This window comes from Xanthomonas sp. F14 (assembly GCF_014199865.1).
Genome location: NZ_JACHOM010000002.1, coordinates 118,861 through 176,143 on the forward strand (window position 1 = coordinate 118,861; position 57,283 = coordinate 176,143).

General features: G+C 66.2%; 50 protein-coding genes and 2 other RNA genes (1 of these 52 cut by a window edge). 31 read left to right on the forward strand and 21 right to left on the reverse strand.

Features of this window, described 5'->3' with window-relative positions; all coding sequences use genetic code 11:
• The first annotated feature begins 232 nt into the window (after positions 1-232).
• On the forward strand, positions 233-3,412 hold the full coding sequence (locus GGR73_RS09040; RefSeq protein WP_184456613.1) for a TonB-dependent receptor: 3,180 nt from the start codon (positions 233-235) through the stop codon (positions 3,410-3,412).
• A gap of 678 nt (positions 3,413-4,090) precedes the next feature.
• On the opposite strand, the gene thiE is transcribed toward GGR73_RS09040, so the two are convergent.
• A complete protein-coding gene (gene thiE / locus GGR73_RS09045; protein ID WP_184456615.1) occupies positions 4,091-4,714 on the reverse strand; it encodes a thiamine phosphate synthase in 624 nt (207 codons plus the stop codon).
• Between the two features lie 23 nt (positions 4,715-4,737).
• Here thiE and GGR73_RS09050 point away from each other — a divergent pair, with 23 nt between their 5' ends.
• Entirely contained in the window at positions 4,738-4,977 is a 240-nt protein-coding gene (locus GGR73_RS09050; RefSeq protein ID WP_024938106.1) for a rubredoxin, read from the forward strand.
• An 89-nt stretch (positions 4,978-5,066) separates the two neighbouring features.
• Here GGR73_RS09050 and GGR73_RS09055 read toward each other — a convergent pair whose 3' ends face one another.
• The 8 genes from GGR73_RS09055 to GGR73_RS09090 all read right to left on the reverse strand — a co-directional run bounded on the left by GGR73_RS09055 (position 5,067) and on the right by GGR73_RS09090 (position 9,464).
• Positions 5,067-5,948, reverse strand: a complete 882-nt coding sequence (locus GGR73_RS09055; RefSeq protein WP_046344164.1) for a SirB1 family protein — start codon at positions 5,946-5,948, stop codon at positions 5,067-5,069.
• Between the two features lie 40 nt (positions 5,949-5,988).
• Positions 5,989-6,438, reverse strand: a complete 450-nt coding sequence (locus GGR73_RS09060) for a DUF192 domain-containing protein (protein WP_184456616.1) — start codon at positions 6,436-6,438, stop codon at positions 5,989-5,991.
• A 163-nt stretch (positions 6,439-6,601) separates the two neighbouring features.
• The gene (gene rpiA, locus GGR73_RS09065; RefSeq protein ID WP_016903557.1) at positions 6,602-7,249 is read right to left on the reverse strand and encodes a ribose-5-phosphate isomerase RpiA; all 648 of its coding nucleotides are present in this window, start codon (positions 7,247-7,249) and stop codon (positions 6,602-6,604) included.
• 105 nt (positions 7,250-7,354) lie between these two features.
• Complete coding sequence (locus GGR73_RS09070; protein ID WP_016903558.1) at positions 7,355-7,825, reverse strand: EVE domain-containing protein; 471 nt, start codon at positions 7,823-7,825, stop codon at positions 7,355-7,357.
• Positions 7,822-8,412, reverse strand: a complete 591-nt coding sequence (locus tag GGR73_RS09075; RefSeq protein WP_167709604.1) for a 5-formyltetrahydrofolate cyclo-ligase — start codon at positions 8,410-8,412, stop codon at positions 7,822-7,824. The genes GGR73_RS09070 and GGR73_RS09075 overlap by 4 nt, the downstream gene beginning before the upstream one ends.
• A 253-nt stretch (positions 8,413-8,665) precedes the next feature.
• Positions 8,666-8,850: non-coding RNA, 6S RNA (gene ssrS / locus GGR73_RS09080), on the reverse strand.
• Between the two features lie 96 nt (positions 8,851-8,946).
• Positions 8,947-9,246 (reverse strand): cell division protein ZapA, encoded by a 300-nt coding sequence (locus GGR73_RS09085; RefSeq protein ID WP_016903560.1) that lies wholly within the window; start codon positions 9,244-9,246, stop codon positions 8,947-8,949.
• Positions 9,243-9,464, reverse strand: a complete 222-nt coding sequence (locus GGR73_RS09090) for a TIGR02449 family protein (RefSeq protein WP_024938110.1) — start codon at positions 9,462-9,464, stop codon at positions 9,243-9,245. The genes GGR73_RS09085 and GGR73_RS09090 overlap by 4 nt, the downstream gene beginning before the upstream one ends.
• 236 nt (positions 9,465-9,700) lie before the next feature.
• Between GGR73_RS09090 and GGR73_RS09095 the strand changes: the two genes are divergently transcribed.
• On the forward strand, positions 9,701-10,243 hold the full coding sequence (locus GGR73_RS09095; protein WP_024938111.1) for a YecA/YgfB family protein: 543 nt from the start codon (positions 9,701-9,703) through the stop codon (positions 10,241-10,243).
• A gap of 13 nt (positions 10,244-10,256) precedes the next feature.
• Positions 10,257-11,597, forward strand: coding sequence for an aminopeptidase P N-terminal domain-containing protein (locus tag GGR73_RS09100; protein ID WP_024938112.1), 1,341 nt, complete (start codon positions 10,257-10,259; stop codon positions 11,595-11,597).
• A gap of 177 nt (positions 11,598-11,774) precedes the next feature.
• On the opposite strand, the gene GGR73_RS09105 is transcribed toward GGR73_RS09100, so the two are convergent.
• The 8 genes from GGR73_RS09105 to rph form a co-directional block, all read right to left on the reverse strand.
• Positions 11,775-12,173 (reverse strand): XVIPCD domain-containing protein, encoded by a 399-nt coding sequence (locus GGR73_RS09105; protein ID WP_024938113.1) that lies wholly within the window; start codon positions 12,171-12,173, stop codon positions 11,775-11,777.
• 28 nt (positions 12,174-12,201) lie between these two features.
• On the reverse strand, positions 12,202-13,527 hold the full coding sequence (gene pepQ, locus GGR73_RS09110) for a Xaa-Pro dipeptidase (RefSeq protein ID WP_184456618.1): 1,326 nt from the start codon (positions 13,525-13,527) through the stop codon (positions 12,202-12,204).
• Between the two features lie 65 nt (positions 13,528-13,592).
• Positions 13,593-13,940, reverse strand: coding sequence for a PilZ domain-containing protein (locus GGR73_RS09115; protein ID WP_046344154.1), 348 nt, complete (start codon positions 13,938-13,940; stop codon positions 13,593-13,595).
• The gene (locus GGR73_RS09120; protein WP_184456620.1) at positions 13,937-16,363 is read right to left on the reverse strand and encodes a DUF1631 domain-containing protein; all 2,427 of its coding nucleotides are present in this window, start codon (positions 16,361-16,363) and stop codon (positions 13,937-13,939) included. Before GGR73_RS09120 ends, GGR73_RS09115 begins: the two co-directional genes overlap by 4 nt.
• A 222-nt stretch (positions 16,364-16,585) precedes the next feature.
• A complete protein-coding gene (gene hemW / locus GGR73_RS09125) occupies positions 16,586-17,743 on the reverse strand; it encodes a radical SAM family heme chaperone HemW (protein ID WP_039519207.1) in 1,158 nt (385 codons plus the stop codon).
• 16 nt (positions 17,744-17,759) lie between these two features.
• Positions 17,760-18,359 (reverse strand): RdgB/HAM1 family non-canonical purine NTP pyrophosphatase, encoded by a 600-nt coding sequence (gene rdgB, locus GGR73_RS09130; protein ID WP_039512392.1) that lies wholly within the window; start codon positions 18,357-18,359, stop codon positions 17,760-17,762.
• Positions 18,356-18,748, reverse strand: a complete 393-nt coding sequence (locus GGR73_RS09135; RefSeq protein WP_184456621.1) for a VOC family protein — start codon at positions 18,746-18,748, stop codon at positions 18,356-18,358. The genes rdgB and GGR73_RS09135 overlap by 4 nt, the downstream gene beginning before the upstream one ends.
• Positions 18,745-19,470 (reverse strand): ribonuclease PH, encoded by a 726-nt coding sequence (gene rph / locus GGR73_RS09140; RefSeq protein ID WP_024938119.1) that lies wholly within the window; start codon positions 19,468-19,470, stop codon positions 18,745-18,747. The genes GGR73_RS09135 and rph overlap by 4 nt, the downstream gene beginning before the upstream one ends.
• 109 nt (positions 19,471-19,579) lie before the next feature.
• Between rph and GGR73_RS09145 the strand changes: the two genes are divergently transcribed.
• From GGR73_RS09145 to GGR73_RS09160, 4 genes are all read left to right on the forward strand, one after another.
• Positions 19,580-20,440: a YicC/YloC family endoribonuclease gene (locus GGR73_RS09145; RefSeq protein WP_024938120.1), complete on the forward strand. Its 861-nt coding sequence runs from the start codon at positions 19,580-19,582 to the stop codon at positions 20,438-20,440.
• A gap of 151 nt (positions 20,441-20,591) precedes the next feature.
• On the forward strand, positions 20,592-21,203 hold the full coding sequence (gene gmk / locus GGR73_RS09150) for a guanylate kinase (RefSeq protein WP_016903572.1): 612 nt from the start codon (positions 20,592-20,594) through the stop codon (positions 21,201-21,203).
• Between the two features lie 127 nt (positions 21,204-21,330).
• On the forward strand, positions 21,331-21,630 hold the full coding sequence (gene rpoZ, locus GGR73_RS09155) for a DNA-directed RNA polymerase subunit omega (protein WP_002812428.1): 300 nt from the start codon (positions 21,331-21,333) through the stop codon (positions 21,628-21,630).
• 127 nt (positions 21,631-21,757) lie between these two features.
• Positions 21,758-23,929: a RelA/SpoT family protein gene (locus tag GGR73_RS09160; protein WP_024938122.1), complete on the forward strand. Its 2,172-nt coding sequence runs from the start codon at positions 21,758-21,760 to the stop codon at positions 23,927-23,929.
• 4 nt (positions 23,930-23,933) lie between these two features.
• Here the strand turns inward: GGR73_RS09160 and GGR73_RS09165 are convergent.
• Both GGR73_RS09165 and GGR73_RS09170 read right to left on the reverse strand, forming a co-directional pair.
• A non-coding RNA gene (locus GGR73_RS09165) (sX9 sRNA) lies at positions 23,934-24,010 on the reverse strand.
• 131 nt (positions 24,011-24,141) lie between these two features.
• Positions 24,142-25,011, reverse strand: coding sequence for a LysR family transcriptional regulator (locus GGR73_RS09170; RefSeq protein ID WP_046344132.1), 870 nt, complete (start codon positions 25,009-25,011; stop codon positions 24,142-24,144).
• A 296-nt stretch (positions 25,012-25,307) separates the two neighbouring features.
• On the opposite strand from GGR73_RS09170, the gene kdgD reads away from it, so the two are divergent.
• The 11 genes from kdgD (at position 25,308) to GGR73_RS09225 (ending at position 39,685) form a co-directional block, all read left to right on the forward strand.
• Positions 25,308-26,225 carry a 5-dehydro-4-deoxyglucarate dehydratase gene (gene kdgD / locus GGR73_RS09175; protein ID WP_184456624.1) on the forward strand — a complete coding sequence of 306 codons (918 nt, stop codon included), beginning with the start codon at positions 25,308-25,310 and terminating at the stop codon, positions 26,223-26,225.
• Positions 26,225-27,805, forward strand: a complete 1,581-nt coding sequence (locus GGR73_RS09180) for an aldehyde dehydrogenase (NADP(+)) (protein WP_184456626.1) — start codon at positions 26,225-26,227, stop codon at positions 27,803-27,805. Before kdgD ends, GGR73_RS09180 begins: the two co-directional genes overlap by 1 nt.
• Positions 27,806-27,921: 116 nt before the next feature.
• Entirely contained in the window at positions 27,922-29,301 is a 1,380-nt protein-coding gene (locus GGR73_RS09185) for an MFS transporter (protein ID WP_046344127.1), read from the forward strand.
• Positions 29,302-29,320: 19 nt separating this feature from the next.
• Positions 29,321-30,676, forward strand: a complete 1,356-nt coding sequence (gene gudD / locus GGR73_RS09190) for a glucarate dehydratase (protein ID WP_081008578.1) — start codon at positions 29,321-29,323, stop codon at positions 30,674-30,676.
• 76 nt (positions 30,677-30,752) lie between these two features.
• Positions 30,753-32,024, forward strand: coding sequence for an OprD family porin (locus GGR73_RS09195; RefSeq protein WP_184456628.1), 1,272 nt, complete (start codon positions 30,753-30,755; stop codon positions 32,022-32,024).
• Between the two features lie 35 nt (positions 32,025-32,059).
• The gene (garD, locus tag GGR73_RS09200; protein ID WP_184456630.1) at positions 32,060-33,601 is read left to right on the forward strand and encodes a galactarate dehydratase; all 1,542 of its coding nucleotides are present in this window, start codon (positions 32,060-32,062) and stop codon (positions 33,599-33,601) included.
• A 616-nt stretch (positions 33,602-34,217) separates the two neighbouring features.
• Positions 34,218-34,598, forward strand: a complete 381-nt coding sequence (locus GGR73_RS09205) for a RidA family protein (RefSeq protein ID WP_184456632.1) — start codon at positions 34,218-34,220, stop codon at positions 34,596-34,598.
• 29 nt (positions 34,599-34,627) lie between these two features.
• On the forward strand, positions 34,628-36,775 hold the full coding sequence (gene recG / locus GGR73_RS09210; protein WP_184456634.1) for an ATP-dependent DNA helicase RecG: 2,148 nt from the start codon (positions 34,628-34,630) through the stop codon (positions 36,773-36,775).
• A gap of 138 nt (positions 36,776-36,913) precedes the next feature.
• On the forward strand, positions 36,914-37,852 hold the full coding sequence (locus GGR73_RS09215; RefSeq protein WP_184456636.1) for a nucleoside hydrolase: 939 nt from the start codon (positions 36,914-36,916) through the stop codon (positions 37,850-37,852).
• 71 nt (positions 37,853-37,923) lie between these two features.
• The gene (locus GGR73_RS09220; RefSeq protein ID WP_024938126.1) at positions 37,924-38,166 is read left to right on the forward strand and encodes a type B 50S ribosomal protein L31; all 243 of its coding nucleotides are present in this window, start codon (positions 37,924-37,926) and stop codon (positions 38,164-38,166) included.
• A gap of 229 nt (positions 38,167-38,395) precedes the next feature.
• Entirely contained in the window at positions 38,396-39,685 is a 1,290-nt protein-coding gene (locus tag GGR73_RS09225; RefSeq protein ID WP_024938127.1) for a citrate synthase, read from the forward strand.
• A 102-nt stretch (positions 39,686-39,787) separates the two neighbouring features.
• Here the strand turns inward: GGR73_RS09225 and GGR73_RS09230 are convergent, their stop codons facing one another.
• Complete coding sequence (locus tag GGR73_RS09230) at positions 39,788-40,438, reverse strand: hypothetical protein (RefSeq protein ID WP_039519223.1); 651 nt, start codon at positions 40,436-40,438, stop codon at positions 39,788-39,790.
• Positions 40,439-40,651: 213 nt separating this feature from the next.
• Positions 40,652-43,078, reverse strand: coding sequence for a penicillin-binding protein 1A (locus GGR73_RS09235; RefSeq protein WP_221234051.1), 2,427 nt, complete (start codon positions 43,076-43,078; stop codon positions 40,652-40,654).
• A 214-nt stretch (positions 43,079-43,292) separates the two neighbouring features.
• Between GGR73_RS09235 and GGR73_RS09240 the strand changes: the two genes are divergently transcribed.
• The 12 genes from GGR73_RS09240 to GGR73_RS09295 all read left to right on the forward strand — a co-directional run.
• Positions 43,293-44,351 carry a pilus assembly protein PilM gene (locus GGR73_RS09240; protein WP_039423791.1) on the forward strand — a complete coding sequence of 353 codons (1,059 nt, stop codon included), beginning with the start codon at positions 43,293-43,295 and terminating at the stop codon, positions 44,349-44,351.
• Positions 44,351-45,124, forward strand: coding sequence for a PilN domain-containing protein (locus tag GGR73_RS09245; RefSeq protein WP_024938131.1), 774 nt, complete (start codon positions 44,351-44,353; stop codon positions 45,122-45,124). Before GGR73_RS09240 ends, GGR73_RS09245 begins: the two co-directional genes overlap by 1 nt.
• Positions 45,121-45,786 (forward strand): type IV pilus inner membrane component PilO, encoded by a 666-nt coding sequence (locus GGR73_RS09250; protein ID WP_024938132.1) that lies wholly within the window; start codon positions 45,121-45,123, stop codon positions 45,784-45,786. Before GGR73_RS09245 ends, GGR73_RS09250 begins: the two co-directional genes overlap by 4 nt.
• The gene (locus GGR73_RS09255; RefSeq protein WP_184456638.1) at positions 45,783-46,316 is read left to right on the forward strand and encodes a pilus assembly protein PilP; all 534 of its coding nucleotides are present in this window, start codon (positions 45,783-45,785) and stop codon (positions 46,314-46,316) included. The genes GGR73_RS09250 and GGR73_RS09255 overlap by 4 nt, the downstream gene beginning before the upstream one ends.
• 19 nt (positions 46,317-46,335) lie before the next feature.
• Entirely contained in the window at positions 46,336-48,243 is a 1,908-nt protein-coding gene (locus tag GGR73_RS09260; RefSeq protein ID WP_184456640.1) for a type IV pilus secretin PilQ family protein, read from the forward strand.
• 292 nt (positions 48,244-48,535) lie between these two features.
• Complete coding sequence (locus GGR73_RS09265) at positions 48,536-49,555, forward strand: AAA family ATPase (RefSeq protein WP_039525693.1); 1,020 nt, start codon at positions 48,536-48,538, stop codon at positions 49,553-49,555.
• 22 nt (positions 49,556-49,577) lie between these two features.
• Complete coding sequence (locus GGR73_RS09270; RefSeq protein ID WP_054592139.1) at positions 49,578-50,540, forward strand: DUF58 domain-containing protein; 963 nt, start codon at positions 49,578-49,580, stop codon at positions 50,538-50,540.
• A gap of 2 nt (positions 50,541-50,542) precedes the next feature.
• Positions 50,543-51,004 (forward strand): DUF4381 domain-containing protein, encoded by a 462-nt coding sequence (locus GGR73_RS09275; protein ID WP_184456643.1) that lies wholly within the window; start codon positions 50,543-50,545, stop codon positions 51,002-51,004.
• Positions 51,001-52,008: a vWA domain-containing protein gene (locus GGR73_RS09280; protein WP_102580694.1), complete on the forward strand. Its 1,008-nt coding sequence runs from the start codon at positions 51,001-51,003 to the stop codon at positions 52,006-52,008. The genes GGR73_RS09275 and GGR73_RS09280 overlap by 4 nt, the downstream gene beginning before the upstream one ends.
• Positions 52,005-53,858: a tetratricopeptide repeat protein gene (locus GGR73_RS09285; protein WP_184456645.1), complete on the forward strand. Its 1,854-nt coding sequence runs from the start codon at positions 52,005-52,007 to the stop codon at positions 53,856-53,858. Before GGR73_RS09280 ends, GGR73_RS09285 begins: the two co-directional genes overlap by 4 nt.
• Entirely contained in the window at positions 53,855-55,594 is a 1,740-nt protein-coding gene (locus GGR73_RS09290) for a BatD family protein (protein WP_184456647.1), read from the forward strand. The genes GGR73_RS09285 and GGR73_RS09290 overlap by 4 nt, the downstream gene beginning before the upstream one ends.
• A 747-nt stretch (positions 55,595-56,341) precedes the next feature.
• On the forward strand, positions 56,342-57,283 hold the 5' portion of the coding sequence (locus GGR73_RS09295) for a dicarboxylate/amino acid:cation symporter (RefSeq protein ID WP_102253528.1). It continues 339 nt past the right edge of the window; the window shows 942 of its 1,281 coding nt (coding positions 1-942); its start codon is at positions 56,342-56,344; its stop codon lies off the right edge, out of view.

Sequence of the window (57,283 nt, forward strand, 5' to 3'; positions counted from 1 at the left end):
TTGCGGCCCCCGTCCGCCTACCCACCAGGTGCCTGCCTACCCGTCGGAGCGGACGGGTAGGGCAGCCCGGCTGCCTATGATCGAACGGGACGGTATCGACGGTTTGGCATGAGCAGATGACCCGCGGTCATTGGCCTCCTGCGGCGGATGTTCAGAGAGTGTGATTCCGGTAGCCATTGGCGCCGTTCATTTTTGTCGCGTTGCCGACAGTTCCAGACTTGGGGGAGACAGCATGAACCGTAGTATCCAGAAGCGTGCCTTGGCGTTGGCGCTGGTCGTGGCCATGGGGAGCGTCCACGCGCAGTCCACCAGCGGCAGCATCGTCGGCAGCGTGGGGCAGAGCAGCGGCACCAGCGTGCTGGTGGAAAACAACAGCGGGTTCAGCCGCGAAGTACCGGTGGATGCGCGCGGCCGTTACACCGCCGGCAACCTGCCGCTGGGCACCTACAAGGTCACCGTCAAGCGCGACGGCGCGGTGGTGGAGACGCGCGAGAACGTCGCGATCACCGTCGGCGCCAACACCGACGTCTCGTTCGCTGCCGCGTCGGGCAGCGGCATGCAGACCCTGGACAGCGTGACCGTCACCGCCGCAGGCCTGACCACCATCGACGTCAGCAGCGTGGACACCCGCACCGTGGTCACCGCCGAGCAGCTGCAACAGCTGCCGCTGGGCCGCACCGCCGAGGCAATCGCGCTTCTCGCACCGGGCGTGGTGGTCAACAGCGGCGGTTTCGACAATGGCCCGCTCGGCGGCTCGCTGCCCAGCTTCGGCGGCTCGGCCGCCAGCGAAAACGCCTATTACCTCAACGGTTTCAACACCACCACCATCAGCAACAACCTGGGCGGCCTGACCCTGCCGTACGGCGCCATCGACCAGCAGGAAATCTTCACCGGCGGCTACGGCGCGCAGTACGGCCGCGCCAATGGCGGCGTGATCAACCAGATCGGCAAGCGCGGCACCAATGAGTGGAAGTTCGGCGCGGCGGTGATCTGGGAGCCGAACGGTCTCAAGGCCAATCAGCGCGACATCTATTGGCGCCCGGACAGCCAGGGCAGCACGATCAACAACGCCGCCTACCGCTACGCGCGCTCGGCCAATGGCCTGTATCAGCCGGCGAGCGAGGCCGAAGCCAACCAGACCACCTACAGCGCCTATGTCGGCGGGCCGATCATCCAGGACAAGCTGTTCTTCTTCCTGGCTGCCGAACAGGTGGATTCGGACGGCGTACGCGTCGGCACCAATCGCGACACCGACAACGGCCGCACCGGTGGTCTGACCGACTACGACTACAAGCAGAAGCGCTGGTACGCCAAGGTGGACTGGAACATCACCGACAACCACCTGATCGAAGTGACCGGCGCCAGCGACGAGGCAGAGACCAATGGGTCGATCTACCGCTACGACTACCTGGCGCGTGAGCGTGGCAGCTATATCACTAACGACGCGACCTGGAAGACCGGCCCGACCCTGTTCACCGGCAAGTACACCGGCTATCTCAGCGACAACCTCACCGTGACCGCGCTGTACGGCAAGATGAAAACGCCTGACGAGCTGACTCAGTACAACTACAACGCTGAGAATGGCCCCTTCATTGACAGCACCGCATTGCAAAATCCTGCCTACACGGGCGGTACTCCCATAGAAGGACGGCAGCCGGTAAATACGGCGATCACGTCGCCTGATCGTGCCTACAAGAAGGACAATCAGCGTCTGAACCTTGAGTGGCGCATCGGTCACCACACGCTCAACTTCGGTATCGACAACCAGAAGTCCGAGGGTATCGATGTTGGTTCCCAATTACGTGGCCCTGGATACTCGTGGACCTACGGCCAGACCGATGATCCTAACGGTGTAGGGACGGGCGGGCTGGTCAGCCAGTCGGCCAACGAAGCCGGCGGCATCGGCGCACCGAGCCCGGGCCTGGTCGATCCGGTCAACGGGTCCAGCGGCTATTACGTGGTCCGCAACATCAACACCAGCCTGTATTCCTACGAGGCCAAGCAACGCGCCTATTACATCGAAGACAAGTGGCAGGTCACCGACAACCTGCTGCTGAGCATCGGCCTGCGCAAGGACGAGTTCACCAACTACACCCCGTTCGGCGACCCATACATCGAAGTGGATAACGCCTGGGCGCCGCGGCTGGGCTTCAGCTGGGACGTCAACGGCGATTCCAGCCTGAAGGTGTTCGGCAACGTGGGCCGTTATTACCTCGGCCTGCCGTTGTCGGCAGTGAGCCTGTTCACCCCGGCCACCACCACCGATACCTACTTCACCTACAGCGGCATCAACGCCGATGGCACGCCGATCCTGGCGCAGCAGCTGGGGTCGGCCGTGTCGGCCAACTCGCGTTTCGGCCGCATCGCCGACGTGCGCACCGCGGTGGTCAAGGACATCGAGGGCGAGAACCAGGACGAGGTCATCCTCGGTTTCACCAAGCAGCTGGACACCGGCTGGGTGCTGGGCGTGCGCGGCACGCATCGCCGGCTCAATGCGGGGATCGACGATCAGAACTACGACGTTTCCAATACGGCGTTGATTGCCGCTGCGGCCGCCCAGGGTGTCACCATCGACTTCTCGCAGGTTGCCGGTGCATCGCTGATCAATCCGGGCCAGACCAACACCTGGGGCGTGATCGGCACCGATGGCCAGTTCCATGAGGTGTCGGTGAGCCGCGAGGCGGCCGGCTTCCCGAAGTTCAAGCGCAATTACTCGGCGGTCGAATTCAATCTGGAACGTCCGTTCGACGGCAAGTGGTACGCCAAGGTCAACTACGTCTGGTCGCATAGCTACGGCACCACCGAAGGTCAGGTGCGTTCTGACCTGTGGCGCACCGGCGGCGCTTTGGGCAGCTACCAGGGCCAGGCCTCGGTTTCCACCACGCAGAGCTGGGACCACGCGGCGCTGATGGAACACTTCAACGGCGATCAATCCAACGATCACCGTCATCAGCTCAAGCTGTTCGGTTTCTACCAGTTCACTCCGCAATGGGGTGCGTCGGCCAACTTCAGCCTGATCTCGGGCGCGCCGCACAATTGCCTGGGCAACTACTACGGCGACAACTACACCGGCACCGACCCGGCCGGCTACGGTGGCAGCGCGATCACCGGCGGTCCTTACCACTACTGCTACAACCCGGAGACCGGCACCGGCGTGGCGTCGCCTCCCGGCTCGCAGGGGCGGCTGGGCTGGATCGCGCAGCTCGACATGGGCGTGACCTACAAGCCGGCATTTGCCGCCGGCAAGCTGGCACTGCGCTTTGACGTGTTCAACATCACCAACGAGCAGACCGCAACCAACATCTACCCGTTCTCGCAGCTGCCCGACAACACCACCAACCCGCTCTGGGATCAGGTAGTGGCCTACCAGGCACCGCGCTCGGGCCGGGTGACATTGAGCTACGACTTCTAATCGCGCCAGGCGATAAGGTCGGTCCCGGCAGCGACGCGTGATGGCACGCGTCGCTGCCTTGTTGTCTGTACGTCACGTCGCCATTCGTATGCGCTGATGGAGGATTGGTCGCGCGCATAGATCAGTCGTAAAGCGGTTGATCTGCAGTTTGGCTGCGGGCCCCTTGCCCGCCCACCACCGCAGGACACGCCGCAAGTACGTCCGTGTAGGCTCTTACGCGGCATCCATGCCGCGTAAGGTCCCGCGACGGTGAGCGGGCAAGGACCAGTCGGGAGGGTTGGTGCGCCTGGTTAAGAACAGAGCATGACGCGCGTTGTTCGGATGACGTCGCGTCCGAAACCCCGTTGCAGTTCGAGCAACAGGCAGGCTTTAGGCATGCACCCTACGACTTTCTGAGTACCTCACGCAGGTCTGGCAACAAGCAGGTTTTTCACCTGGCCACCGGCAAATTTCCTAGTGCGGTGTCCTTGCCGATTGCGGGGCCCTTGGCGGCGTGGATGCCGCCAAGCAGCCTCCATGGACGGATTCACGGCGTGTCCCACGAGCGCTGAGGGCAGCGCGCGCTCGACCCACCGAGCTTTTGATTGCATCCAATAAACGACGCTTCGACTCGAGTCTCGGTCTCTTGCGTCTTCGCTTGCGCGTGTCGCGGGTAACGTCTGTCGTCTGCCAGCCACGCTAGCGTGCAAACCCGGCCCGATATGCCTGCACTGCCGCGAGTGGGTCCGGCGCGGCGTACACGCCGCTGACCACTGCAATCAACTCGGCACCTGCAGCCACCAAGCCGGGCACCTGCGCAGCCGCGATGCCACCGATCGCCACGCGCGGCACTCCCAGCGCTGCGGCTTGCTGCAGCAACGCCGGCGTGGCGCGACGTGTCGTCACCTTGGTGGTGGTCGGGAAGAACGCGCCGAAGGCCACATAGCTGGCGCCGGCCGCGACCGCTGCGCGCGCGCGCGCGATCTCGTCGTAGCACGACACCCCGATGATGGCCTGTTCGCCCAACAGTGCACGCGCCGCGGCCGCCTCGCCATCGTCTTCGCCCAGGTGCACGCCTTGCGCGCCCACCTGTCGTGCCAGCTGCGCATCGTCGTTGATGATCAACGGCACGCCGTGCGCAGCGCACGCCTCGCGCAGCGCGCTGGCCTGTTCCAGGCGCAGCGCCGCGGTGGCCTGCTTGTTGCGGTACTGCAGCCAGGTGACAGCGGGCAGCAGCGGCAAGGTGCGCGCGATCAGGCGTGCGGTGTCGGGTTCGTCGGGCGTGATGAGGTAGACGCCGCGGGCGTTGTGCAGGTCGGACATGGCAGCGCTTCCGGAAGCGGTGGGTGGGATGGGACAATGCAGCCCCACCGTTGCGTGACCGCGATTATCCGATGAGCGAGACATCCACGACCACCTACCGCACCTGGATGTGCGTCGTCTGCGGGTTTCTCTACCACGAGGCCGACGGCATCCCCGAAGAGGGCATCGCCCCGGGCACCGCCTGGCAGGACGTTCCCGACACCTGGACCTGCCCGGATTGCGGCGTGACCAAGGACGACTTCGAGATGGTCGAGATCGACTGAGGTCCTGGCTGGGTCGCTGCGTTTTTCGCGCCACAACATCGCCGGCACACGTTCGCATGGTGCTGGCGAGGGCCTTGCAGGCTGTGTTTTCAGTGCGCGCGCGCGCGCTGACTGTTCAGTTCGACCAGATGTTCGTGCAGATTGGCCGCGTCCTGCGCACTGGGATTGAGCTGCAGATAACGCGACAGATCGTGGCGTGCGCCGTTGCGGTGGCCCAGATGCAGATAGGCCATGCCGCGATCGCGTAGCGCCTCGGGCTGGTCCGGCACCAGCTTCAGGATGCGGTCGGCACTGCGCGCGGCGCGGTCCCAGTGTTCGGCATCGGCGTAGACGCCGTGCAGATTGCGCAGGATGCGGATCAGGATCGCGCGATGCGGTGCGGGGTCGAGAATCTGCGCCAGGGCGCGGTCGTCGGGGATCTCGCCACCCAGGTGCGGACGAGCGCGCTCGCGCAGCTCGTCCACGCCCAGCGGGCGGCCGCCGTTGAACGGATCCATGACCAGCACGCCGTCGTCCACCGGCAAACGCACCAGGAAATGCCCGGGAAACGACACGCCCGCCAGCGGAATGCCCAGCCGGCGCGCCACTTCGATCTGCACCATCGCCAGCGAGATCGGGTTGCCCAGCCGGCGTTCGAAGACCTGGTTGAGGTAGCTGTTGCGCGGGTCGTAGTACTCGTCGTGATTGCCCGAATAGCCCAGCTCGTCGAACAGGTAGCGATTGACTGCGGCCATCTTCAGCGGCCACAGGTCGATCGCCTCCACCTCGCGGCGCAGGTGCTCGACGTGGCTTTGCACCAGCGTGTCGTACAGCTCGGCGTCCAGCTGCGGATACTCGTCGCGCGCAATCAGCAGCGCGGTGGACATCAACGGCACTGCGTCGTCGTCCAGGCTGGCGAGCGCGGTCCAATGGGGAAGTGGGAGCATGTCGACCATGCTGCCAAGAGTGTCGGCAAGCGGCGCGTGGTTCAAGTCCGGTACTTCCTGACAGGAAGGGCCTGTCGCGTGAGATTCACTTGAGCTTTGGGATATCCGGGCTCAGGGTCAGGCTGGCGCCGTCCTGCAGGTTGAGCCTGGCGGCCTGGCCGGCATTGAGTTCCAGCACGTACCGGGCCGGGCGCTTGCTGGGGTAGGGCGGGCAGGCGTCGCCGGCCGAACACGGCGGCACGTCGCGCTGCTGCGACACCAGCCGGCGCTCATTGTCGAAATACAGGATATCCAGCGCGATCTTGGTGTTCTTCATCCAGTACGCCAGCGGTTCCTGGCGGTCGTGGACGAACAGCATGCCGTGATCGTCCGCCATGGCATCGCGAAACATCAGGCCTTTGGCGCGGTCGGCATCGTTCTGCGCCAGCTCCACCTGGTAGCGCGTGCCGGCCAGTTCCACCCAGGTGCCGCCGCTGCTGGCGCAGCCGCTGAGCAGGATCAACAACGCAAGGGTGAGGAGGCAAAGACGGCGCATGCGGCATACCAGTAGGCGGGGATGCCGCACCATCTGCCAAGCGGCTGCGTGCGTCAAGCCGCTGTAGTGCGGTGTACCGTCATCGCAGGTAACGGGAGTCCGGCCCGCTGCCGCTTCGCAACGCGGGCCGCTACTGCGTATGCGCGTGCTTGCACGCGGTCGCTCAGATCACCCGCGGCGGCTCGCCACCGACGATCACCACATCGGCCGGGCGACGCGCGAACAGGCCCACGCAGACCACGCCGGGAATCTGGTTCAGGCTGCGCTCCAGCGCCACCGGGTCGGTGATCTGCAGGTTGTGCACGTCCAGCACCACGTTGCCGTTGTCGGTGACCACGCCATCGCGCCATACCGGCTGACCGCCGGTGAGCGCCAGGATCTGGCGGGCCACCAGGCTGCGCGCCATCGGAATCACTTCCACCGGCAGCGGGAATTTGCCCAGCACCGGCACCTGCTTGCTCGGGTCGACGATGCAGATGAAGCGCTCGCTGGCCTCGGCAATGATCTTCTCGCGCGTCAACGCCGCGCCGCCGCCCTTGATCAGGCAACGATTCGGGTCGCACTCGTCGGCGCCATCCACATATAGCGACAGATTGCCGGTGTGGTTGAGATCCAGCACCTCGATGCCGTGGCGCCTGAGCTGCGCGCTGCTCTGCTCGGAGCTGGACACCGCCCCCTTGATGCGGTGGCTGATGCGGCCCAAGGCATCGATGAAGTAGGCCACCGTCGAACCGGTACCGACCCCGACGATCATGCCGTCTTCCACGTAATCGATCGCTTTTTCGGCGGCCAGGCGTTTTGCTTCGGACATTTGGGGGCTCGGGATTGGGGAATCGGGAATCGGGATTGGGGAATCGCAAGAGCGGCTGGGCTGAGCGGGATTTGCAAATCGCAAACCCCGAATCTCTACTCCCGGCTACTCCATCGCCAGCAACAATTTCCACTGCGCGGCGGTCACCGGCAGGATCGACAGGCGGTTGCCGCGGGCGATCAGAGGGAAGCCTTCGCCCAGGGCGTCGGCCTGCTGCTTGATTTCGTCCAGTGCGATCGTGCGCGTGAGCTTGCGCTCGAAGGCCACGTCCACCAGCATCCAGCGCGGATCTTCGCGGGTGGCCTTGGGGTCGTGGTAGTCGGATTTGGGATCGAACTGGGTGTCGTCCGGATATGCGGCGCTGGCGACCTTGGCGATGCCGACAATACCCGGCACCTTGCAGTTGGAGTGGTAAAACAACACCCCGTCGCCGACATGCATGCCGTCGCGCATGAAGTTGCGTGCCTGGTAGTTGCGCACGCCGTTCCAAGGTTCGGTGCCGACGCGTTCCAGATCATCGATGGAAAACGTGTCCGGCTCGGACTTCATCAACCAGTAGCGCTTGCGGGCAGTCATTCGGAAACGGCGTCGTCTTTCAGGAAGGTGGCGTGTTCGGTGCAGATCGCATCCACCGCCACGTCCCAGGATTCGATGGGCAGGGCGGGTCGCTGCTGCGCGGCGAAGCCGACGCCGACCAGCCAGGGCGGCGGCGTCTGGCGATGCCGGAACGCGAAGCTGCGATCATACCAGCCGCCTCCCATGCCCAGCCGCCGGCACTGCGCGTCGAAGCCGGTCAACGGCGTCACCACCAGCGCCATCTCCTCGGGTGCAAGCAGCGCGGCGCGTGCCACGTCCGGCTCGGGGATGCCGTAGCGGTTGCTGACCAGCCCCTGGCCCGGCCGCCACGGCGCAAAGCGCAGGACGCGCCCGTCCAGCACCGGCAGGCAATAGCGCACGCCGGCCGGCAGGCTCAGTTGCCAGCGATGCAGCGCGATTTCACCATCCATCGCCCAGTACCCGGCCACCGCGCCGGTCTGCGGCGCGAACGGCAGCGCCAGCAGGCGCTCGGCCAGCGCATCCGCGGCTGCCAGGCGCTGCGCTGCGGGCAGGCTGCGGCGCAGCGCGCGCAACTGCTGGCGCAAGGCGTCTCGGTCGTCGGTCATGGCGTCTCGCAGCGATAGGCGGAGGGATATTGTCGATGGCGTGGACGCGCCTGCCTAGCTGCGTGTGTCCCACCGATCGCCGGTGCCGGCAAGTCTCTCGCCTGTCGCTGAGCGCGTGCGTGCAGCACTGGCAACGTTGCGGCGCACGCATGTCTTGGCGTAGTCATTGCAACAGCGGCGCAGTCGAACTGCGCGTGCCGTGCGTTTCAGATACGCAAAAAGAAACGGCGCCCGAAGGCGCCGTTTCAGATTTGCATTCTCCGCCGTGAACGATGCGGGCGAAACGACCTTGAACCCGGGGTTCAAGTGGGGACGTTGTGAGGCCTTCGGGCTTCCCGCTACAAGGCGGACTTGCACTCCCGGCTTCGTCGCGCCCCCGTGGTCGTAATTAAGGGACAAGGCGAATGTTTTGCACGCTGTCGTTTACAGCAGAGAACGCAGGTGAAGTATAGACCTCTGCTGCGCGATGGCTAGCCCATTCGTCGGCCGGCGCAATTGAAAGTTCATATTTGCGACGACAGCGCGAACTGCACCTCAACGCGGCGTGTCGGACACGCTGTCCAGGCGGCGATTCAAGCTGTCCAGCGTGTTGGCCAGTTCACGGTCGTACAACGCTTGCTGATCGCGCAGCTGCTGCAATTCGTGCGCCAGATTGAGTGCGGCCAGCACCGCAACGCGGTCCACCGCTGCCATGCGATTGCTGCCGCGAATCTCGCGCATGCGCAGATCCAGCAGGCGCGCCGCAGCGGTGAGGCTCTCGCGTTCGTCGGCGGTGACGCCAACGGTGTATTCACGATCCAGAATACGCACGCTGACCGGCTCGTTGTTGCTCACGTGTGCTGCTCCAGGGATTTCAACCGCACGATCATCGCTTCCACGCGCGAGCGCGCCTGTTCGTTCTTGGTCAGCAATTGCGCGCGCTCGCCGATCAACTGTTCCTGCTGGTGACGCAGGCTGCGGTTCTCGTCGGTCAACCGCTGGCTGCGCTCGACCAGGGCTTCCACACGGGCGGCAAGTGCGCGGATCTGGGCGAGGGCAGCGGCGTTGTCCATGCGCTCACGATAGGGGCGCGTGCGCGCGGCGGTCAAGCGCCCGATCGCAGCCCGCTTACCCGCCGTCAGGCCAATCCCGACAAGGGCTTGCGCCGCGGCCGGCGCGGCCGGCGTTACGCGCGTAGACCCCGTAGGGAACGCGCCGCTGGCGGCCGACGCGGGGTGCCTTGATACACTGGGAAGTCAAATCGCCGGCCCATGCGCCGGCACCTCCTGTTCCCAGCCTGGATGACCCGATGGATCTGCCCGATGTAACCGCTGTGCAAAACGAAAGTCGCCAGCTGGAGTTGGCTTCCTCCGCAGCGGAGTTGCATGGCGGGCTGTGCGGGTGGCTCTCCGGTGGGGGTGCCGACAGCGGCGACTGGCTGGCGCGCATCCTGGCCGACACCGCGCAGGTGGCACCCAGGCAGGGCGGGGCGCTGGACCAAATGCGGCAGGCCACGGTGGCGCAGCTGGAAGACCGCGATTTCGCTTTCGAATTGTTGCTGATCGACGACGGCGCACCGCTGGCGGCGCGCACCGATGCCTTGTTCGACTGGTGTCGTGCCTTTCTGGGCGGCTTCGGCCTGGCGGCGCAGCAGCGCCCGGCACTGACCGAAGAGGGCGAAGAGGCGCTGCAGGACCTGGCGCGGCTGGCGCAGGCGTCCAGCGACGATTTCGATGCGGCCGACGAAGACGACACCGCCCTGGCGGAGATCGAGGAGTTCGTGCGCGTGGCGGTGCTGTTGCTGCATGGCGACTGCGTGATGGGGCCGCGCTTCCGCCAACGTCTGAACTGACCGCACGACCGCCATGAAAAAACTCACCGGGATCGGCGCGGCCGAGTACGCGCGTCGGCGCAAGCAGCTGATGCAGATGGCCGGCGATCAGGCCATCCTGATCCTGCCGGCCGCGCCCGAGCGGGTGCGCAGCCACGACACCCACTACCCGTATCGGCAGGATTCGGATTTCTGGTATCTGAGCGGCTTCCCGGAGCCGGAAGCGGTGCTGGTGCTGGTGCCGGGCCGCAAGCATGGCGAGGCGATCCTGTTCTGCCGCGAGCGCGATGCCGAGCGTGAGGCCTGGGATGGCCCGCGCGAGGGCCAGGAAGGCGCGGTGGAGCGCTACGGCATGGACGATGCGTACCCCATCGACGATGTCGACGAGATCCTGCCGGGCCTGCTGGAAGGGCGCAGCCGCGTCTATTACCACTTCGGGCGCGATGTCGACTTCGACCTCAAGCTGATCGGCTGGCTCAAGCGCGTGCGCGAGCAGGTGCGCCACGGCGCGCAGCCGCCGCACGAATTCCTCGAGCTCGGGCATCTGCTGCACGAGCAGCGGCTGTTCAAGTCGCGCGACGAAATCGCCTTGATGCAGCACGCCGCCGACATCAGCGTGCGCGCGCATCGCGCCGCCATGCGGCTGGCGCGGCCGGGTGTGCACGAGTACGAACTGCAGGCCGAGGTGGAGTGCGCGTTCCGCGCCGCCGATGCGTGGCCGGCGTACGGCAGCATCGTCGGCACCGGCAGCAATGCCTGCGTGCTGCACTACCGCGCCAACAATGCGCGCAGCCGCGATGGCGAACTGGTGCTGATCGATGCCGGCGCCGAGTACCGCGGCTACGCGGCCGATATCACCCGCACCTTTCCGGTCAACGGCCGTTTCACCCCGGCGCAGCGTGCGCTGCACGATCTGGTCGGCGCTGCGCAGGCTGCCGCGCTGGCGCAGGCGCGCCCTGGCGTGCCCTACGAAGCCGGGCATCTGGCCGCGGTGCAGACCCTGACCGAGGGGCTGCTGCAGCTGGGCCTGCTCAAGGGCAAGCTGGAGCGCAATATCGCCGACGGCCATTACAAGCGCTTCTATCGGCACAAGACCGGCCACTGGCTGGGGCTGGATGTGCACGATGTGGGCGACTACCGGTTGGCTGGCGACTCGCGTCTGCTCGAGCCCGGCATGGTGTTCACCATCGAGCCGGGACTCTATATCTCCGCTGACGACACCACGGTGGAGGCCAAGTGGCGCGGCATCGGCATCCGCACCGAAGACAATGTGCTGATCACCGCCGACGGCCATCGGGTGCTGACCGATGCGCTGGCGCGCAGCGCCGACGAGATCGAAGCGGAGATGGCGGACCGCGACGCGTTGCGCGCATAGCGCGGTCATGCCGCGATGAGCGGCCGTGACCTGGATCGGTGCATTGCCTTGCGAGCAACACGCGCATTACCGGTTTGGTTGAGATTGCGCGGCGTATCCGGCTGAGGGCGGCGGCGCTCGGGCCGCGCCGGGCGCCTTGCAGGCATGAGGCGCCCGGACGCTTTGCTGTGGGCCGTTCTACTGGCCGAGTTGTGGTGTCTGGGTGCGTTCGGGCTGCTGGACCTGTTCGCCTGGCGTCGCCAGTTGCTGTGCGCGTGCGAACGACTGCGCTTCCGGCGTGCTCAATGCCTGTTCGGTCTTCATGTGCGCGCGCAGATGCGCCGGGTTGGCCGGGTCGCCCTGCACCACGAACACGTTTTCGCCACCGTGTACACCGCGATTGTTGGCCTCGCTCATCAGCACATGATCCACGCGCGACAGGCCGCCTTCCTTGGCCAGCGGCAACAGGGCGGCGCTGAGCCGGTCGCTGGTCTGGTCGGGTGTGCGTCCATGTGCCGCATCGATTGCATGCACGCCGCGCTGGATCTGTTGATACATCGGATGGTCGGGGTGCGAGGACTGGCGTGGATCGTTCATGGCAATGCTCCGTGCGGTGCGGAAAGATTCAAGGGGCGGCAAACACCGGGCGGGTCAGGTTTTCGGGCGCGCCATCGGTGCACGCCACCTCGTCTTCGATACGGATGCCGCCGTAGGGTTTGAACTGCGCAACGCGCGCCCAGTCGACGCTGGCGGCGTGGCCGTTCTTCTTCACTTCGTCCAGCAGCATGTCGATGAAGTACACGCCCGGTTCGATGGTGACCACCATGCCCGCTTCCAGCACGCGGGTCAGCCGCAGATACGGGTGGCCGGCGGGGCGTTCGATGCGGCCGCCGCGGTCGCTGGCCGCAAAGCCTGCCACGTCGTGCACCTGCAGGCCGATCAGATGGCCAAGCCCGTGCGGGAAGAATGCAGCGCTGACGCCGGTGGCGAGCGCAGCTTCCGGCGACACGGTGAGGATGCCGAAGTCCTTGAGGATGCCCATCAGGGCCAGATGCGCATCCACGTGCAACTGCTTGTAATCCACGCCGCTGCGCACGCCCTGGCCCATGCGCACCTGTGCGGCATCCACCGCATCGATCAGGGCCTGGAATTCGCTGCCGGGGTCGGCGGCGTAGGTGCGGGTGATGTCGCTGGCATAGCCGTAGGCCGAAGCACCGGCATCGATCAGGAAGCTGCGCAGCGGCTGCGGCGGCTGCTGGCCGAGTTCGGTGTAGTGCAGCACCGCGCCGTGCTCGTTGAGCGCGATGATGTTGCCGTAGGGCAGTTCGTTGGCGTCCTGACCGACGGCGGCGCAGTATTCCATATGGATGCCGAACTCGCTCTGGCCGGCGCGGAAGGCCGCTTCGGCGGCGCGATGGCCGCGCACTGCCAGCTGCTGGGCGATGCGCAGCAAGGCCAGTTCGTACGGCGTCTTGAACGCGCGCTGGTAGTCCAGGTAATCGAGCACCGGCTGCGGATTGTTGGGCACATACGCACCGAGCGCGCTCTGCGCCTCGCCCAGGATGGCGCAACGGTCGATCTGCCTGGGCAGCAGCGCCAGGGCCTGGTCCGGGGTGCGGATGATGTGGATGTCGCAGTGCTCCACCCACCAGCCGCTGGGCGCCTCGGGCACCACATGCCAATAGTCCAACGGCTGGCAGAAGATCAGCATCGGGCGCTTGCCCGGGGTGTAGACCAGCCAGCTGTTGGGCACCCGCGTCAGCGGCACCCAGGCCTTGAACTGTGGATTGACCGCGTAGGGATAGTCGCGGTCGTCGAACACCTGGTAATGCAGGCTGCCGCTGGGCACCACCAGGTGGTCGAAGCCGCCGCGCTGCAGCGCCTCGTCGGCGCGCGCGGTCAGCGTGCGCAGGTGGTCGGAATACAGGTGGCTCAAGGACGGCTGGGGCATGCGGGGCTCGATCGGCGATGCAAAGACAGGTCGCGATTTTGCCGTAATCGTGGTGATGCTGTCCTTCAGCCCAGCATGTGTTCTTCGGCGATCCAGGCGCGCAGGCGTTGGCGATGCGGCTCGGACATGGTCAGGAAGCGGAAGCCGGCCCAGGCCTGCCCGGGTGCGTGCGCGGCTTCGCTCCACAACAGATGCACGCCGACATCGATCTCGGTGGCGCGGCCGATGCGCTCGGGCAGGCTGAAGCGCAATTGATACAGGGCGTCGTCATGCAGCGGAACCGAGGCCAGCAGCAGCATGCCGGTTTCCGAGACATTGCCGACCCGGCCAATCTGCGCCTCGCTGAGCATGTCGGTCACCGGTATCAGGTCGGACGGCTGGCGGCGCGGTGCGCGGCGGGTGTCCTGGATCATGGGTTGACCTCTGCAATGGGCGCCTGACCGGCCAGGCTGCGCAGCGTGCGCACGGTGGCATGCCAGGCGCGGTCGATCAGGCGCGATTTCTCTTCGACCAGCAGGCGTGCGTGGCCACCGGCCATCAGCCGCGACAGGCCATCCAGCGAGTGCTCGGCGACCTTTTGCCCACGTTGATTGACGAACAGCGCGTTGCCGGTCATCGGGCTGTACCAGGACAGCCGTTGCCGACGTAGGTCGCCCTGCTGGTTGATCACGAACTCGAACCAGCTGCCGAACGGCAGGCTGCGCAGCTGCGTGTAGCAGGCCTCTTCGGCCGGCGAACGCGGGCCGGCGATGTCCTTGCGCGGTGTGCTGTCGCCCTGGTCGCCCAGCCGCGTGCGCGCCTTGAGCCTGGTGGCGAGCTCGGTGCGCGAGGTCGTCTCGTCCTCGCCGCCGGGCGTGGACAGGCGCCGCGCAATCGCCGCCGCTTCATCGTGGTGATAGCCGACCTGCAGCAGCGCGGTTTCGATCTCGCTGCCGAGCGCGATGTCGGCAGGTTGCCCCTTGCTGCGGCAGGTGACTTCGGCAATGCGCGCGGTCAGGGCCTGGCGCTCGTCCCATTCGGGCGATTGCTCGCCCTGGCGCAGCAGCGTCAGCGTCAGCACGTCCGACCATGCCTGACGCAGCAGCGCCTGCACGAAGCGCGGCGGGACGCTCTGCTCGCACAGCTGCTCGATGCGCGCCTCGGCCTGCTGCTTGGCCGACTCCAGCCGCTCCTTGCCACGCGCCGCATCCACATGGCGGCGCTCGGCGAGGTCGGCCTTGCGCGCCAAGGCGCGCAGATGCGCCTGGATATCGGCGTTGGCCGCGGCGAACACGGCCTCGTCGCCCTGGTAGTCGTTGACGATCCGGTCCACCGCGCTGCCCAGCTTGTGCAGCAACTGCGGGTCGACATCGTCGTCGCCCAGCCAGACCGCGCCGGACTCGGCCACGGTGTTGAGCAATTCGCGCACCGGGTGCTGGTCGCGCACGAAGAAATGCGTATCGGCCAAGGCCGCGCGCACCACCGGCACCTGCAACTTAGCGAGCAGGGCCTGCGCGGGGGTCTGCCCGCGCACTTCGCGTTGCATCTGCGCGTAGAGCAGGCCGAGCAGATCGAAGGTGTCGGTGTCCTGCAGCGACAGCGCGGCGTCGGGGCCGTGTTGCGCCCGCAGCAAGGCCAGCAACTGGCGCTGCACCGCATCGATGCCGCTGGGCTGCGCCGCCGCTGCTGCTTGTGCCGCCAGCGTACCCTGCAGGCTGGCCAGTGCGTCGCTGACGGCGGCCTTGGGCACGGCCGAGGAGGCGAGCCGGGGAGATGGTTTCTCGAGTGTTGCCTGGGCGCTGCTTGCAGGCGCTGCGCCGTGATCTGCAGAGCTTTGATTCGCCGCTGCGCCTACGTTGCCCGCCGCCTGCGACCGGCGCGCCGACGACATCAGGCCGCCGAGCGCCTGCACTGCATCGCTCAGGGCAGGTGCTGCCTGCTCACCGTCGGTCGCCGCTGCCAGTGTCATCGGCATGGCGGGCGGATCCAACAGGGCGCTCTGCCACGGTGTCGGTGCCGATTGCCCGCTCCAGCCGGTTGCAGGCCGCCCGTTGCGCTGCGGCAGCGCGCGCGCGCTGGCAGCCGCAGCGTCCTTCGGGGCGTTGGCTGCTGCAGGCGGTGCGCGCCGCGTCTGCACCTGGGTGGGCTTGACCAGGTACGGGTGATAGATCAGCCCCGGTAGGATGCCCTCCTGCGCGAGCGTGCCGTTGGCGCGCTCGTACAGATCGTTCAAACGCTCGATGACCTGACGCTCGAACACGCGGTAGAGCGTCAGCTGCCCGTCCAGGCTCAGTCCCAGCGTTTCGACGCACTGGCGCAGCACGCGGCACAGGGCGTACGGGCCCAGCGGCACTGCCTCCAGTTCGAACTCGGCCACCGCGCCGATCACCGCCACCCGCTGCGCCAGCAATTGCAGCGCATCGGCGCGGCGGGAGGTTTCGCGGCGCGCAATCTCGCTGAGCACGATATCGCGATCGATATCGGTGTCCTCCACCAGGGTGAGCATCTGCGGATGCGCTGAGGCATCGGCTATTGGCATCAGCGACGGGCGATCGCGCAGCGTGGCCAGGTCCTGCGCCAGCTGCTGCAGGAACGCCTGCGGAAACCGATCGATGTGGTCGCGCAGGCCGCGCGTCTGCGCATAGGTTTCGGCCTGTATCTGGCTGTTGCGGGCATGCTCGGCCTGATGCAGCAGCTCGCGTTCCAGCTCGACGATGGTCAGCCGCAGCGGCCCGCTGAGCGCCTGCACGCAGTGCGCGTGCAGCGCGGCGAGCAGGCGCCGCCCGCGCGCGGAAACCGGCGCATCGGCGATCGGGCCGCTGAGCGTGTGCTGCAGGGAGGAAGCGGGAGTGGACATCCGGGGGAGGCGGGCTCGGTGCGAGGCGTGAGCTATGTAGCATGTTTTTCCGCCGGGCAGCGACCGCGCGGGCGCAAGACGTGCCTGGCCAGATTCGGTCGCCACCCGGACGCGGACGGCGCGCGTGGCGCGGCTCGCTGGATCCGCGCGCCAATGCTGTCGTGTGCGCTATCGATCATGGCGCGGCGTGCTGGCTGCGGTGCCGCGCCGCGATCGCCGCGATCAGGCCAGAAACAGCTCGACCACGTCATTGGTGAAGCGGCGGCCCAGCTCGGTCGGCACCACGCGTCCGTCCTGCGCGGTCATCCAGCCTTGCGCAATCGCACGGGCCACAGGCAACTCGATGACCGAGGCGGCCAGGCCGGTGGAGACTTCGAAGTCGCGCAGGGCGAAGCCCTCGTGCAGGCGCAGCAGGTTGAGCATGTATTCGAACGGCAGTCGCTCACGCGGCACGATCTCGTCGCCGCCGATCGATGCCGCGCTGCCGGCGCTGGCCAGGTAACTCTGTGGGTGCTTGTGCTTCCAGCGTCGCAGCACATGCTGTTCGGCGCCGGAGCTGATCTTGCCGTGCGCCCCGGCGCCGATGCCCAGGTAATCGCCGAAGCGCCAGTAATTGAGATTGTGCGCGCATTGCCGCCCGGGCCTGGCGTAGGCGCTCACTTCGTACTGCGCGTAGCCGGCCTCGGCCAGCAGACGCTGGCAATGCTCCTGCATGTCCCAGGCCGCATCGTCGTCGGGAATGCCCTTGGGCGGCCGCGCGAAGAACACCGTGTTCGGCTCCAGCGTGAGCTGGTAATGCGACATGTGGGTGGGCTGCAGCGCAAAGGCGCGTTCGAGATCGCGCTCGGCCTGTGCCAGGGTCTGCTCGGGCAGCGCGTACATCAGGTCGATATTGAAATTGTCGTAGCCGGCATCCTGCGCCAGCTTGATCGCACGTTCGGCCTCGGCACTGTCGTGGATGCGACCCAGCCGCTGCAGCGCCACATCGTCGAAGGTCTGCACGCCGAAGCTCAGCCGGTTCACGCCGGCGGCGCGATAGCCGTCGAAGCGGCCATGCTCGGCGGTGCCTGGATTGGTTTCCAGGGTGATCTCCAGATTCGGTGCAAAGCGCAGCCGCGCGGCGGCGGCTTGCAGGAATCTGTCGATGGCTTCGGGCGGAAACAGGCTCGGCGTGCCGCCGCCGAAAAACACCGAATGCACCACGCGCCCCCACACCAGCGGCAGATCCGCATCCAGGTCGCGGATCAACGCATCCACGTAGTCCTCGAACGGCAGCACGCCCTTGGCCGCATGCGAGTTGAAATCGCAGTACGGGCATTTGCGCACGCACCAGGGCAGGTGCACGTAAAGCGACAGCGGCGGTGGAATCAGGTCGGGCACTGCGTCAGGCCATGGTTCACAGCGACAGGGCGTGCAGCTTGTGCTGCAGCGTGGCCAGCGCCACCGCACGGTGACTCAGCCGGTTCTTCAGCGCGGTATCCATCTCCGCAGCGGTCAGGCCATGCAGCGGATCCAGGAACACCGGGTTGTAGCCAAAGCCGCCGGTGCCGCGTGGTTCGGTGGTGATCACCCCTTCCCAGCTGCCTTCGGCGATCAGCGGTTGCGGATCTTCCGGGTGACGCAGCAGCACGATCACCGCGTAAAACCGCGCGCTGCGGCGCTCGGCCGGCACGGCGCGCATGGCGTCGAGCAGCTTGGCGTTGTTGGCCTGCGCATCGGTCGGGCTGCCGGCATAGCGGGCGCTGTACAGGCCCGGTGCGCCGCCGAGCGCATCGACGATCAGGCCGGAGTCGTCGGCCAGTGCCGGCAGGCCGGTGACCGCGCTGGCATGGCGTGCCTTGATCAAGGCGTTCTCGACGAAGGTCAGGCCGGTTTCCGGCACATCGTCCACGCCGAGCTCGCCTTGCGCCACGATGCGCAGCGGCAGGTCGGCGAGCATGGCGCGCAGTTCTTCCAGCTTGCCGGCGTTGCCGCTGGCCAGGACCAGTTGTTTCATTGCTTGGGCTCCAGCAGGTCCCACTTGGTGCCGTACAGATCGCGGAACACCACGACCGTGCCGTACGGTTCCTCGCGCGGGGGTTCCAGGAATTCCACCCCGAACGCCTGCATCGCCGCGTGGTCGCGCCAGAAGTCGTCGGTGTGGAGAAAATGATCCACCCGCCCACCGGTCTGGTCGCCGATGCGTGTGCGCTGGGCGGCGTCGGCCGGCTGCGCGAGCAGCAAGCCGGCGTCCTGCGCGCTGCCCGGGCCGATCACCACCCAGCGCTTGCCGTCGCCAAGTGCGCGATCCTCCAGCACCTGGAAGCCCAGCGCACCGGTGTACCAGGCGATCGCCGCGTCGTAGTCGGCGACCAGCAGGGTGGTCAGGGCGATGCGCCGGCTCATCCGGCCAGTGCAGCGCGTTGCAGGGCGAACAGTTCGCTCATGCCTTGTTCGGCGAGTGCGAGCAGTGCGTTGAGTTCGTCGCGGCGGAAGGCGTGGCCTTCGGCAGTGCCCTGCAGCTCGATGAAGCCGCCGCCGTCATTCATCACCACATTCATGTCGGTGTCGCAGTCGCTGTCTTCGGGGTAGTCCAGATCCAGCACCGGCTCGCCGCGATAGATGCCCACCGACACCGCGGCCACGGCGCCGATCAGCGGGTGCTTCTTGATGTCGCCGCGCTTGAGCAGCAGGTTCACCGCATCGGCCAGCGCCACGTAGGCGCCGGTGATCGCGGCGGTGCGGGTGCCGCCATCGGCCTGCAGCACATCGCAGTCCAGGGTGATGGTGCGCTCGCCCAGGGCATTGCGATCCACACAGGCGCGCAGTGCGCGGCCGATCAGGCGCTGGATCTCCAGCGTGCGTCCGCCCTGCTTGCCGCGTGCGGCTTCGCGATCGGAACGGGTGTGGGTGGAGCGCGGCAGCATGCCGTATTCGGCGGTCACCCAGCCTTCGCCCTTGCCGCGCAGGAATCCGGGGACGCGGTTTTCCACGCTGGCGGTGCACAGCACGCGGGTGTCGCCGAAGCTGACCAGCACCGAGCCTTCGGCGTGACGGGTGAAGGCGCGTTCGATGCGCACCGGGCGCAGCTGGTCGGCCGTGCGGCCGCTGGGACGGGAAAAGGTCATGCGATGAGTCCGGAAGTCGGGAGGTGGGTCTGGGTCGGCGCGTGGCGGGGCGGTCAGCCAGCGCGGGCCGCTAGGGTACCATTCGCGCTTTGAAGGCACGGGACTGACGATGATTCGAAGCATGACCGCGTTTGCTGGTGGCGAACGCATCACGCCCTGGGGCACGCTCGGCTGCGAGCTGCGCTCGGTCAACCATCGGTTTCTGGAAGTGGGCGTGCGCCTGCCCGAAGAACTGCGTGCGCTGGAGCCGCTGCTGCGCGAGCGCGTGGCGGCGAAAAACAGCCGCGGCAAGCTGGATCTGGCGCTGCGCCTGCGCGCGCCGGACAACGCGCAGACCCTGGCCGTGAACGAATCGCTGCTGCAGGAACTGGGTGCACTGGCCACGCGCCTTGACGGCATGTTCCCCAAGCTGCAGGTCGGCTTCACCGATCTGCTGCAGCTGCCCGGCGTGCTGCAGGTGCAGGACGTGGACGCACCTGCGTTGCAGGCGCAGGCCCTGGCATTGCTGGACGAGGTGGTGGACAGTTTCGTCGCCGCGCGCGAGCGCGAAGGCGGCAAGCTGGCCGATGCGATCAGCGAGCGGGTCGATGCGATCGAACGCATTGCCGCCGAGGTGCGCACGCTGATTCCCGTCATCCGCGAAGGGCAGCGTGCCAAGCTGGCCGCCCGTCTGGCCGATCTGCCGCATCCGGTCGATCCCGGTCGCGCCGAACAGGAACTGGTGCTGTGGCTGCAGAAGCTGGACGTGGACGAAGAGCTCGACCGCCTGTCCAGCCACATCGCCGAGATCCGCCGCGTGCTCAGGCAGCGCGAGCCGGTCGGCCGCCGCCTGGACTTCCTGCTGCAGGAATTCAACCGCGAAGCCAATACGCTTGGCTCCAAGTCGGTGGACAGCCGCACCTCCAACGCTGCGGTGGATCTGAAGGTACTGATCGACCAGATCCGCGAGCAGGTGCAGAACATCGAATAGCCGGGAGTGGTGATTGGGGATTCGGGATTGGTCGACGGCCATCCCGGGTTTCAGCGGGGCGCGGCCAATACCGGTAGCATATCGACCCCGGTGGTACCGGTCCGCAGCCCGTTCGCGAATCCCGACTCCCCAAGCCCGAATCCCTGACCCTATGCGCGGCACCCTCTATATCGTTGCGGCCCCTTCCGGCGCCGGCAAGAGCAGCATCGTCAACGCCACCCTGGCGCGTGATCCCAAGATCGCCTTGTCGATCTCGTTCACCTCGCGCGCGCCGCGGCCGGGCGAACGGCATGCCGAGCACTACCATTTCGTCTCCGCCGACGAGTTCCAGGGCATGATCGAAGCTGGCGACTTCTTCGAATACGCGCTGGTGCATGGCGACTGGAAGGGCACCGCGCGGCAGTCGGTGGAGCCGCAGCTGGCTGCCGGTCACGACGTGCTGCTGGAGATCGACTGGCAGGGCGCGCGCCAGGTGCGCCAGAAGGTGCCCGACGCGGTCAGCGTGTTCATCCTGCCGCCGTCGCGCCAGGCGCTGGACGAGCGCATGCGAAAGCGCGGCCAGGACAGCGAGGACGTGATGGCGCAACGTCTGGCCGCCGCCCGCGAAGAGATGCTGCATTTTGAGGAGTTCGACTACGTCATCATCAACGAGACCTTCGACACCGCAGTCTCGGAGATGTGCGCGATCTTCACCGCCAGCCGGCTGCGCCGGCAGGCGCAACAGCAGCGGCATGCGGCGTTGATCCGGGCCTTGCTGGACTGAGCGGCTCAAATCCCTGATTCCAAAGGAAACTGAATAGGCCCAGGTTGCCGTGACGGCGGCCCGGGCGTACACTCCGCCCCCTTTCCCTCATTCGATGCGCGGCCGTTGCTGGTCGCCGGGAGCCCGCATGGCCCGCATTACCGTAGAAGATTGCCTGGAAGTCGTGAACAACCGTTTCGAGCTGGTCATGATGGCGTCCAAGCGCGCCCGTCAGCTCGCCAACGGCGTGCAGCCGTTGATCGAAAATGCCGACGCCAGCGACAAGCCCACCGTGATGGCACTGCGCGAGATCGCCGCACGCCGGATCGACAATGCGCTGATCGACGAAGTCGAGAAGGCCGAGCGCGAGCGTGCTGAACGCGAGGCGCTGGAATGGGCCGCTGCCGAAGTGGTTGCCGACGAAGACATGTCCAAGAACGACGATTGATTGTTCGCATCGCTGCGATCGATCTGAACAGCCCGCCATGTGCGGGCTGTTTTCGTTTCAGGCCCGCGTTGTCGCCTGCAGTGTGCAAACGTTTGCCGTGACTGCGCTGCTGGCATAGTCTTCCGGCATGAACCCAGGCCCCACTGCCCAGGCGACCGTCGTGACGTCTCCGTCTTCCGACCAGGCCATCCCCGACTACGTCCTGCACTTCGAACGCGCAGCCAGCTACCTTCCCAAGGAGCAGCTGCCGATCCTGCGCCGTGCCTGGGAAGTGGGCGCCAGCGCGCATGCCGGCCAGACCCGCAAGTCGGGCGAGCCGTACATCACCCATCCGGTCGCGGTGGCCGGCGTACTCGCCGAGCTCGGCCTGGACATGGAATCGCTGATCGCCGCGATCCTGCACGACACCATCGAAGACACCCCGCTGACCCGCGAAGAGCTGGCGTCGGAATTCGGTGAAGCGGTGGCCGAGCTGGTCGATGGCGTCACCAAGCTGGACAAGCTCAAGTTCCGCGACCGCCAGGAAGCGGCGGCGGAGAGCTTCCGCAAGATGCTGCTGGCGATGTCGCGCGACCTGCGCGTGATCATGATCAAGCTGGCCGACCGCCTGCACAACATGCGCACGCTGGGCGCGCAGAGCAGCGAGGCGCGCAGCCGCATCGCGCGCGAAACGCTGGAAATCTACGCGCCGATCGCCCAGCGCCTGGGCATGAGCCTGATCAAGTCCGAGCTGCAGAACCTGGGCTTCCGCGCGCTGTATCCGTGGCGTCATGCCATCATCGAAAAACATATCCGCAGCCAGCCGGTGGTGCGGCGCGAATCGATGGCGCAGGTGGAAGTGCAGCTGTCGCAGCGGCTGGCCAAGGAAGGGCTGGAGCACCGCCTGGTCAGCCGCATCAAGACGCCCTGGAGCATCTATTCCAAGATGCACGAAGAGAACAAGTCCTTCGACCAGGTGATGGATGTGTTCGGCTTCCGCCTGGTGGTGCGTTCGGTGGCCGATTGCTATCACGCGCTGGGCGCGGTGCATGCCACCTTCAAGCCGCTGGACGGGCGCTTCCGCGATTTCATCGCCATCCCCAAGGCCAACGGCTATCAGTCGCTGCACACCGTGTTGTTCGGCCCGTATGGCTCGCCGATCGAAGTGCAGATCCGCACCGAGGAGATGGACCTGATCGCCGAACGCGGGGTGGCCGCGCACTGGACCTACAAGGTCGGCTCGGCCTCGCCCAACAGCGCGCAGAGCCGCGCGCACGACTGGATCGTGGAGCTGATCGATTCGCAGCGCGCGGCGGGCTCGTCGCTGGAGTTCCTGGACAACGTCAAGGTCGACCTGTTCCCGGACGAGGTCTATCTGTTCACGCCCAAGGGCAAGATCCTGGCGCTGCCGCGCAACTCCACCGCGCTGGACTTCGCCTATGCGGTGCACACCGACGTAGGCAACCGCGCGGTCGCCTCGCGGGTGGACAAGAAGCTGGTGCCGCTACGCACCAAGCTGGTCAGCGGGCAGGCGGTGGAAATCATCACCGCGCGCTCGGCCACGCCCAAGCCGCAGTGGCTGGAGTTCGTGGTCAGCAGCAAGGCGCGTACCGCGATCCGCCACCAGCTCAAGCAGCTCGAACACGAAGACGCCGTGCAGCTCGGCCACCGCATGCTCGATCGCGCGCTGGAAGCGATGGACAGCTCGCTGGAGCGGCTGCCCAAGGGCCGCCTGGACGCCTTCCTCACCGAGCACCGCTATCCACGCCTGGAAGCCTTGCTGGCCGACGTGGCGCTGGGCAACTGGATGCCGACCCAGGCCGCGCAGGCGCTGATGGCCTACGCCGAATTGCGCGGTGGCGGCCACTCCAAGCATTCGCACGAAAAGATTCTGATCGACGGCAGCGAGCGTGGCGTGATCAGCTTCGCCAACTGTTGCCAGCCGATTCCCGGCGACGAAATCATGGGTTACCACACCGCCGGCAAGGGCATCGTGGTGCACCGTCTGGACTGCCCCAACCTGGCCGAGCTGCGCAAATCGCCCGAACGCTGGGTGCCGATCGACTGGGATTCCAGCGTCAGTGGCGACTACGACACCGCCTTGATCGTCGAGGTGGAAAACCGCACCGGCGTGCTGGCCCAGCTGGCTGCGGCGATTGCGCAGAGCCAGTCCAATATCGAGCGCGTGGATTACCTGGACCGCGATTTCAACGCGGCGGTGCTGCGCTTCAACATCCAGGTCCGCGACCGCCGCCATCTGGCCGAAGTGATGCGCCGGCTGCGGCGCCTGCACGTGGTGCAGAGCGTGGGGCGGCAGTAGAAGCGGCGAACAAATCGTAGCGAGCAGTCGTCAGGTGGCTGTCGGTGTCGCGCTCAAAGCCGGCGTGTACGCGTGGTCCATGCCGCACCGGGCACCGGTCGCACCCGCCCGGCGGGGCGCAGTCGTGTTGCCAGTTGCTTCGAATCCGGTCCCCGCGTTGGACATTGGCTGCGCTGCCGTGCGTCTGTGACAGCGCACGCGCCTTGCCCGGCTCAGGCGATCAAACGACCCAGCGCAGGGTTGTCGTTATCCTGTTTCCACACCAGGTGCAGCTCCACCGGCGTGGCAGGGGTTTCCTCGCGCAGCGGCAGGTACACGATGCCGGCGTAACGCAGGCCGCTGGCGCCTTCGGGCACCAGCGCCATGCCCATGCCGCCGCGTACCAGCGCCAGCACCGAATGAATCTGGCTGACGTATTGCACCGAGCGCGGCGCGATGCCGCGCGCACCGAACAATTGCGCCAGCAGATCGTAGAAATAACGCGCCTCGTCCGGTGCGTAATTGACCAGCGGCTGGCCGTGGAAATCCTGCAGGCGCAGGCTGTCGCGGTGCGCCAGCGGAGAGTCTTCCGGCAGCGCGGCGATCAGCGGTTCGCGTGCCACGCAGCGGCTGTGCAGGCCCTGGCGTTGGATCGGCGGGCGCAACAGGCCGATATCCAGCCGGCCTGCATCCAGTGCGTCCAGTTGCGCCAGGCTGACCATCTCCTTGAGTTGCAGATCCACATCCGGCGCTTGCCTGCGCCACCGCGCGATGGCCTCGGGCAGGAAGCGGTAACTGGCACCTGCGGTGAAACCCACCGACACGTTACCGGCATCGCCGGTGCCGATCCGGCGCGCGCGCAGGCCGGCGTTTTCGGCCATGCGCAGGATCGCGCGCGCTTCGGCAAGCAGGCTGCGCCCGGCCTGGGTCAGCCGCACATGCCGGCTGTTGCGCTCTAGCAGCGCGGTGCCGACGCTGTGCTCCAGCAACTGAATCTGCCGGCTGAGCGGCGGCTGGGTCATGTTCAGGCGCTCGGCCGCGCGACGGAAGTGCAGTTCGTCGGCGACGGCGACAAAGCAACGCAGTTGCTGCAGATCGAACATGGGGGACGGGCCTCGCATGGCAAAACAGGTGAATTGATGCTGCACCCGCAACATCCTTCCGCCGCCAGCGCCGATGAATAGGCGCTGCCACGCCAACGACCACGTTGGCGGGCGCAGCCGGCCATAATTACGCACTGTCGAAAAAGCGTTGCAAAGCAGCCATTTGCGGCGCACTACATCGATCGATGACGCGATTGATTCAACTTGTGTATCAAACAATACGTCCTTTGGTTTGGACCGGCAACGATCTGCGTTTCTAGGATCAACCGCATCCCCCGCCCAGGAGCGTTTGTCCGATGAGCAGCAGATACACCCCTTCCGAAATGGCCCAAGCACTTGGCGCCGGGCTGTTGTCGTTTCCGGTGACCCATTTCGATGCCGACCTGGCCTTTGACGAACCCGCCTACCGCAGCAATCTGGACTGGCTGTCCTCGCACCCGGCTGCGGGGCTGTTTGCCGCCGGCGGCACTGGTGAGCTGTTTTCGCTGACGCTGGATGAAGTGAATCGCGCCGTGCGAGCAGCGGTGACCCAGACCGCCGGCCGCATGCCGGTCATCGCACCGGCCGGTTACGGCACCGCGATCGCCATGGAGATGGCGCAGGCTGCCGAGCGCAATGCTGCCGACGGCATCCTGCTGTTTCCGCCGTACCTCACCGAGTGCGATGCCGATGGCGTGGCCGACCATGTCGAGCGCGTCTGCAAGGCGACAAGGCTGGGTGTGATCGTCTACGGCCGCGCCAACGCCAAGCTCGACGACGTGACGCTGGCGCGGGTGGCCGAGCGTTGCCCCAACCTGGTGGGCTACAAGGACGGCATCGGCGATGTGGATCGCATGACCCGCATCTACGCCCGCCTTGGCGACCGATTGCTCTACGTGGGCGGACTGCCCACCGCCGAAACCTTCGCGCTGCCGTATCTGGAAATGGGCGTGACCACGTATTCGTCGGCCATCTTCAATTTCCTGCCCGAGTGGGCGCTGGCGTTTTATGCAGCGGTGCGTGCGCGCGACCACGTCACCATCTACCGCGAGCTCAATGACTTCGTGTTGCCGTACACCGTGCTGCGCAATCGCCGCGCCGGTTATGCGGTGTCGATCGTCAAGGCCGGCATGCGCGCGGTCGGCCGCCCGGCCGGTCCGGTCCGCACGCCGCTGGCCGACCTCGACGAGGACGAATTCGCCCAGCTCAAGCAACTGATTGGAGGACGCCGCTGATGCACAGCATCACGGGCCAATCGCTGATCGGGCAGCGCGACGTGCGCGGCGCAGGGGAGGAATTTCATGCGCTGGATGCGGCCAGCGGTGCGGCATTGCAGCCGGCATTCGGCTCGGTGAGCGCACAGGATCTGGAACAGGCCTGTGCGTTGGCGCGGGCGGCGTTCGATCGTTACCGCGAAACGACGCTGGACGCGCGCGCAGTCTTCCTGGAAACCATCGCCGAGCAGATCCTGGCATTGGGCGATGCCTTGATCGAACGCGCCATGCACGAAAGCGGCCTGCCGCGCCCGCGCCTGGAAGGCGAGCGGGGGCGCACGGTGGGGCAGCTGCGCCTGTTCGCCAACGTGGTGCGCGAAGGAAGCTGGCTGCAGGCGCGGATCGACCCGGCGATGCCGCAACGCACGCCATTGCCGCGTGCGGATCTGCGGCAGCGGCATATCGCGCTGGGGCCGGTGGCGGTGTTCGGTGCCAGTAATTTCCCGCTGGCATTCTCGGTGGCCGGTGGCGATACCGCCTCGGCACTGGCGGCCGGCTGCCCGGTGGTGGTCAAGGCGCACAGCGCGCATCCGGGGACTTCGGAATTGGTGGGCCGTGCGATCCAGGCGGCGGTGGCGCAATGCGGCCTGCCCGAGGGCGTGTTCTCACTGCTGTTCGACGCCGGCATCGAGATCGGTGCACGACTGGTCGCCGACGCGCGCATCAAGGCGGTGGGTTTCACCGGCTCGCGGGCCGGCGGCATGGCGCTGGTCAAGATTGCCGCCGCACGCCGCGAGCCGATTCCGGTGTATGCGGAGATGAGCGCGATCAATCCGGTGTATCTGTTGCCGCAGGCGCTGCAGGCGCGCGCATCGGATCTGGGCAAAGCGTTCGTCGGCTCGCTGACCCTGGGCAGCGGGCAGTTCTGCACCAATCCCGGCTTGCTGCTGGCGATCGATTCGCCGGCGCTGGATGCATTTGTCGCATCCGCAACGCAAACGCTGCAGGCCGTGTCGCCGGCAGCGATGCTCACCGCAGGCATTGGCCAGGCCTACGCGCAAGGCGTGCAGCGTCTGGCCGCGCACCCGCAGGTCAGCACGCTGGCACGCGGCGCTGCGGCGGACGCCGGGCGCTGTCCGGCGGCGTTGTTCGGCACCGACGCCGATGCCTTCCTGGCCGATGAATCGCTGCAGGCCGAAGTCTTCGGCGCCTCGTCGCTGCTGGTGCGTTGCAGGGACATCGAACAGCTGCGTGCGCTGAGCGAGCACCTGGAAGGCCAGCTCACCGCCACCTTGCACATGGAGGTGGGCGATACCGAACTGGCCGCCGCATTGCTGCCGGTGCTGGAGCGCAAGGCCGGACGCATCCTGGTCAACGACTGGCCCACCGGTGTGGAGGTCTGCCACGCGATGGTGCACGGCGGCCCGTTCCCGGCCACCTCCGACAGCCGCAGCACCTCGGTCGGCACGCTGGCGATCGATCGCTTCCTGCGCCCGGTCTGCTACCAGGATCTGCCGGCTGCGCTGTTGCCTGCCGCCGTCGCGCACGACAACCCGCTCGGGCTATGGCGACGCGTCGATGGCGCGCTGGGACACGACTGACGGCTGCCGCAGCAACGATGCCTGAGGCGTGCCGGAGGAGGGTCCGGTACGCCATCCGCAGGCGCAACGTGGAGTACCGAAGCGCAGTGCGCTTCCATCGTCATAGGTGAGGAACGATGATGGCTATCGATTCAAAAACGGTCGGTTCAACGACGGTTCCGCGCAGGCGCTACCTGATCTTGCTGATGCTGTTCGTGGTCACCACGATCAACTATGCCGATCGCGCCACCTTGTCCATCGCCGGTTCCGCGGTCCAGGATGCGCTGGGCATCGACGCGCTGCAGATGGGCTTCATTTTTTCTGCGTTCGGTTGGGCATATGTGGCCGGGCAGATTCCCGGCGGCTGGTTGCTCGATCGCTTTGGCTCGCGGCGCGTGTACGGCCTGTCGCTGCTGATCTGGTCGCTGTTCACCGCCTTGCAGGGCTTTATCGACTGGGTGCCGGTGACCTGGGCGGTCACCACGCTGTTCGTGCTGCGCTTTCTGGTCGGCATCGCCGAAGCGCCGTCGTTCCCGGGCAATAGCCGCATCGTGGCGGCCTGGTTTCCCACTGCAGAGCGCGGTCTGGCTGCGTCGATCTTCAATTCCGCGCAGTACTTCGCCACGGTGGCGTTCGCGCCGTTGATGGGCTGGCTGGTGCATGCCTGGGGCTGGGAGCATGTGTTTCTGGTGATGGGCGCGGCTGGCGTGTTGCTGGCGCTGGTGTGGCGCAAGACCATCTATGCCCCGCGCGAACATCCGCGCCTGAGCGCGCAGGAACTGGACTACATCCAGCGCAACGGCGCGCTGGTGGACATGGAGCAGGGCAACAAGCCCGGCCGCCAGCCCAAGGGCACGCAATGGCATTACGCCAAGCAGTTGTTGTGCAACCGCATGTTGCTGGGCGTGTACATCGGCCAGTACTGCATCACCACGCTGACGTATTTCTTCCTGACCTGGTTTCCGGTGTATCTGGTCAAGGAGCGCGGCATGTCGATCCTGGAAGCGGGCTTTGTGGCCTCGTTGCCGGCGGTGTGCGGTTTCATCGGCGGCGTGCTGGGTGGCTATGTGTCCGACCGCATGGTGCGGCGGGGCTACTCGCTCACCGTCGCGCGCAAGACGCCGATCGTTGTCGGCATGTTGATGTCGGTGACGATGATCGGCTGCAACTATGTGCAGGCCGAATGGATGGTGGTCGGGCTGATGGCGCTGGCCTTCTTCGGCAAGGGCATCGGCGCGCTCGGCTGGGCGGTGGTGGCCGACACCTCGCCCAAGGAAATCGCCGGCCTGTCCGGTGGCCTGTTCAATACCTTCGGCAATATCGCCGGCATCACCACGCCGATCGTCATCGGCTACATCGTCTCCACCACCGGCACCTTCGAGTGGGCGCTGGTCTTCGTCGGGCTCAATGCCTTGCTGGCGGTGGTGTCCTATCTGGTGGTGGTGGGCGAAATCAAGCGCGTGGAACTCAAGGCGCCGCCCGGCGGCCCGTCCATGCCCGTGCCCGCAACGCTGTGACCGTCCTGGGAGACTTTCGATGACTATCCACACCGCACCTGCAAGCATCGGCGCCACGCCGCGCATCACCGACATCCGCGTGGTGCCCGTCGCCGGGCAGGACAGCATGCTGCTCAACCTCAGTGGCGCACACGCGCCGTACTTCACCCGCAATGTGCTGGTGCTGCGCGATTCGTCCGGACGCACCGGCGTGGGCGAAGTGCCTGGCGGCGCGGCCATCGCCGGCTTGCTGCAGGAAGCAGCGCCGCTCATTCGCGACCGCTCCATCGCCGAGTATCAGCGCATCCTCAATCAGGTGCGCACCGCCTTTGCCGACCGCGACAGCGCCGGCCGTGGCCTGCAGACCTTCGATCTGCGTATCACCATCCATGCGGTGACGGCCATCGAGTCGGCGTTGCTGGATCTGCTCGGGCAATTCCTCGACCAGCCTGTCGCTGCCTTGCTCGGTGAAGGCCAGCAACGCAGCGCCGTGGATGTGCTGGGCTATCTGTTTTTCATCGGCGACCGGCGGAAGACTGCGTTTGACTATCGCGACGGCAGCGGTGCCCGCGATGACTGGGAGGCTGTGCGGGACCAGGAGGCCTTGACGCCGGCATCGGTGGTGCGCCTGGCCGAAGCGGCCTACGAGAAATACGGCTTCCGCGATTTCAAGCTCAAGGGCGGCGTGCTGCGCGGCGAAGACGAAATCGACGCCATTGTCGCGTTGCACGCGCGGTTTCCGCAGGCGCGCATCACCCTCGATCCCAATGGCGCGTGGTCGCTGGATCAGGCCATCGCCCTGTGCCGCGGCATGCACGGCGTGATGGCCTACGCCGAAGATCCGTGCGGTGCGCAGGATGGGTATTCCGGGCGCGAGATCATGGCCGAATTCCGTCGCGCCACCGGCTTGCCGACCGCCACCAACATGATCGCCACCGACTGGCGGCAGATGGGCCACGCCATCCAGTTGCAGTCGGTGGATATCCCGCTGGCCGACCCGCATTTCTGGACGTTGCAGGGCTCGGTACGAGTGGCGCAACTGTGCCGCGACTGGGGCCTGACCTGGGGCTCGCATTCCAACAACCATTTCGATATTTCGCTGGCGATGTTCACCCATGTCGCAGCCGCGGCGCCTGGGCGGGTGACCGCGATCGATACGCACTGGATCTGGCAGGACGGCCAACGCCTGACCCACGACCCATTGCAGATCGTCGGTGGCCAGATCCAGGTGCCGGCAAAGCCGGGCCTGGGTGTGGAGCTGGACATGGACGCGCTGGAGGCGGCGCATCGCACCTATCAAAGCCTGAGCCTGGGCGCGCGCGACGATGCCGCCGCCATGCAGGCGCTGATCCCCAATTGGACCTTCGACAACAAGCGGCCCTGTCTGGTGCGCTGAAGCGCCCTCATGCCTGCTGCCGGAGCGCCGGCCGCAGCGCATGGCCGCCAGTTCACCGCAGGTGGAGAACCGAGTAATGAAAAGCATGATGGCAATCAGCGGCGCAGCGCTGCTGGCGGTCGGCGCGGCCGGGCGTGCGCGTGCGCAACACCCCGATGAGGGGTTCTGGAATGGCGCAACGGCCGAAGTCACCGCACTCAACTTCTATTACAACCGCGATTTCCGCAGCGGCGAAGGGCAGGGCAAGCGTGCCGAGTGGGCGCAGGGGTTTGTGGTCGATGCCCGTAGCGGCTATACCCGCGGGCCGGTCGGCGCGGGCCTGGATCTGCTGGGTATCGGCGATTTCAAGCTCGATGGCGTGCGCGCCGAAGGCGGCACCGGCCTGCTGCCCAGCAACGACGACGGTACTGCGCAACATGCGCTGACGCGGGTGGCACCCACGCTCAAACTGCGCGCCTCGCAAACCGAAGTGAAGTGGGGCAGCTTCATTCCCAACGAGCCGCTGGTGCGCGCCAGCATCACCCGCATCATGCCGGAAACATTCCAGGGCGTGACGCTGGAATCCAAGGACGTGCCAAAGCTCGATCTGCTGCTCGCGCGCTTCACCAGCGCCTGGTATCGCGATGGCGATTCGCGCGTCCCCATCACCTTGACCAACAAGAATCGCCGTTTTCTGGGCACGCCGGATTCGGATGCGTTGAATCTGCTCTCGGCAACCTACAGCGTCGTGCCCGGCACGCAACTGCGCTATCAGGGCGCGGTGATGGAAGACATCTACCGGCAGCAGCTCTATAACCTCATCCAGACGCACACCTTCGGCAAGGACCAGCTGCGTGTGGATCTGCGGTATTTCCGTACCGATGACATCGGCCAGTCGCTGGCCGGGCCGATCGACAACCGCATGTTCAGCAGCATGCTGTCCTGGCGCACGGGCGGGCACGAATTCGGCGCCGGCTATCAACGCCTGTCCGGCCCCAGCGCCATGCCCTGGCCGGGCGGCACTGACGGCAATGTCTTCAACTGGACCTTCATCAACGACTTTCTCGAACGCGGCGAGCGCAGCTGGCAGCTGCGTTACAGCATCGATGGCAAGAGCATCGGCATCCCCGGTCTCAGCGTCATGGCGCGCTACATCAATGGCGACCATGCGCAGCCGGCCACCTATGCCGGCCAAGGCCGCGAGTGGGCCCGGGATGTCTTGACCACCTATCAATTCCAGAGCGAGCGCTTCAAGCACTTGAGCGTCATCTGGTTCAACGGCACCTTTCGCTCAAATTACCAGCGCAATGTCGATGAAAACCGCTTGATCCTGCAGTACCGCCGTCAGTTCGACAGCCCCGACCGGTAATGCACTCCACCCCACGCCTGCAAGGTAGCCCCACGATGTCCGCAACCCAGCAACCCACCCGTTGGCTCAGCATCCGCGCCCATGCGCGCGACAACGTCGCCATCGTCGTCAACGATGACGGCGCGCCGGCCGGCGCCACCTTTCCGGATGGGCTCACCGCCGTCGAACACATTCCGCAGGGGCACAAGATGGCGCTACGCGACCTGGCCGCCGGCGCGCCGGTGATCCGCCTGGGCGCGGTGATCGGCACCGCCAATGCCGACATCGCACGCGGGGCCTGGGTGAGCGAGCAATTGCTGGCGATGCCCGAAGCGCCCGATCTGGCCGCGCTGGATCTGTCGCTGCAGCCGGCACCCGCACCCGCGCCCTTGGATGGCTACACCTTCCAGGGGTATCGCAACCGGGATGGCAGTGTCGGCACGCGCAACATCCTGGGCATCATGACCAGCGTGCAGTGCGTGGTGGGCGTGCTCGGCCACGCGGTGGAGCGCATCCGCACCGAGCTGCTGCCCAAGTATCCCAATGTCGACGATGTGGTAGCGATCAATCACGTCTATGGTTGCGGCGTGGCAATCACCGCGCCGGAGGCCATCATCCCCATCCGCACGCTGCGCAATATCGCGCGCAGCCCCAACTTCGGCGGGCAGGCGCTGATCGTGGGCCTGGGCTGCGAGAAACTCGCGCCCGAGCGCCTGCTGCCGGACGATGCCAGCGCCGACGACAGCGGCGTCTACCGTTTGCAGGAAGCCAGCCTGGGCTTTGCCGACATGGTCGGTTCGATCATGGCCATGGCCGAAGAACGCCTGCGCCATCTGGACCTACGTCGGCGTGAAACCGTGCCGGCCAGCGAACTGGTGGTAGGCATGCAATGCGGCGGCAGCGATGCGTTTTCCGGCGTGACCGCCAACCCGGGCCTGGGCGTGGCGGCCGACCTGCTGGTACGCGTCGGTGCCACGGTGATGTTTTCGGAAAACACCGAAGTGCGCGATGGCATCCATCTGCTGGTGCCGCGCGCGGCCAATGCCGATGTCGCCAGGGCGCTGGTACGCGAAATGGCCTGGTACGACGCCTACCTGGCACGCGGCCAGGCCGACCGCAGTGCCAACACCACCCCGGGCAACAAGAAGGGCGGGCTGGCCAACATCGTGGAGAAGGCGATGGGCTCGATCGCCAAGTCCGGCTCCTCGGCGATCAACGGCGTGGTGCCGCCTGGCGAGCGGGTCAAGGGGCGCGGGCTGCAGTATTGCGCCACCCCGGCCAGCGATTTCGTCTGCGGCACCTTGCAGGTTGCGGCGGGCATGAACCTGCACGTATTCACCACCGGGCGCGGAACGCCCTACGGCCTGGGCATGGTGCCGGTGATCAAGGTGGCTACCCGCAGCGAATTGGCGCAGCGCTGGTCCGACCTGATGGACATCGATGCCGGCGGCGTGGCGACCGGCGACAAGACGCTGGAGCAATTGGGCTGGGAGTTGTTCCGGCGCTATCTGGACGTGGCCAGCGGCCAGCGCACCTGGACCGAGCAACACCGCCTGCACAACGATCTGGCCTTGTTCAATCCGGCGCCGATCACCTAGCCCTGCCGGTTTTCCGCAGTGGCGGGCCGCTGGGTGGCGCAGCGCTCAGGCCGACTGTTGCGCCGCCGCGCAGGAGGCGATGTTCCCGAGTCGGTAGCAATGATGCGGCGCTGCACGTCTCTCGGTGTCGTGACCGCCCCCGTGCGTCGTGACGACCCCGCGGCACAGGTCGCACCCCAGGAGCATCGCGCGCCGCAGCGCTGCCGCACCACAGTGCAACGCATTTGGCGTGGCTTCGCCCGGGCCTTCACCCAAGCCCTCTTTCGCAGGACAGTGGCCAGCGTTTCCAGCGGAAGAGGGGCTAGCGTCCAGCAAAAGAGGGGCGCGCCGTTCCCTTCTCCCTTCGGAAGAAGGTGCCCCGTCGGGGCGGATGAGGGGACGTGCGCAGCCTCGTGCTCCGTCGCGCGGCCTCCAGCGGCGCACGCGCACAGCCTCACCACGCCATCGCGCGCGCGCGGGCAGACACCAGCCCATTGCAAGATGCCCAGCCCACCGGGCAACACGCCGCTACGCCGGCGCCCAACGCCTGCGCGCCGTCACCGCCCACGCCCCATTCGCCCGTCAATGGCAGGCGCCGATACAATGCGCGTTCGTTTTCAGTGTTGATGGAGTCGCCATGTCCCAGATCATCCATACCGACCAGGCGCCTGCCGCCATTGGCCCCTATTCGCAGGCCGTGCGTGCCGGCAACACGGTGTATTTCTCCGGGCAGATCCCGCTGGATCCGGCCACCGGCGAGATCGTGCTGGGCGATGTCGGCGTGCAGGCACGCCGCGCGTTCGACAACCTCAAGGCGGTGGCCGAAGCCGCCGGTGGCTCGCTCGACAAGATCGTGCGGTTGGGCCTGTACCTCACCGATCTCGGTCAGTTCGCCGCCGTCAACGCAGTGATGCAGGAGTATTTCCAGGCGCCGTTCCCGGCGCGTTCGACCATCGAGGTCTCCGGCCTGCCCAAGGGTGCCGGCTTCGAGGTCGACGCGGTGATGGTGCTCGACTGATCCAGCTCGTCTGACTCGAGCGCCCTGCCGTGCCGCGCGTAGCGACCGTCACCCCGCGCCTGGCCGTTGCAGGCCAGGCCTCGCTTGCCAGCCTGCCCGGCGTCGGCCCCAAGGTGGCCGAGAAATTCGCTGCGCGCGGCATCTCGACGCTACAGGATCTGTGGCTGCATCTGCCGTTGCGCTACGAAGACCGCACCCGGCTGACCACGATCGCGCAGTTGCAGAGCGGCGTGCCGGCGCAGATCGAAGGGCGTGTGGATGCGGTGGAGCGCGGCTTCCGTTACCGGCCGGTGTTGCGGGTGGCGGTCTCGGACGAGTCGCACGGCAGCGTGGTGCTGCGCTTCTTCCATTTCCGCGCGGCGCAGGTCGCGCAGTTCGCACCGGGCACGCGACTGCGGGTGTTCGGCACGCCCAAGCCGGGACAGAACGGCTGGGAAATCGTGCACCCCAGTTACCGCGTGCTGGCACCGGGCGAGGATGCCGGGCTGGGCGACAGCCTGGATCCGGTCTATCCGGTGCTGGAAGGCGTGGGCCCGGCCACGTTGCGCAAACTCATCGGCCAGGCGCTGGAGCGCTTGCCGGCCGAGGCCGCGCTGGAATTGCTGCCGCCGCATTGGCTGCAGGACGAACAACTACCCTCGCTGCGCAGCGCGCTGCTGACCATGCATCGCCCGCCGGTGAACACCGACCCGCAGCAACTGCTCGCAGGCGGGCATCCGGCCCAGCAGCGTTTGGCGATCGAAGAGCTGCTGGCGCATCAGCTCAGCCTGCGTCGCCAGCGCATCGCCTTGCAGCGCTTCCGCGCACCGCTGCTGCCTGGCAACGGCACCCTGGTGCGGCAACTGCGCGCGGCGTTGCCGTTCCAGCTTACCGGTGCGCAGCAGCGCGTGTTCGCGCAGATTGCCCGCGATCTGGCAAAACCGTCGCCGATGCTTAGGCTGGTGCAGGGCGATGTCGGCAGCGGCAAGACCGTGGTCGCCGCATTGGCGGCGATGCTGGCGGTGGAGCAGGGCAAGCAGGTCGCACTGGCCGCGCCGACCGAGCTGCTGGCCGAGCAGCACCTGAGCAATCTGCGTGGCTGGTTGGAACCGCTGGGCGTGCGCATCGTCTGGCTGGCCGGCAAGGTCACCGGCAAGGCACGCGCTGCGGCGATGGCCGAGGTGGCCTCCGGCCAGGCGCAGGTGGTGGTCGGTACCCACGCCCTGATGCAGGACGCGGTGGTCTTCCACGATCTGGCGCTGGCCATCATCGACGAGCAGCACCGCTTCGGCGTGCATCAGCGCCTGGCCTTGCGCGACAAGGGTGCGGCCGCCGGCAGCGTGCCGCATCAGTTGGTGATGACCGCCACGCCGATCCCGCGCACCCTGGCGATGTCCACCTATGCGGATCTGGATGTCTCGGCCATCGACGAGCTGCCGCCCGGGCGCACGCCGGTGCAGACCATCGTGCTCAGTGCCGAGCGCCGGCCGGACCTGGTCGAGCGCATCCGCGCCGCTTGCGCCGAAGGGCGCCAGGCGTATTGGGTCTGCACCTTGATCGAAGAAAGCGAAGAGCCCGGCAAGGGCGCGCCCCCCGGTGGCCCGCCGAGGATCGAGGCCCAGGCGGCGGAGGCCACCTTCGAAGCGCTGTCCGCGCAATTGCCCGGCGTGCGCGTGGCGCTGGTGCACGGGCGCATGAAGGCGGCGGAAAAACAGAAGGCGATGCTGGATTTCAAGCAGGGCCTTACCGATCTGCTGGTCGCCACCACGGTGATCGAGGTCGGCGTGGACGTGCCCAATGCCTCGCTGATGATCATCGAGAATGCCGAGCGCCTGGGTCTGGCGCAGTTGCACCAGTTGCGCGGCCGGGTCGGTCGCGGCGCGGCCGCGTCCAGCTGCGTGCTGCTGTACCAGGCCCCGTTGTCGATGATGGCGCGGCAACGCCTGGAAACCATGCGCCAGACCAACGACGGCTTCGTGATCGCAGAAAAGGATCTGGAGCTGCGTGGTCCCGGCGAATTGCTGGGCACGCGGCAGACCGGCCTGGCCACTTTCCGCATCGCCGATCTCACCCGCGATGCCGGGCTGCTGCCGCGCGTGCAGGTGCTCGCCGAACGGCTGCTGGCCGAAGCGCCGGACATTGCCGACCGCGTGGTCGCGCGCTGGATCGGCAGCGCGGTGCGTTATGCCGCGGCTTGAGTGGCGGGGATTGGGGATTCGGGATTGGGGATTCGTCAGAGCCAGGTTGCTGCGATCTGGATGGGTAACCGATTCGCGTGCCTCGCCGATCCTTGCGAAGATGCGGCAACGAATCCCGAATGACCAATCTCCAATCCCATGACCAAAAAGATACCGCTGCTGATCGACACCGACCCGGGCGTGGACGACGCGCTGGCCTTGCTGATGGCCTTCAACGACACCCGGCATGAGGTCGTTGGGCTGACCATCGCCGCCGGCAACGTGGGCCTGGAGCACACCGTGCGCAACGCCTTGAAGGTGTGCGAGATTGCTGGGCGCGACGATGTGCCGGTCTATGCGGGCTGCCCGCAGCCGCTGCTGCATCCCTCGGTGGACGCGGCGCATGTGCATGGCATCGACGGCTTCGGCGATGTCGGCCTGGCGCCGGCCAAGCGCACTGCCGAGACCGAGCACGCCGCGCTGGCCATCCTGCGCCTGTCGCACGAATACGCCGGCGAGCTGATGCTGGTCGCGCTCGGTCCGCTGACCAATCTGGCCCTGGCCCTGACGCTGGATCCGACCCTGCCGCAGCGCGTGGCGCGGCTGGTGGTGATGGGCGGTGCGCTGACCGGGCACGGCAACATCACCGCCGCGGCCGAATTCAATATCGGCTTCGACCCGGAAGCGGCACATCTCGTGTTCCGCGGTTTTCCGCAGTTCGACGTGGCCGACTGGGAAGCCACCATCGCGCACGGGCTGCTGCATCGCGATGTCGAGCAATGGCTGGCGGCCGACTCCGCGCAGGCGCGGTTCTACGAAGAAATTTCGCGCAAGACCCGGCTGTGGTCCGAAGACAGCCGTGGCGAGTACTGGTACGCCGCCGATGCGCTGGCGATGGCGTTCGCGCTCCACCCGGAGGGCGCACAGCGGCTGGAGCAGCGGCCGGTGCATATCGAGCTGACCGGTATGCATACCCGCGGCATGACCCTGGTGGACTGGGAGCGCCGGGATGGCAACCCCGACAACGCCAACCTGCTGCTGGACTACGATCGCCAGCAATTCTTCGGCTTGGTCGCGGCGGCGTTGGCGGCGGGGTAAGGCGATCTTGCGCCGGGCGTCGGGAGGCCGCTATAATGCCCGGCTTATCCAGGCAGCCCGGCGCCAAGTCCATGAAAGATAACGTTCATCCCAGCTACAACGACGTCGTCTTCCACGACGTGACGTCCGATTTCAAGATTCTGACCCGTTCCACCATGAGCTCGAAAGAGACCGTGAAGTGGGAAGATGGCCAGGAATACCCGCTGATCAAGGTGGATATCTCCTCGGCCTCGCACCCGTTCTATACCGGCAAGCACAAGGTGATCGACACCGGCGGCCGGATCGACAAGTTCCAGAAGCGCTACGCGCGCTGAGCTTGCAGGACGGGCTGTACCGGCAGCGGCCGCGCATTGCGCGGCCGTTGTTTTTTGGGGCGGCGGCAACTTCGTTTTCACGCCTTCGACGGGGCGTCTACGACTTCTGTCCAAGCGACGGCCAAAATGTTGCTGTGCGATAATGACGTGATCCGGGGCGATGCCCTGGACTTCCATCACGTGCCTGCCCATTTGGTGACAGGCGCCTTCCACTGAAGGAGCGTACACAGTGTCCGATCTTGATCAGGTCACGCTCAACGCCGGCGACAAGTCGGTCGTTCTGCCGGTTCTCAAGCCCACGCTTGGCAATGATTGCGTCGATATTTCAAAGCTGACCAAAGAAACCGGTCTGTTCACCTACGACTCGGGCTTTACCGCCACCGCCAGCTGCAAGTCGGCCATCACCTACATCGATGGCGACAACGGCGTGCTGCTGTATCGCGGCTACCCGATCGAACAGTTGGCCGAGAAGTCCAGCTTCCTCGAAGTCTCGTACCTGCTGATGAACGGCGAGCTGCCGACCGCGGACGAATTCAAGAAGTTCGACCACGAAGTCACGCATCACACGATGATGCACGAGTCGCTGAAGAACTTCCTCGGTGGCTTCCGCCATGACGCCCACCCGATGGCCATGCTGGCCGGTTCGGTCGCCTCGCTGTCGGCGTTCTACCACGACACCCTGGACCTCAACGATCCGGAGCAGCGCCGCCAGGCCGCCATCCGTCTGATCGCCAAGGTGCCGACCCTGGCTGCTGCCGCGTACCGCTATTCGATCGGCTGGCCGATCCGCTACCCGCGCAACAACCTCAACTACGTTGACCGCTTCCTGCACATGATGTTCGAAGTGCCGAGCGAGCCGCTGGAGATCAATCCGGTGGTGGCCAAGGCGCTGGATCTGCTGTTCATCCTGCATGCCGATCACGAGCAGAACGCCTCGACCTCGACCGTGCGTCTGGTCGGTTCGACCGGTGCCAACCCGTACGCCTCGGTCGCAGCGGGCATCACCGCGCTGTGGGGCCCGGCACACGGTGGCGCCAACGAAGCCGTGCTGAAGATGCTGGAAGAGATCGGCACCGCCGACAACGTCGAGTCCGCTGTGGCCAAGGCCAAGGACAAGAACTCCTCGTTCCGCCTGATGGGCTTCGGTCACCGCGTCTACAAGAACTTCGACCCGCGCGCCAAGATCATCCGCGAGATGACCCACAAGGTGCTGGGCGAACTGGGCGTCAACGATCCGCTGCTGGAAGTGGCGCTGAAGCTGGAAGAAGCCGCGCTGAAGGACGACTACTTCGTGCAGCGCAAGCTGTACCCGAACGTCGACTTCTACTCGGGCCTGATCTACAAGGCGCTGAACATCCCGGTGGAAATGTTCACCGTGATGTTTGCCATTGCACGCACCGCCGGCTGGGTGTCGCATTGGCTGGAGCAGCAGGTCGACCCGGAAATGAAGATCGGCCGTCCGCGCCAGATCTACACCGGCTACGACAAGCGCGACTACACCGACGCCGGCCAGCGCTAAGCGCCTGCGGTTGTCTGCTTGAACGAACGCCCCGCATTGCGGGGCGTTTGCTTTTGCGGGTTGGCGTTGTGGTGAGTGGTCACGCGTCATGGCGGGCTGCGCTCAGCGCGTGCGCGGCAGGGCGTGGCCACCATCCTCTTCTGCCAACAACTGACGCAACTGGGCGGCCGAGGCGCGCTGCATCGGTTTTTCGTCCAGCTGCGACAGCGGTGCCTGGCGCAAGGCATCGTAAGGCAGCACGGTCAGGTCGAAGCTCAGTTCCTCGGCACTGAACAGCCACACCGGGAACTCGGCCGTGCGCTCGCGGTCCAGACGCAGCCGGCGCGTACGCGATTCGGCCGGAATACGGTGTTCTTCCAGAAAGCGCTGCACGGCGTCGGCGTCGTCGCTGTGCAACTGCAGCTGCACCGGCGCATTGGCGTCGGCCGTGCCATCGAGCACCGGGCCGGCCAGGCGCGGCTGGAACGGGCTAAGAAACTCCAGCGCGCGCAATGCGGCTTCACGACGTTGGCGCAGCCGCAGCCCGTGCGCAGGCCCGGCGAACAGGCGCTGGTGCTCGCGCAACGCATCTTCGATCTCGCGGTTGCGCGGCAGCGATGCGTCGTCGTGGATGCCTAGCCGGCTGGCCGCCTTGAGCTTGGCCTGATGAAAATCACGGATGCCACCCTCGGCCATCAGCCGGGCCGCTTCGTGCGCCAGGCGATGGCGACGTTCTCGGGTTCGCGTATCGGCGTGTTCGCGCGCGTGATGCATGACCGGGCTCCCCTAATGAACCTGGTTCGACTCTACAACAGCGGCATGAAGAGGTGGCGAATGCCCCAAGTCTCCCCGAAAGGACAATCACGCAACGGTGATTACCCGTCGCCTTCTACTGAACTGAAGGCAATCGATTCCGCGGACCCGATCGGGGAATCAGGCGGACGAAGCCGTTCCGATTCCCCAATCCCGATTCCCCAATCCCCGCCCTCAAAAGATATCGAACGCCTTCTCGTCCTGCTGTTCCTGCAGGCCGTAGTCGTAGTCCTGCAGGCGATCCAGGTCCTCGTTCTTCACCCATTCCACCGCCCCATTGATGGTGGCCTGGGTCATGCCGTCGGGCGGATCGTTGGCGGCGATCGGCTTGTCCTTCAGCGCCACGCGCATGTAGTCGATCCAGATCGGCAGTGCCGCCTTGCCGCCGTACTCGCGATAGCCAAGCGAACGGAAGTCGTCGCGACCCACCCACACCGTGGTGGCGTAGGGGCCGCCGAAGCCGGAGAACCAGGCGTCGCGGTGATCGTTGGTCGAGCCGGTCTTGCCGCCGACGTCCTCGCGCCCCAGCACCTTGGCCGCGGTGCCGGTGCCGCGCTGGACCACGTCGCGCATCATCGAGACCAACTGGTAGGCGGTACGCTCGTCGATGGCGCGCGGCGCGATCTTGGTTTCGGCAGTGGCTGCCGGGGCGGTCTCCGCCGGCGTGGCCGGCGTCGCCGGGGTCGGCTCGATCGACTTGGGCAGCGCGGGGGCGCCGAAGTTGAAGCCGTCCACCACCTGGCTCACCGGCGCGACATTGCCGCCCTGCAAGGCGCAGGTACGGCAGGCCACCGCCGGCACTTCCTTGAAGACCACATTGCCGTCGCGGTCCTTGACCTCGTCCACGATCCAGGTCTCCACCCGCGAGCCGCCATTGGCGAACACTGCATAGCCACGCGCGACCGACAACGGCGTCAGTGAGGCCGTGCCCAGCGACATCGACAGGTTGGGCGGCAGCTCGGCTTCCTGGAAGCCGAACTGGCTGATGTACTTGCGCGCAAAATCGACGCTGATCGCGTCCAGCAAGCGGACCGACACCAGATTGCGCGATTGCACCAGCGCCTCGCGCAAGCGCATCGGGCCGCGGAAGCCGCCGCCGTCGTTCTGCGGCGACCAGGTCTTGCCGCGGCGGTCGCGGAACACCACCGGCGCATCGAGCACGATCGAGGCCGGGTTGAAGCCCTTCTCGAACGCGGCCGCATACACGAACGGCTTGAAGCTGGAGCCCGGCTGGCGGCGTGCCTGGGTGGCGCGATTGAACTTGTTGCCGGCGAAGCTGAAACCGCCGACCAGCGCGCGCAGGGCGCCGCTGTTGGCATCCAGCGACACCAGCGCGGCCTGGCCGCGCGGCAACTGGTCGATGATCCACTCGCCGTCCTTCTCGCCGGCGCGGATGCGGGTCAGGTCGCCGCGCGTCAGCAGCTTGGCCGGCGTCTTGTTGGTCCAGCGACTGGCGCTGGCCGGCAGGGTCAGCTCGGTCTTGTCGCTCTGCACGACGGTCACGCCGCCGTCGGCATTGGTGCGTGCCACGATCACCGCGCGCAGGCCGCCCTGGGTGAACACGCCCGACAGATGCTTGGCCAGTGCCGCGGCATCCGCATCGGCGGCGACATCGAAATGCTGCTCCACGCCATGCCAGCCATGCCGGTGGTCGTACAGGCGCAGGCCTTCGGCAACCGCCGCATCGGCGCCGGTTTGCAGCGTGGCATCAATGGTGGTGGTGACGTGGTAGCCCTTGTTGAGCACATCGCCGCCGTACTTGGCGATCATTTCCTGGCGCACCAGCTCGGCCACGTACGGGGCGTAGACCTCGACCGGCGGCTCGTGCGGCTTGGCGTGCATCGGCACCGCCTTGGCGGCGTCGGCTTCGGCCTGGCTGACAAAGCCCAGGTCGGCCATGCGTTGCAGCACGTAGTAATCGCGGCGCTCCTGCGCGCGTTCCGGATTGCTGATCGGGTTGCCGCTGGACGGGAACTTGGGGATGCCGGCCAGCGAGGCCATCTCGTCCAGGCTCAACTCGCTCATCTTCTTGCCGTAGTAGTACTCGGCGGCAGCACCGACGCCATAGGCGCGATTGCCGAAGAAGCTCTTGTTGAGATACAGCTCGAAGATCTCGTCCTTGTTCAGCTCACTCTCGATCTTGCGCGCCAGCAGGATCTCGGCGAGTTTGCGGGTGTAGCTGTATTCGGAACTGAGGAAGAACTGCCGTGCCACCTGCTGGGTGATGGTCGAACCACCCGGCACGCGCTTGGCATCGGTGCTGGCCAGCAGCCACACCGCGCGGGCGATGCCCTTGTAGTCCACGCCGCCGTGTTCGTAGAAGCGCGCATCCTCCGTCGCCAGGAAGGCCTGCTTCAGGCGCAGCGGCACGTCCTTCATCTGGATGGGGTAGCGCCGGGTCTCGCCATAGACGGCCATCAGGCGGCCGTCGCTGGAATAGACGTACATCGGCTCCTGCAGTTCGACCTGCTTGAGCGACTGCACGTCCGGCAACTTGGAGGAAATGGCGTAATACAGGCCGCCGGCAGCAATAGCGCCAAGCAGGGCGAGCACCACGAACGCGGCCAGGATCCAGCCCAGCCAACGGCGAATACGGGGCATGTAAGAGAGATTCCGATTGCAGATTTCTTGGTCACAGAGTATAGATGACGCCGGGTTTGGCTGGGGCCGAACTCTGGGGATCGCAGGAAACAGCACTGGGGTCACGTCGCGGGGCCATTGCCTTGCGCGTGAAGGGCTTGTCACCTGTTAAAATTTAATTATTAATACGAGGGCGCAGACAAGCGTCCAAGTGCCCATCGGCAGGGGAGTTTCCGTGGGGCTTCTACCCAAGAGTCAATCGCCACTGATTGGTGTCGATATCAGTTCCACTGCGGTCAAGCTCTTGCAGCTGTCGCGCAGCGGGAACCGTTTCCGCGTGGAGCATTACGCGGTGGAACCGTTGCCGCCGAATGCGGTCGTGGAAAAGAACATCGTCGAGGTCGAGGCGGTCGGCGAAGCGATTCGTCGCGCCATCAACCGTTCCGGCAGCAAGGCCAAGAACGCCGCAGCCGCGGTGGCCGGGTCGGCGGTGATCACCAAGCTGATCCCGATGCCGGCCGATCTGGACGACAGCGATCTGGAAGCCCAGGTCGAACTGGAAGCCACCAACTACATTCCGTACCCGATCGAGGAAGTCAATCTCGACTTCGAGGTGCTCGGCCCGATGCCCAACAGCCCGGACATGGTCCAGGTGCTGCTGGCGGCCTCGCGCTCTGAGAATGTGGAACTGCGCCAGTCCGCGCTGGAACTCGGTGGCCTGACCGCCAAGGTCATGGACGTGGAGGCCTTCGCGGTCGAGAACGCCTTCGCCCTGGTCGCCAGCGAGTTGCCGGTGGCCGCCGATGCGGTGGTTGCGCTGGTGGACATCGGCGCGACCATGACCACGCTGAGCGTGCTGCGCTCCGGTCGCAGCCTGTATAGCCGCGAGCAGGTCTTCGGCGGCAAGCAGCTCACCGACGAGGTGATGCGCCGTTACGGGTTGACTTACGAGGAGGCCGGCCTGGCCAAGCGTCAGGGCGGCTTGCCGGAAAGCTACGAGGTCGAAGTGCTGGAGCCGTTCAAGGAGGCGACGGTGCAGCAGATCAGCCGCTTGCTGCAGTTCTTCTACGCGGGCAGCGAATTCAATCGCGTCGACTGCATCGTGTTGGCCGGCGGCTGCGCTGCGCTGTCGCGCCTGCCGGAGATGGTGGAAGAACAGCTCGGCGTGACCACCGTGGTCGCCAACCCGCTCGCGCAGATGACGCTGGGCCCGAAGGTCCAGGCGCATGCGCTGGCGCTGGATGCACCTGCATTGATGATCGCCACCGGCCTGGCCCTGAGGAGCTTTGACTGATGGCAAGAATCAATCTTTTGCCCTGGCGCGCCGAGCGCCGGAAGGCGCGCGAGCGTGAGTTCTATTCGATGCTGGGCTTCGCCGCGTTGGGCGGCGTGCTGTTGTCGGTCCTGATCTGGTTCTACTACGACGCGCAGATCAGCGGCCAGACCGAGCGCAATGCGTTCCTGACCGCCGAGATCGACAAGGTCAAGGCGCAGAACGAAGAGATCAAGGAGCTCGACAAGAAGAAGGACCGCCTGCTCGCCCGCAAGAAGGTGATCGAGGAACTGCAGGCCAATCGCTCGCAGATGGTGCATCTGTTCGATTCGCTGGTGCGCACCATCCCCGATGGCGTGGCCTTGACCAACATCAAGCAGGACGGCGACATCCTCACCCTGGAAGGACGTTCGCAGTCCAACGCGCGCGTCAGTACCTATATGCGCAACCTGGAAGGCTCGGGCTGGATGACCAATCCGGACCTGTCGATCATCGAGGCCAAGAGCCAGGACAAGGCCGGGCAGCCCGCGGGACCGTCGATGGACACCAAGACGCTGCCATACGTGTTCACGCTCAAGGTCAAGCTGGCCAATCCGAACGAGGCCGACAAGAACGGCACCGCACCGGTCGATGCGCAAGCGCCGGGTGCAACGCCAGCCGGTACGGCCCCTGCGGGCGCGCCAGCGGCGGCACCTGCAGCACCTGCGCCTGCCACGTCGCCGGCCGCTGCTCCTGCACCCGTGCAGCCAGCGCCGGCGTCCGCCAATCGGCCGCAGGAGGGGGCGGCGTCATGAGTAAGAAAGCATTCAAGCTCAGCGATCTGGATTTCAACAACATCGGCGGCTGGCCGCAGCAGGCACGCATCGTGTTCTGCGTGGTGGTCGGCCTGTTCATCATGGTGCTGGCCTGGTTCCTGTTGATCAGCGGCAAGCGCGATGAACTCGAGGGCCTGGAAGGCACAGAAACGCAGTTGCGCACCGAGTTCGAGACCCAGCAGGGCCGCGCGGTAAATCTGGAGCCGCTCAAGCAGCAGCTCGCGCAGATGGAACAGGTGCTGCAGCAGATGCTGCGGCAGCTGCCCAGCAAGACCGAAATGCCGGATCTGATCATCGACATCTCGCAGACTGCGCTGTCTAGCGGCCTGTCCAACGAGTTGTTCCAGCCGGGCCCGGAATCGCCGAAGGAGTTCTACGCCGAAAAGCCGATCGCCTTGCGCATGGTGGGCAGTTATCACCAGTTCGGTGCCTTCGTCAGCGGGGTGGCGTCGTTGCCGCGCGTGGTGATCCTGACCATGCACGACATCAACCTCAAGCCGAGGGACCCAAAGGCCGGCATCACCCCGCGCGGGGCGCTGGAACTGTCCGGCACGGTCAAGACCTATCGTTATCTGGACGATGAGGAAATGGCAGAGCAGGAGAAGGCCGCGGCCGACGCTGCGAAGAAGGGCGGCCAATGACCATGAAACTGCTCAAGATCCTGTCCTGCGTGGCGTTAATTGCTGTATTGCCGGCGTGTACGCGCGGGGTGACCAGCACACCGGGCGATGCGCCGAACCTGGAAGCCTGGGTCGCCGAAGTGCGCGCACGGCCGGCGCCGCCGTTGGAGCCATTGCCGGTGATGCAGCAGTTCGAGACGTTCGAATATGCGGCGCAATCGATGCGCGACCCGTTCAGCGATGCCTGGGTCAGCGCCGAAGGCGGCAACGGCACGCGTCCGGATCCGAACCGGCGCAAGGAGCCGCTGGAAGGCTATCCGCTCGACGCCCTCGACATGGTGGGGACCATTGGCGGTGGCTCGGGCCTGGTTGCGCTGGTCATGGCACCCGACAAGGTGACCTACCGGGTGCGGCCGGGCGTGTATCTGGGACAGAGCGATGGCCGGGTCACCGGGGTCTACGAAGACCGCATCGAGCTGATTGAACTTGTGCCGGACGGTGCGGGCGGATGGCTTGAACGGCCGGCCGCGCTCGCATTGGATGATCAATAAAGTGATAGGGGATAGCACGATGACGTTTTCCAATGCCCGGCGGCTGCGTCCGGTTCGACGCCACGCGGTATTCCAGGCCTGCGCGATGGGGTTCGCGCTGGCGCTGGCGAGCGGTAGCGCGTTCTCGGCGGCGGCACTGAAGCAGCCTGTGCAGGACCCGGCCAAGACCGCTCCGGCGAGCCTGGCGGTGTCCAAGATCGATTTCAAACGTGGTGAGGATGGCGCTGGCCGTCTGATCCTGCAGTTCGACGGCCAGGGCGCCAGCCCGGATCTGCGCACGCAGGGCGACAACGTGCTGGTCGACATCAGCAACGCACGCCTGCCTGCCGAACTGCAGCGCCCGCTCAACGTCACCGACTTTGCAACGCCGGTGCAGCGCGTCGAGGTCAAGCCGTCGGGCTCGGGGTCGCAGCTGGTGCTGTCGACCAAGGGCGCGTTCGATTCGCTGGCCTACCAGACCGGCAACGAATACGTGGTCGAAATCACTCCGCGCAAGGGCCAGCCCGCTGTCGGTGGCGTCAGCGCCGCAGCCGTCACCCAGGCCGCCGCGCAGATCGCTGCGCGCGGTTACAGCGGCCGCCCGGTGACGTTCAACTTTCAGGACGTGCCGGTACGCACCGTGCTGCAGCTGATCGCCGAGGAATCCAACCTCAATATCGTCGCCTCCGATACCGTGCAGGGCAATGTCACGCTGCGCCTGATGAACGTGCCGTGGGACCAGGCGCTGGACATCGTGCTGCGCGCCAAGGGCCTGGACAAGCGCCGCGACGGCGGCGTGGTGTGGGTCGCCCCGCAGCCGGAGCTGGCCAAGTTCGAGCAGGACAAGGAAGACGCCCGCATCGCGATCGAGAACCGCGAGGATCTGATCACCGATTACGTGCAGATCAACTACCACAATGCGGCCGTGATCTTCAAAGCGCTGACGGAGGCCAAGGGGATTGGTGGCGGTGGCGGTAGTCAGGGCGGCGGTCAAGGTGGACAAGGTGGCCAGCAGGACAATGGATTTTTGTCGCCTCGCGGTCGCCTGGTTGCCGACGAGCGCACCAACACCCTGATGATCAGCGATATTCCGAAGAAGGTCGCGCAGATGCGCGAGCTGATTTCGCATATCGATCGGCCGGTGGATCAGGTGTTGATCGAAAGCCGTATTGTGATCGCGACCGACACGTTCGCGCGTGACCTCGGTGCGCGGTTTGGTATCGCCGGGCGTCGTCAGTATGGCGACAATACCAGTGTTATCAGTGGTAGTACTTCTAATAATGTGTCAATTATTAATGATGGAATTCATAATGTTCCCGGGGGTCTAAACTTCAACCTTCCCGCGGGTGGAGTTTTCACTACAAACACGCCAGGTGCTATTGCATACACCTTGCTTGGACGCAACTTCGCTCTCGACATGGAATTGTCGGCGATGCAGGAAGAGGGGCGAGGGGAAGTCGTTTCCAATCCGCGTATCGTTACGGCAAATCAGCGTGAAGGCGTTATCAAGCAGGGTCGGGAAATTGGTTATGTGACGATTACTGCCGCCAGTGGCGGTGGTCAGTCCCAGGCCAACGTGCAGTTCAAAGAAGTGCTGTTGGAGCTAAAGGTCACTCCGACCATCACCAATGACAATCGCGTGTTCTTGAATATGAATGTTAAGAAGGATGAGGTTGCTCGTTTCATCGTGCTCGATGGCTACGGTACCGTTCCAGAGATCAACCGTCGTGAAGTTAATACGGCCGTTCTGGTTGGTGATGGTGAGACAGTCGTTATCGGCGGCGTCTACGAATTCAATGATCGTGAGAGCATTGCGAAGGTCCCTTTCCTTGGCGACATCCCGTTCCTCGGGAACCTTTTCAAGAAAAGGGGGCGCAGCAAGGAGAAGGCCGAGTTGCTCGTCTTCATAACACCTAAGGTACTGCGTGTCGCAAGCGCTACTCCATAAGAGAAGCCGAATCGGAAAAAGGCCGCGAAAGCGGCTTTTTTCTTTATGCGGTGATTGAACGCATAGCAAGCGATACTAGGTGAGGATCGCTTTTTCTAGGGCGTGACGTTTTCTGAGGCCCGCGCGGGCGGGTACCGGTGACAGAAATGGACGCGTTTCAGCGTTCAATCCCTCCAACAAGCTATTTCAAGTAGCTAGTCGCATAGTGACGTAAGTCAAACCTGCGCCACTCACTGAACATCCCGGTGCTACTGAATGAACCAATTGCGCTCGAATCGGTCACACTGGTCCTATGAACGCACCGCCGCTGTTGCCCCCAGAAGCCGCTGCCGCGCCCGCCGAGGACCGGTTGCATCGTCAATTCACCCTGCTGCGCGAGTCGCTGGCGCAGCGCATCGTGGGCCAGTCCGCGCTGGTCGAACGATTGCTGATCGCCCTGCTGGCCGACGGGCATCTGCTGGTCGAGGGCGCGCCCGGGCTGGCCAAGACCACCGCGATCCGCGCGCTGGCCTCGCGGCTGGAGGCGGATTTCGCGCGGGTGCAGTTCACCCCCGACTTGCTGCCCTCCGATCTGACCGGCACCGAGATCTGGCGGCCGCAGGACAGCCGGTTCGAGTTCATGCCCGGGCCGATCTTCCATCCGATCCTGCTGGCCGACGAGATCAATCGCGCGCCGGCCAAGGTGCAGTCGGCACTGCTGGAGGCGATGGGCGAGCGTCAGGTCACCGTCGGGCGGCATACCTATGCGCTGCCGCAGCTGTTCCTGGTGATGGCCACGCAGAACCCGATCGAGCAGGAAGGCACGTTCCCGTTGCCCGAGGCGCAGCTGGATCGTTTCCTGATGCACGTGCGTATCGGCTATCCACAGGCCGATGCCGAGGCGGAGATTCTGCGTCTGGCACGTGAGGCCGCGCGCGACACCCTGGAAAAGCACGAGACGGTACCCGACAAGATCCCGCTGGAAGATGTCTTTGCCGCGCGTCGGGTGGTGCTGGACGTGCATCTGGCGCCGCAGCTGGAGCGTTACCTGATCGAGATCGTGCTCGCGTCGCGCGATGCGCAGCGCTACGACCCGGCACTGGCGCGGCGGATTGCCTGGGGCGCGAGCCCGCGTGGGTCGATCGCACTGGAGCGCTGCGCACGGGCGCGTGCATGGCTGGCCGGGCGCGACTACGTGACCCCGGACGATATCCGCGCAATCGCGCCGGACGTGCTGCGCCATCGCGTGCTGCCCAGCTACGAAGCCACGGCCGAAGGCTGGGATGGCGAGCGCCTGGTCGCCGCCTTGCTGGAAAAGATTCCGCTGCCCTGATCGGGTAGCGTGTCGCCGAGGTATGCCGTCCTCTGACCAGAATCCGATGTCTTCGATGCCGTCTTCTTCCCCTGTCACCGCTCCGGCGTCGATCGCCGGCGATGGACTGCGGCCGACGCTGACGGAGCTGATCGCGCTGCGTGGCACCACGACCCATCGCGGGCAGCCAGGGCGTGGCCGCCATGGGCTGGTGGGGCCGGTACCGGCGGCAACGCGTGGGCGCGGGATGGAATACGCCGAGTCGCGCGAGTACGTGGCCGGCGACGATGCGCGGCATATCGACTGGCGCGTCACCGCGCGTACCGGGCGCGCGCACACCAAATTGTTCCAGGCCGAGCGCGAACGCTTGAGCCTGATTGTGGCCGATACCGCACCGGCGCTCTTCTTCGGCACGCGGGTGCGCTACAAATCGGTGCAGGCCGCCCGTGCCGGCGCCGTCGCGGCGTGGCTGGCGCAGCGGCAGGGCGACCGGATCGCCGCGCTGCGTGGCACTGCCAGCGAAGCGCCGATTGCACCGCGCTCGGGTCAACGCGGCGTGTTGCCGGTGCTGGATGCGTTGGCGCGCTGGTACACGCAGCCGCCGTCCGGCGATGCGGGCCTGGAGGTGGCACTGGACCATGCCGCGCGGCTGCTGCGCCCGGGTGCGCGGCTGACCGTGCTGGCCGATGCGCGCAGCGCCAGCAGGATTTCTGCCACGCGCTGGTCGGGCCTGGCCTTGCATCACGAGGTGGTGGTGATCGTGCTGGTCGACCCGCTGGAGCTGGCGCCACCGGCCCGCGCACTCAGCTTCGATGTGCGCGGCGAGCGCATCGCGATCGATCTGTCCACGCAGGCCGGACGTGCGCGTTGGCAGGCCGAATTCGTGGCGCCGCTGGAACAATTGACCGCGGTCCTGCAGGCACGCGGTGTGCGCTTGCATCGGCTGTCCACCGACGACGCCAGCGATGCCTGGTTGGGCGGCAGTGCCGCCGTGCGGAGTCGATGACGATGTCGCCGCAATCGCTGCCGCTACGCGATGTCCATCTGCCGCCGTCGCCGCCATGGTGGCCGCTGGCGCCGGGCTGGTGGCTGGTGATCGCCGCAGTGGTCGTCGTACTTGGCAGCGCATGGTGGTGGTGGCGTCGCCGTCGTCAGCAGCAGCGGCGCTGGCTGGCGGCCTTCGATGCCGAGCTGCAGCGCGCAACGACCCCCGCACAGCGTCTGGCCGCGTTGTCGGTGTTGCTGCGACGCGCAGCGCGCAGCGTCGATGCGCAGGCCGACCGGCTGCAGGGCGAGGCATGGCTGCAGTTTCTGGACGGGCGCCAGAGCAAGACGCAGGCCTTTTCGCAGGGACCGGGGCGCGCGCTGCTGGACGGAGGCTTTCAACGTGCGCCGGCGGTGACCGATCTGGATGCGGTGCAAGCGCTGGCGCGGCAGCGGTTTCTGAGTCTGATGCGAGGCCGGCGATGAACTGGCTGCAGTGGTCGCAATGGCAGGATGCGCTGGCGCACTGCGCATGGCCGTGGGCATGGTGGTTGATGCCGCTGCCGTTGCTGATGTGGTTCTGGCCGCAGCGTCGTGCCGATACGGCCGCGCTGCGCGTGCCGTACGCCGATCAATTGCACGCGGTTGCGCAGGCAAATAGGGCACCGGTACTGCGGGTGCCGCGCTGGCTTGCCTGGCTGGGCTGGTTTTTCCTGTGCGCGGCGCTTGCGCGCCCGCAACAATTGGGCGATGTGATCCAGCCGCCGCGCGAGGCGCGGCAGATGATGCTGGCGGTGGATCTGTCCGGCAGCATGAGCGAGCCGGACATGGTGCTCGGCGGCAATGTGGTGGATCGCCTGACCGCCGCCAAGGCGGTGTTGTCGGACTTTCTGGATCGTCGCGACGGCGATCGGGTCGGCTTGCTGGTGTTCGGTCAGCGCGCCTACGCGTTGACGCCGTTGACCGCCGACCTGACCTCCGTGCGCGACCAGTTGGCCGACAGCGTGGTGGGACTGGCCGGGCGCGAGACGGCGATCGGCGATGCGATCGCGTTGTCGGTCAAACGGCTGCGCGAACAGAAGCAGGGCCAGCGCGTGGTGGTGTTGCTCACCGACGGCGTCAACACCGCAGGCGTGCTCAATCCGCTCAAGGCCGCCGAGCTCGCCAAGGCCGAAGGCGTGCGCGTGCATACGATCGCCTTCGGCGGCAACGGCGGCTATTCGTTGTTCGGCGTGCCGATTCCGGCCACGGGCAACGACGATATCGACGAAGACGGCTTGCGCAAGATCGCCGCGCAAACCGGTGGGCGCTTTTTCCGTGCCCGCGATACCGAAGAACTGGCCGGCATCTATGCCGAGCTGGATCGGCTGGAGCCGGTCAAGGCGCTCGGCCCCTCGGTGCAGCCGCGCGTGGAACGCTATTACTGGCCGTTGGGCGCTGCCATCGTGATTGCGCTGCTGGCCTATGTGTTGCCGCGGAGATGGCGATGAACGCGCTGACCGAACTGGCAGGCTGGCTGCAGTCGCTGCATCTGCTGCGCCCGGGGTTGCTATGGGCGCTACTGGCAATCGTGCCGGCGGCAGTGCTGTGGCAGTTGCGTCGACGCGCTGCGGACGTGTGGCAGCAAAGCGTGGATGCGCATCTGTTGCCGACCCTGCTGGTGTCCGGCAGTCGGCGGGGATGGCTGGGATTCGTACTGGCTGCGCTGACCTATGCGCTGGCGGTGCTGGCGATGACCGGGCCGAGCTGGCGGCAGACCGAGCGGCCGGTGTATCACTCCAGCATGCCGCTGGTGGTGGCGCTGGATCTGTCTTCCAGCATCACCGCCAACGACCTGCCACCATCGCGTCTGCTGCAGGCGCGGGCCAAGTTGGCCACGTTGTTGCGCAAGCGGGCCGGTGGCGAAGTCGCATTGCTGGTCTATGCGGGCGAGAGTTTCACCGTTGCGCCGTTGACCGAAGACACCGCCAATGTGGCGTTGTTCCTGGATGCGCTGTCGCCATCGGTGATGCCGGTGGACGGCAAACGCGCCGATGCGGCGATCGACGCGGCCACGCAGTTGCTGCTGCAGGCGGGTTTCAAGCAAGGCGACATCCTGCTGGTCAGCGACAGCGCCGATCGTGCGGCCGGAAGTTCTGCACGATTGGCGCGCTCGCGTGGATTCAGCGTGTCCGCGCTCGGCGTGGGGAGCGCGCGCGGCGCGGCCTATCGCACCACGACCGGTGAGATTGCGCAGACACGGCTGGATGAAGGCAGCCTGCGCGATCTTGCCGGGCAGGGCGGTGGTCGCTATGCGCGCATCACCGCCGACGATACGGACCTGCGTGCGCTGGGCGTGCTCGATCCGGCGCAACAGCCGCTGGCCGATGAAGCTGCCGAGTCCACCGGCGGCAAGACCTGGCTGGACGAGGGCTACTGGCTGCTGCTGCCGGTGATGCTGTTGGCACTGCTGGCGTTCCGGCGGCGTACGGTTGTGGCGATCCTGGCCCTGGTGTGCGTGTTGCCATTGGCCCAACCCGCGCATGCTGCCGACGGCACCTTGTGGCAACGCGCCGATCAGGTGCAGCAGCAACGCCTGGATGCCGGCGTGCAGGCGTATCGTAAGGGCGATTTCGCCGCGGCACAAAAAGCCTTCGAAAATGTGCCCACCGATGAGGGTTTGTACAACCTCGGCAATGCGCTGGCCAGGCAGGGCCAGTACGACCAAGCGATTGCGGCTTACGACCGGGCGCTCAAGCAACATCCGGATCAGCCCGACGCCATCGCCAATCGTGCGGCGGTGGCGGCGGCGCGCAAGCGTCAGCAGCAGAACAACAAGGACGGCAAGGGCAAGGACGGCAACGGCCAGTCCGACGACCAGAAACAATCCGGTCAGAATGGCTCCGGTCAGAATCAGTCCGGGCAGAACAAGCAGAACGATCCAAAGCCCGGCCAGGACGGGCAAGGCAAGCAGGATGCGCAGGGCAGACAGGACGGCAAGGATCAGCCGTCTGCGCAGACGCCGCAGGACGCAGCCTCGCAGAACCAGCAGTCCAAAAACGGCCAGGGCGAGCAGAGCAAGCAGGACGCAGCGCCGCAATCGGCCGATGCCAAGGCGCAGCAGCAGGCCGATGCCGCGCAGCGGCAAAAGATGCAGCAGGCGATGGCGCAGGCTGGCGACAAGGGCGCCGACGCAAACGGCAAGCAGGCCGCCGCGGCAACGGCGAACGAAACGCCGGAACAACGCGAGCAACGCCAGGCGGTGGATGCTTGGCTGCGGCGGGTGCCGGACGACCCGGGCAGTCTGCTGCGTACCAAATTCAGGCTGGAACACGAACGCAGGCAACGGGACGGACGATGATCGGCACACACCATTTGCGCCGCGCGGCGATCGGCATGTTGACCAGCGCGATGCTGCTCACCTGTGCACCGGTGGGTGCCGTCACGCGCGCGTGGCTGGATCGCGACAGCGCCAATGCCGGCGACGTGGTGATGCTGAATATCGAAACCGATCAACGCGGTGTCGATCCGGATTACACGCCGTTGCGCAACGATTTCGCGCTGGGGGCCAAGAGCGCTAACCAGCAGATGCAGGTGACCAATGGGTCGGTGACGGTGCGCGCGCTGTTCGGTGTGGTGTTGACGCCGCGCAAGAGCGGCGAGCTGATCGTGCCGGCGATCCGCGTGGGTAACGAGCGCACCGAACCGTTGCGGTTGCAGGTGGGCGCGTCGGCAAGCGATGCCGGCAGCAGCGCGTCCGGCGCAGCAGCGGCGGCGCAAGGCAACGAGGATGCCTTTGTGCAGACGCAGGTGGACGATCCGCAGCCCTATGTGCAGCAAAGTGTGGGCGTGGTGGTGCGGCTGTATTTCGCCACGCAGCTGGCGTCCGGCGAGCTGGATCTGGAAGCGCCCGATGGTGCATCGCTGCAGCGCATCGGCGACGACGTCAGTTCGGTCAAGGTACTCAATAACCGCCAATACAACGTGGTCGAGCGGCGCTATCTGCTGGTGCCCGAGCGCAGCGGCCGCCTGGTGTTGCCGTCGGCGCGTTTCAATGGTCGCTCGGTCGGCGGCTTCTTCGACGACTATTTCGGTCGTGGCAACGGCGAGCTGAGCGCACGCAGCGCCAGCATCCCGCTGCAGGTACGCGCACAACCGGCCAACGCGCCGCAGCCGTGGTTGCCGCTGCGCAGCCTGCAGTTGCGCTACACGACCACGCCGCAGCGCGCCACCGCCGGTGAAGCGGCCCAGCTCGTGGTGGAGGCCAGCGCACGCGGCGCCACCCAGGCGCAGTTCCCCGAATTGCCGACCCCGAGCGTGCCCGACGCGCAGGTGTTCGCCGAGCCGCCGCAATACGAAGAACGCTTCGTGGATGGCTCGCCGCAGCTGCGGCTGACCCGCCGCTATTCGATCGTGCCCAACCGCGCCGGCCCGCTGGTGGTGCCCGGCTTGCAGGTGGCGTGGTGGGATGTGGGTGCGGCGGCAGCCAAGACCGCGGCGTTGCCGGACCTCACACTGGACGTGGCGGCAGGCAGCGGCGCGTTTGCGGCGCCCGCGCCAGCGCCAACGCCTGCAGCCAATCCATCACCGGATAACGCTGCGCCAACCGCTGCGGCTGGCACGCTGAGTCTGCAGCAGGCTGCGGCCACGCAACGGCCTTGGGGCTGGATCGCTGCGGCGATCGGCTTTGGGCTGCTGTGGATTGCCACCCTGGTGTGGGCCTTGTTACGGCGTCGCGGCGGTTCGCACGGCGCGCCGGTGATCAATGCCAGCGATGCAGCTGCGCCCGGCCGGCGTGTGACGCACGGTGTGGCCGAGCTGCGACGCGCGCTCGACACCGGCGGCATGGACGACGTGGCCGCGGTGCTGTGCGGCATGGCCGGCGTTACCGATATCGACAGCGTGCTGGCAGCGTTGAGCGACCCGGCGCAGCAGGCGGCGGTGGCGCAGATGCAGCGCGCCCGCTGGGGCGGCGATGGCGACGTGACCAGTGCACGTTCGGCATTGCGCGAGGCCTTTGCCAAAGGCCCGCGTTGGCGACATGCCACAGCTGCGGAGCCGGAGGTCTTGGCGCCGCTGTATCCGCCGGCGCCTTGATCGGTTTCTCGGCATCGGCAACCGCTGACAGGTCCTAGGTGGTCACCATGTCCTATCTCGCTTTGAAAATTTGATTCCGGTTGCACCTGGTTCTTCGCCTGTGCTGGTTAAAGCAAGGCGTTAGGTCTGTGGCTTCGCTACAGGGCCCTTGCCCGCCCACCATCGCGGGACACGCCGCAAGTACGTCCCTGTAGGCTCTTACGCGGCATCCATGCCGCGTAAGGTCCCGCGACGGTGAGCGGGCAAGGACCCGTCGGGATGGTCGGTGTGCATGGTCGCAAGCAGGGCATGATGCGCTTGGACAGTGTGGAGAGATCAGTTGCAGAGCGACGGATCTGCGACTTCGCTGCAAGGCCCTTGCCCGCCCACCCTCGCGGGACACGCCGCAAGTACGTCCCTGTAGGCTCTTACGCGGCATCCATGCCGCGTAAGGTCCCGCGACGGTGGCCGGGCAAGGGCCAGTCGGGATGGTTGGTGTGCATGGTGCGAGCAAGAGCTCAGGGACTGATTCCATTGCGTGTTCCCAAAGCGGTTGGGCATCGCGCCCCGCTGCAGGCAGTTCCAAATATCGGCTGTGCCCGCCCCACAATGAGCGCGCCAGATGTGTTGAACGCTCCAGCGCCCGTATCGGCTGACGTGGAGCTGCACCTACCCTCGGGCAGGCGCACGGCGGCAGGCCGGGTAGGTGGCCGCGTCGATGGCGTTTGTTAAGCTCCGGGGCTTGTGTCCAGATCAAGGCCCGACCAGATGACTGCATCCCCCGCCGCACGCCGCCCGGGCCTGCCCCTGCATTGGAAGATGGGCATTGGCTTCGCCGTCGGTCTGCTGCTGGGTCTGGCCGTCTACTACCTGGCTGGCAGCGATGCCGACTGGGTGCGCGTGGTCACCAAGTACGTCACTACGCCGTTCTCGCAGATCTTCCTCAATCTGATCTTCATGCTGATCGTGCCGCTGCTGTTTTCGGCATTGGTGATGGGCATTTCCGAAATGGGCGACATCCGTGCGCTCGGGCGTGTGGGCTGGCGCACCCTGGGCTACACCGTCGTGCTGTCCGGCGTGGCGGTGTTGCTGGGGCTGGTGCTGGTGAATGTGCTCAAGCCTGGTGCCGGCGTGGACCCGCAGCTGGCCAACCAGTTGATCCAGCAGAACGCCGAGCGCACCCGCGAGATCATCTCCAGCTCCGGCACCCAGCCGCAGGGCATGGACATGCTGTTGTCGATCGTGCCCAGCAACGTGATCGCGGCAGCGTCCAGCAACGGCGCGATCCTGTCGCTGATGTTCTTTGCGGTGATGTTCGGCGTGGGCATGGTGCTGACCGCCGACGAAAAGGTGGCCACGCTCAAGCGCGGCATCGAGGGCATCTTCGAAATCTCGATGACCCTGATCGGCTTGGTGATCCGCCTGGCGCCGTATGCGGTGGCCTGTTTCATGTTCAATCTGGCCGCGCTGTTCGGCTTTGATCTGCTGATCCGTCTGGGCGCTTACGTGGGCGTGGTGGTGCTGGCGCTGGGCCTGCACATGGTGGTCAGTTACGGGCTGGCGGTGAAGTTTGCCGGGCGCTCGCCGATCGGCTTCTTCAGGCAGACCCAGGAGGCCACGATGATGGCGTTCTCCACCGCCTCCAGTAACGCGACCCTGCCGACCGCCCTGCGCGTGGCCGACGAGATGGGCCTGCCGCCGCGGGTGTCG

What these genes read in the sequence shown, in the direction of transcription:
- GGR73_RS09115 (WP_046344154.1), bottom strand. Translation starts at nt 13,940, where the DNA reads ATGATCCAGGACACCCGCCGCGCACCGCGCCGCCAGCCGTCCGACCTG.
- GGR73_RS09285 (WP_184456645.1), top strand. Translation starts at nt 52,005, where the DNA reads ATGAACGCGCTGACCGAACTGGCAGGCTGGCTGCAGTCGCTGCATCTG.
- GGR73_RS09230 (WP_039519223.1), bottom strand. Translation starts at nt 40,438, where the DNA reads ATGCATCACGCGCGCGAACACGCCGATACGCGAACCCGAGAACGTCGC.
- GGR73_RS09280 (WP_102580694.1), top strand. Translation starts at nt 51,001, where the DNA reads ATGAACTGGCTGCAGTGGTCGCAATGGCAGGATGCGCTGGCGCACTGC.
- GGR73_RS09180 (WP_184456626.1), top strand. Translation starts at nt 26,225, where the DNA reads ATGCACAGCATCACGGGCCAATCGCTGATCGGGCAGCGCGACGTGCGC.
- garD (WP_184456630.1), top strand. Translation starts at nt 32,060, where the DNA reads ATGTCCGCAACCCAGCAACCCACCCGTTGGCTCAGCATCCGCGCCCAT.
- gmk (WP_016903572.1), top strand. Translation starts at nt 20,592, where the DNA reads ATGCGCGGCACCCTCTATATCGTTGCGGCCCCTTCCGGCGCCGGCAAG.
- GGR73_RS09070 (WP_016903558.1), bottom strand. Translation starts at nt 7,825, where the DNA reads ATGACTGCCCGCAAGCGCTACTGGTTGATGAAGTCCGAGCCGGACACG.
- GGR73_RS09135 (WP_184456621.1), bottom strand. Translation starts at nt 18,748, where the DNA reads ATGAGCCGGCGCATCGCCCTGACCACCCTGCTGGTCGCCGACTACGAC.
- rpoZ (WP_002812428.1), top strand. Translation starts at nt 21,331, where the DNA reads ATGGCCCGCATTACCGTAGAAGATTGCCTGGAAGTCGTGAACAACCGT.
- GGR73_RS09060 (WP_184456616.1), bottom strand. Translation starts at nt 6,438, where the DNA reads ATGCGCCGTCTTTGCCTCCTCACCCTTGCGTTGTTGATCCTGCTCAGC.
- gudD (WP_081008578.1), top strand. Translation starts at nt 29,321, where the DNA reads ATGACTATCCACACCGCACCTGCAAGCATCGGCGCCACGCCGCGCATC.
- GGR73_RS09235 (WP_221234051.1), bottom strand. Translation starts at nt 43,078, where the DNA reads ATGCCCCGTATTCGCCGTTGGCTGGGCTGGATCCTGGCCGCGTTCGTG.
- GGR73_RS09255 (WP_184456638.1), top strand. Translation starts at nt 45,783, where the DNA reads ATGACCATGAAACTGCTCAAGATCCTGTCCTGCGTGGCGTTAATTGCT.
- GGR73_RS09040 (WP_184456613.1), top strand. Translation starts at nt 233, where the DNA reads ATGAACCGTAGTATCCAGAAGCGTGCCTTGGCGTTGGCGCTGGTCGTG.
- GGR73_RS09185 (WP_046344127.1), top strand. Translation starts at nt 27,922, where the DNA reads ATGATGGCTATCGATTCAAAAACGGTCGGTTCAACGACGGTTCCGCGC.
- GGR73_RS09215 (WP_184456636.1), top strand. Translation starts at nt 36,914, where the DNA reads ATGACCAAAAAGATACCGCTGCTGATCGACACCGACCCGGGCGTGGAC.
- kdgD (WP_184456624.1), top strand. Translation starts at nt 25,308, where the DNA reads ATGAGCAGCAGATACACCCCTTCCGAAATGGCCCAAGCACTTGGCGCC.
- thiE (WP_184456615.1), bottom strand. Translation starts at nt 4,714, where the DNA reads ATGTCCGACCTGCACAACGCCCGCGGCGTCTACCTCATCACGCCCGAC.
- GGR73_RS09205 (WP_184456632.1), top strand. Translation starts at nt 34,218, where the DNA reads ATGTCCCAGATCATCCATACCGACCAGGCGCCTGCCGCCATTGGCCCC.
- GGR73_RS09145 (WP_024938120.1), top strand. Translation starts at nt 19,580, where the DNA reads ATGATTCGAAGCATGACCGCGTTTGCTGGTGGCGAACGCATCACGCCC.
- GGR73_RS09245 (WP_024938131.1), top strand. Translation starts at nt 44,351, where the DNA reads ATGGCAAGAATCAATCTTTTGCCCTGGCGCGCCGAGCGCCGGAAGGCG.
- GGR73_RS09160 (WP_024938122.1), top strand. Translation starts at nt 21,758, where the DNA reads ATGAACCCAGGCCCCACTGCCCAGGCGACCGTCGTGACGTCTCCGTCT.
- GGR73_RS09290 (WP_184456647.1), top strand. Translation starts at nt 53,855, where the DNA reads ATGATCGGCACACACCATTTGCGCCGCGCGGCGATCGGCATGTTGACC.
- GGR73_RS09265 (WP_039525693.1), top strand. Translation starts at nt 48,536, where the DNA reads ATGAACGCACCGCCGCTGTTGCCCCCAGAAGCCGCTGCCGCGCCCGCC.
- GGR73_RS09195 (WP_184456628.1), top strand. Translation starts at nt 30,753, where the DNA reads ATGAAAAGCATGATGGCAATCAGCGGCGCAGCGCTGCTGGCGGTCGGC.
- pepQ (WP_184456618.1), bottom strand. Translation starts at nt 13,527, where the DNA reads ATGCCCCAGCCGTCCTTGAGCCACCTGTATTCCGACCACCTGCGCACG.
- GGR73_RS09270 (WP_054592139.1), top strand. Translation starts at nt 49,578, where the DNA reads ATGCCGTCCTCTGACCAGAATCCGATGTCTTCGATGCCGTCTTCTTCC.
- GGR73_RS09075 (WP_167709604.1), bottom strand. Translation starts at nt 8,412, where the DNA reads ATGACCGACGACCGAGACGCCTTGCGCCAGCAGTTGCGCGCGCTGCGC.
- GGR73_RS09260 (WP_184456640.1), top strand. Translation starts at nt 46,336, where the DNA reads ATGACGTTTTCCAATGCCCGGCGGCTGCGTCCGGTTCGACGCCACGCG.
- GGR73_RS09095 (WP_024938111.1), top strand. Translation starts at nt 9,701, where the DNA reads ATGGATCTGCCCGATGTAACCGCTGTGCAAAACGAAAGTCGCCAGCTG.
- rdgB (WP_039512392.1), bottom strand. Translation starts at nt 18,359, where the DNA reads ATGAAACAACTGGTCCTGGCCAGCGGCAACGCCGGCAAGCTGGAAGAA.
- GGR73_RS09275 (WP_184456643.1), top strand. Translation starts at nt 50,543, where the DNA reads ATGTCGCCGCAATCGCTGCCGCTACGCGATGTCCATCTGCCGCCGTCG.
- rpiA (WP_016903557.1), bottom strand. Translation starts at nt 7,249, where the DNA reads ATGTCCGAAGCAAAACGCCTGGCCGCCGAAAAAGCGATCGATTACGTG.
- GGR73_RS09105 (WP_024938113.1), bottom strand. Translation starts at nt 12,173, where the DNA reads ATGAACGATCCACGCCAGTCCTCGCACCCCGACCATCCGATGTATCAA.
- GGR73_RS09100 (WP_024938112.1), top strand. Translation starts at nt 10,257, where the DNA reads ATGAAAAAACTCACCGGGATCGGCGCGGCCGAGTACGCGCGTCGGCGC.
- rph (WP_024938119.1), bottom strand. Translation starts at nt 19,470, where the DNA reads ATGACCTTTTCCCGTCCCAGCGGCCGCACGGCCGACCAGCTGCGCCCG.
- GGR73_RS09170 (WP_046344132.1), bottom strand. Translation starts at nt 25,011, where the DNA reads ATGTTCGATCTGCAGCAACTGCGTTGCTTTGTCGCCGTCGCCGACGAA.
- GGR73_RS09220 (WP_024938126.1), top strand. Translation starts at nt 37,924, where the DNA reads ATGAAAGATAACGTTCATCCCAGCTACAACGACGTCGTCTTCCACGAC.
- GGR73_RS09120 (WP_184456620.1), bottom strand. Translation starts at nt 16,363, where the DNA reads ATGTCCACTCCCGCTTCCTCCCTGCAGCACACGCTCAGCGGCCCGATC.
- GGR73_RS09090 (WP_024938110.1), bottom strand. Translation starts at nt 9,464, where the DNA reads ATGGACAACGCCGCTGCCCTCGCCCAGATCCGCGCACTTGCCGCCCGT.
- GGR73_RS09250 (WP_024938132.1), top strand. Translation starts at nt 45,121, where the DNA reads ATGAGTAAGAAAGCATTCAAGCTCAGCGATCTGGATTTCAACAACATC.